The 56,900-nt window shown below is 70.9% G+C and carries 52 protein-coding genes and 1 rRNA gene (1 of these 53 running past the window's edge); 17 read left to right on the top strand and 36 right to left on the bottom strand.

Translation table 11 applies throughout. From position 1 onward, the window contains the following. A protein-coding gene (locus tag ACX28W_RS24955; protein ID WP_459001572.1) for a glycosyltransferase family 39 protein crosses the window boundary here: on the top strand, positions 1-291 show its 3' end. Its footprint begins 879 nt before the window's first position; 291 of the gene's 1,170 nt are visible here — the last part of the coding sequence; its start codon lies off the left edge, out of view; the stop codon is at positions 289-291. 251 nt (positions 292-542) lie between these two features. Next, the gene (locus ACX28W_RS24950; RefSeq protein ID WP_459001571.1) at positions 543-1,583 is read left to right on the top strand and encodes a phosphatase PAP2 family protein; all 1,041 of its coding nucleotides are present in this window, start codon (positions 543-545) and stop codon (positions 1,581-1,583) included. Between the two features lie 102 nt (positions 1,584-1,685). Here ACX28W_RS24950 and ACX28W_RS24945 read toward each other — a convergent pair whose 3' ends face one another. Then, positions 1,686-1,901, bottom strand: coding sequence for an I78 family peptidase inhibitor (locus ACX28W_RS24945; protein ID WP_459001570.1), 216 nt, complete (start codon positions 1,899-1,901; stop codon positions 1,686-1,688). A gap of 412 nt (positions 1,902-2,313) precedes the next feature. Between ACX28W_RS24945 and ctaD the strand changes: the two genes are divergently transcribed. Beyond that, positions 2,314-4,005 (top strand): aa3-type cytochrome oxidase subunit I, encoded by a 1,692-nt coding sequence (gene ctaD, locus ACX28W_RS24940; RefSeq protein WP_459001569.1) that lies wholly within the window; start codon positions 2,314-2,316, stop codon positions 4,003-4,005. Here ctaD and ACX28W_RS24935 read toward each other — a convergent pair. From ACX28W_RS24935 to ACX28W_RS24925, 3 genes are all read right to left on the bottom strand, one after another. Further along, positions 3,887-4,924 carry a helix-turn-helix transcriptional regulator gene (locus tag ACX28W_RS24935; RefSeq protein WP_459001568.1) on the bottom strand — a complete coding sequence of 346 codons (1,038 nt, stop codon included), beginning with the start codon at positions 4,922-4,924 and terminating at the stop codon, positions 3,887-3,889. The two genes, ctaD and ACX28W_RS24935, sit on opposite strands and share 119 nt — an antisense overlap. Positions 4,925-4,990: 66 nt before the next feature. Next, positions 4,991-6,274: an ABC transporter substrate-binding protein gene (locus ACX28W_RS24930; protein ID WP_459001567.1), complete on the bottom strand. Its 1,284-nt coding sequence runs from the start codon at positions 6,272-6,274 to the stop codon at positions 4,991-4,993. Beyond that, positions 6,249-6,806: a hypothetical protein gene (locus ACX28W_RS24925; RefSeq protein WP_459001626.1), complete on the bottom strand. Its 558-nt coding sequence runs from the start codon at positions 6,804-6,806 to the stop codon at positions 6,249-6,251. The genes ACX28W_RS24930 and ACX28W_RS24925 overlap by 26 nt, the downstream gene beginning before the upstream one ends. 110 nt (positions 6,807-6,916) lie before the next feature. On the opposite strand from ACX28W_RS24925, the gene ACX28W_RS24920 reads away from it, so the two are divergent. The 3 genes from ACX28W_RS24920 to ACX28W_RS24910 are packed head-to-tail and all read left to right on the top strand — an operon-like array spanning position 6,917 to position 11,138. Continuing rightward, positions 6,917-7,387 carry a hypothetical protein gene (locus ACX28W_RS24920; RefSeq protein ID WP_362068663.1) on the top strand — a complete coding sequence of 157 codons (471 nt, stop codon included), beginning with the start codon at positions 6,917-6,919 and terminating at the stop codon, positions 7,385-7,387. Beyond that, positions 7,387-10,431: an ABC transporter permease subunit gene (locus ACX28W_RS24915; RefSeq protein ID WP_459001566.1), complete on the top strand. Its 3,045-nt coding sequence runs from the start codon at positions 7,387-7,389 to the stop codon at positions 10,429-10,431. The genes ACX28W_RS24920 and ACX28W_RS24915 overlap by 1 nt, the downstream gene beginning before the upstream one ends. Continuing rightward, on the top strand, positions 10,428-11,138 hold the full coding sequence (locus ACX28W_RS24910; protein WP_459001565.1) for an ATP-binding cassette domain-containing protein: 711 nt from the start codon (positions 10,428-10,430) through the stop codon (positions 11,136-11,138). Before ACX28W_RS24915 ends, ACX28W_RS24910 begins: the two co-directional genes overlap by 4 nt. Here ACX28W_RS24910 and ACX28W_RS24905 read toward each other — a convergent pair. Beyond that, on the bottom strand, positions 11,044-11,682 hold the full coding sequence (locus ACX28W_RS24905; RefSeq protein WP_459001564.1) for a transglycosylase family protein: 639 nt from the start codon (positions 11,680-11,682) through the stop codon (positions 11,044-11,046). The genes ACX28W_RS24910 and ACX28W_RS24905 overlap by 95 nt on opposite strands. 121 nt (positions 11,683-11,803) lie before the next feature. Beyond that, positions 11,804-12,490, bottom strand: a complete 687-nt coding sequence (locus ACX28W_RS24900; protein ID WP_459001563.1) for a transglycosylase family protein — start codon at positions 12,488-12,490, stop codon at positions 11,804-11,806. A 538-nt stretch (positions 12,491-13,028) separates the two neighbouring features. On the opposite strand from ACX28W_RS24900, the gene ACX28W_RS24895 reads away from it, so the two are divergent. Together ACX28W_RS24895 and ACX28W_RS24890 are read left to right on the top strand one after the other, a co-directional pair. Next, the gene (locus ACX28W_RS24895; RefSeq protein ID WP_362068648.1) at positions 13,029-13,802 is read left to right on the top strand and encodes a hypothetical protein; all 774 of its coding nucleotides are present in this window, start codon (positions 13,029-13,031) and stop codon (positions 13,800-13,802) included. 115 nt (positions 13,803-13,917) lie between these two features. After that, positions 13,918-14,292, top strand: coding sequence for a hypothetical protein (locus ACX28W_RS24890; RefSeq protein ID WP_459001562.1), 375 nt, complete (start codon positions 13,918-13,920; stop codon positions 14,290-14,292). Between the two features lie 70 nt (positions 14,293-14,362). Here ACX28W_RS24890 and der read toward each other — a convergent pair whose 3' ends face one another. From der to ACX28W_RS24860, 6 genes are all read right to left on the bottom strand, one after another. Continuing rightward, complete coding sequence (gene der, locus ACX28W_RS24885) at positions 14,363-15,847, bottom strand: ribosome biogenesis GTPase Der (protein WP_459001561.1); 1,485 nt, start codon at positions 15,845-15,847, stop codon at positions 14,363-14,365. Positions 15,848-15,925: 78 nt separating this feature from the next. Continuing rightward, complete coding sequence (locus ACX28W_RS24880) at positions 15,926-16,657, bottom strand: lysophospholipid acyltransferase family protein (RefSeq protein WP_459001560.1); 732 nt, start codon at positions 16,655-16,657, stop codon at positions 15,926-15,928. Further along, positions 16,615-17,310 (bottom strand): (d)CMP kinase, encoded by a 696-nt coding sequence (gene cmk, locus ACX28W_RS24875; protein WP_459001559.1) that lies wholly within the window; start codon positions 17,308-17,310, stop codon positions 16,615-16,617. Before cmk ends, ACX28W_RS24880 begins: the two co-directional genes overlap by 43 nt. Before the next feature lie 143 nt (positions 17,311-17,453). Further along, positions 17,454-18,539 carry a prephenate dehydrogenase gene (locus ACX28W_RS24870; protein WP_459001558.1) on the bottom strand — a complete coding sequence of 362 codons (1,086 nt, stop codon included), beginning with the start codon at positions 18,537-18,539 and terminating at the stop codon, positions 17,454-17,456. Beyond that, positions 18,536-18,898, bottom strand: a complete 363-nt coding sequence (gene aroH, locus ACX28W_RS24865; RefSeq protein ID WP_362068630.1) for a chorismate mutase — start codon at positions 18,896-18,898, stop codon at positions 18,536-18,538. The genes ACX28W_RS24870 and aroH overlap by 4 nt, the downstream gene beginning before the upstream one ends. Before the next feature lie 120 nt (positions 18,899-19,018). After that, positions 19,019-19,468, bottom strand: coding sequence for a YidB family protein (locus ACX28W_RS24860; protein ID WP_459001557.1), 450 nt, complete (start codon positions 19,466-19,468; stop codon positions 19,019-19,021). A gap of 176 nt (positions 19,469-19,644) precedes the next feature. Here ACX28W_RS24860 and ACX28W_RS24855 point away from each other — a divergent pair, with 176 nt between their 5' ends. From ACX28W_RS24855 to ACX28W_RS24840, 4 genes are read left to right on the top strand one after another with little or no spacing between them, the layout of a single operon-like run. Further along, positions 19,645-20,310 (top strand): hypothetical protein, encoded by a 666-nt coding sequence (locus tag ACX28W_RS24855; RefSeq protein ID WP_459001556.1) that lies wholly within the window; start codon positions 19,645-19,647, stop codon positions 20,308-20,310. A 38-nt stretch (positions 20,311-20,348) separates the two neighbouring features. Next, positions 20,349-20,933, top strand: coding sequence for a DUF6529 family protein (locus ACX28W_RS24850; protein WP_459001555.1), 585 nt, complete (start codon positions 20,349-20,351; stop codon positions 20,931-20,933). After that, complete coding sequence (locus ACX28W_RS24845) at positions 20,930-21,412, top strand: Rieske (2Fe-2S) protein (protein ID WP_459001554.1); 483 nt, start codon at positions 20,930-20,932, stop codon at positions 21,410-21,412. Before ACX28W_RS24850 ends, ACX28W_RS24845 begins: the two co-directional genes overlap by 4 nt. Positions 21,413-21,434: 22 nt before the next feature. Beyond that, positions 21,435-22,199 carry a nucleotidyltransferase domain-containing protein gene (locus ACX28W_RS24840; RefSeq protein WP_459001553.1) on the top strand — a complete coding sequence of 255 codons (765 nt, stop codon included), beginning with the start codon at positions 21,435-21,437 and terminating at the stop codon, positions 22,197-22,199. Here the strand turns inward: ACX28W_RS24840 and ACX28W_RS24835 are convergent. The 12 genes from ACX28W_RS24835 to ACX28W_RS24780 all read right to left on the bottom strand — a co-directional run bounded on the left by ACX28W_RS24835 (position 22,104) and on the right by ACX28W_RS24780 (position 35,945). Further along, the gene (locus tag ACX28W_RS24835; protein ID WP_459001552.1) at positions 22,104-22,874 is read right to left on the bottom strand and encodes a nucleotidyltransferase domain-containing protein; all 771 of its coding nucleotides are present in this window, start codon (positions 22,872-22,874) and stop codon (positions 22,104-22,106) included. The two genes, ACX28W_RS24840 and ACX28W_RS24835, sit on opposite strands and share 96 nt — an antisense overlap. 3 nt (positions 22,875-22,877) lie before the next feature. Next, positions 22,878-23,903: an ADP-ribosylglycohydrolase family protein gene (locus tag ACX28W_RS24830; protein WP_459001551.1), complete on the bottom strand. Its 1,026-nt coding sequence runs from the start codon at positions 23,901-23,903 to the stop codon at positions 22,878-22,880. Next, a complete protein-coding gene (locus ACX28W_RS24825; RefSeq protein ID WP_459001550.1) occupies positions 23,900-24,658 on the bottom strand; it encodes an NUDIX hydrolase in 759 nt (252 codons plus the stop codon). The genes ACX28W_RS24830 and ACX28W_RS24825 overlap by 4 nt, the downstream gene beginning before the upstream one ends. 282 nt (positions 24,659-24,940) lie before the next feature. Then, complete coding sequence (locus ACX28W_RS24820; protein WP_459001549.1) at positions 24,941-26,068, bottom strand: pseudouridine synthase; 1,128 nt, start codon at positions 26,066-26,068, stop codon at positions 24,941-24,943. Between the two features lie 11 nt (positions 26,069-26,079). Then, on the bottom strand, positions 26,080-26,730 hold the full coding sequence (gene scpB / locus ACX28W_RS24815; protein WP_459001547.1) for an SMC-Scp complex subunit ScpB: 651 nt from the start codon (positions 26,728-26,730) through the stop codon (positions 26,080-26,082). After that, positions 26,727-27,794 (bottom strand): segregation and condensation protein A, encoded by a 1,068-nt coding sequence (locus ACX28W_RS24810; protein ID WP_459001546.1) that lies wholly within the window; start codon positions 27,792-27,794, stop codon positions 26,727-26,729. The genes scpB and ACX28W_RS24810 overlap by 4 nt, the downstream gene beginning before the upstream one ends. Before the next feature lie 18 nt (positions 27,795-27,812). After that, positions 27,813-28,382 (bottom strand): hypothetical protein, encoded by a 570-nt coding sequence (locus tag ACX28W_RS24805; RefSeq protein WP_459001545.1) that lies wholly within the window; start codon positions 28,380-28,382, stop codon positions 27,813-27,815. Further along, positions 28,367-29,494: a ParA family protein gene (locus ACX28W_RS24800; RefSeq protein ID WP_362068589.1), complete on the bottom strand. Its 1,128-nt coding sequence runs from the start codon at positions 29,492-29,494 to the stop codon at positions 28,367-28,369. The genes ACX28W_RS24805 and ACX28W_RS24800 overlap by 16 nt, the downstream gene beginning before the upstream one ends. Before the next feature lie 433 nt (positions 29,495-29,927). Further along, positions 29,928-31,052 carry an alanine dehydrogenase gene (gene ald / locus ACX28W_RS24795; RefSeq protein ID WP_459001544.1) on the bottom strand — a complete coding sequence of 375 codons (1,125 nt, stop codon included), beginning with the start codon at positions 31,050-31,052 and terminating at the stop codon, positions 29,928-29,930. 163 nt (positions 31,053-31,215) lie between these two features. Then, positions 31,216-33,306 (bottom strand): tetratricopeptide repeat protein, encoded by a 2,091-nt coding sequence (locus ACX28W_RS24790; RefSeq protein ID WP_459001543.1) that lies wholly within the window; start codon positions 33,304-33,306, stop codon positions 31,216-31,218. A 206-nt stretch (positions 33,307-33,512) separates the two neighbouring features. Further along, positions 33,513-34,139 carry an NUDIX domain-containing protein gene (locus tag ACX28W_RS24785; protein WP_459001542.1) on the bottom strand — a complete coding sequence of 209 codons (627 nt, stop codon included), beginning with the start codon at positions 34,137-34,139 and terminating at the stop codon, positions 33,513-33,515. 138 nt (positions 34,140-34,277) lie between these two features. Continuing rightward, on the bottom strand, positions 34,278-35,945 hold the full coding sequence (locus tag ACX28W_RS24780) for a CTP synthase (protein WP_459001541.1): 1,668 nt from the start codon (positions 35,943-35,945) through the stop codon (positions 34,278-34,280). A gap of 518 nt (positions 35,946-36,463) precedes the next feature. Between ACX28W_RS24780 and ACX28W_RS24775 the strand changes: the two genes are divergently transcribed. The 3 genes from ACX28W_RS24775 (at position 36,464) to ACX28W_RS24765 (ending at position 41,713) form a co-directional block, all read left to right on the top strand. Next, positions 36,464-38,272 carry a glycoside hydrolase family 15 protein gene (locus ACX28W_RS24775; protein WP_459001625.1) on the top strand — a complete coding sequence of 603 codons (1,809 nt, stop codon included), beginning with the start codon at positions 36,464-36,466 and terminating at the stop codon, positions 38,270-38,272. A gap of 338 nt (positions 38,273-38,610) precedes the next feature. After that, the gene (locus ACX28W_RS24770; protein ID WP_459001540.1) at positions 38,611-39,993 is read left to right on the top strand and encodes an FAD-binding oxidoreductase; all 1,383 of its coding nucleotides are present in this window, start codon (positions 38,611-38,613) and stop codon (positions 39,991-39,993) included. 58 nt (positions 39,994-40,051) lie between these two features. Next, positions 40,052-41,713, top strand: coding sequence for a PucR family transcriptional regulator (locus ACX28W_RS24765; RefSeq protein ID WP_459001539.1), 1,662 nt, complete (start codon positions 40,052-40,054; stop codon positions 41,711-41,713). 14 nt (positions 41,714-41,727) lie between these two features. Here the strand turns inward: ACX28W_RS24765 and ACX28W_RS24760 are convergent, their stop codons facing one another. From ACX28W_RS24760 to ACX28W_RS24735, 6 genes are all read right to left on the bottom strand, one after another. Continuing rightward, positions 41,728-42,864, bottom strand: coding sequence for a glycosyltransferase family 4 protein (locus tag ACX28W_RS24760; RefSeq protein ID WP_459001538.1), 1,137 nt, complete (start codon positions 42,862-42,864; stop codon positions 41,728-41,730). 505 nt (positions 42,865-43,369) lie between these two features. Beyond that, on the bottom strand, positions 43,370-44,128 hold the full coding sequence (locus tag ACX28W_RS24755; protein WP_459001537.1) for a hypothetical protein: 759 nt from the start codon (positions 44,126-44,128) through the stop codon (positions 43,370-43,372). Positions 44,129-44,313: 185 nt separating this feature from the next. After that, positions 44,314-46,056, bottom strand: a complete 1,743-nt coding sequence (gene recN, locus ACX28W_RS24750) for a DNA repair protein RecN (protein WP_459001536.1) — start codon at positions 46,054-46,056, stop codon at positions 44,314-44,316. A 208-nt stretch (positions 46,057-46,264) separates the two neighbouring features. Next, on the bottom strand, positions 46,265-47,170 hold the full coding sequence (locus ACX28W_RS24745) for an NAD kinase (protein WP_459001535.1): 906 nt from the start codon (positions 47,168-47,170) through the stop codon (positions 46,265-46,267). After that, positions 47,167-47,982, bottom strand: coding sequence for a TlyA family RNA methyltransferase (locus ACX28W_RS24740; protein ID WP_459001534.1), 816 nt, complete (start codon positions 47,980-47,982; stop codon positions 47,167-47,169). Before ACX28W_RS24740 ends, ACX28W_RS24745 begins: the two co-directional genes overlap by 4 nt. A 7-nt stretch (positions 47,983-47,989) precedes the next feature. After that, positions 47,990-48,295: a hypothetical protein gene (locus tag ACX28W_RS24735; protein WP_459001533.1), complete on the bottom strand. Its 306-nt coding sequence runs from the start codon at positions 48,293-48,295 to the stop codon at positions 47,990-47,992. Between the two features lie 42 nt (positions 48,296-48,337). Here ACX28W_RS24735 and ACX28W_RS24730 point away from each other — a divergent pair, with 42 nt between their 5' ends. After that, positions 48,338-48,685 carry an SCP2 sterol-binding domain-containing protein gene (locus ACX28W_RS24730; protein ID WP_459001532.1) on the top strand — a complete coding sequence of 116 codons (348 nt, stop codon included), beginning with the start codon at positions 48,338-48,340 and terminating at the stop codon, positions 48,683-48,685. Here the strand turns inward: ACX28W_RS24730 and ACX28W_RS24725 are convergent. The 4 genes from ACX28W_RS24725 to ACX28W_RS24710 all read right to left on the bottom strand — a co-directional run bounded on the left by ACX28W_RS24725 (position 48,669) and on the right by ACX28W_RS24710 (position 52,819). Then, the gene (locus ACX28W_RS24725; RefSeq protein ID WP_459001531.1) at positions 48,669-49,559 is read right to left on the bottom strand and encodes an ABC transporter ATP-binding protein; all 891 of its coding nucleotides are present in this window, start codon (positions 49,557-49,559) and stop codon (positions 48,669-48,671) included. The genes ACX28W_RS24730 and ACX28W_RS24725 overlap by 17 nt on opposite strands. Then, entirely contained in the window at positions 49,556-50,614 is a 1,059-nt protein-coding gene (locus ACX28W_RS24720) for a FecCD family ABC transporter permease (RefSeq protein WP_459001529.1), read from the bottom strand. Before ACX28W_RS24720 ends, ACX28W_RS24725 begins: the two co-directional genes overlap by 4 nt. Beyond that, complete coding sequence (locus tag ACX28W_RS24715) at positions 50,611-51,654, bottom strand: FecCD family ABC transporter permease (RefSeq protein WP_459001528.1); 1,044 nt, start codon at positions 51,652-51,654, stop codon at positions 50,611-50,613. Before ACX28W_RS24715 ends, ACX28W_RS24720 begins: the two co-directional genes overlap by 4 nt. 136 nt (positions 51,655-51,790) lie before the next feature. Then, positions 51,791-52,819: an HAD hydrolase-like protein gene (locus ACX28W_RS24710; RefSeq protein ID WP_459001526.1), complete on the bottom strand. Its 1,029-nt coding sequence runs from the start codon at positions 52,817-52,819 to the stop codon at positions 51,791-51,793. 70 nt (positions 52,820-52,889) lie between these two features. On the opposite strand from ACX28W_RS24710, the gene ACX28W_RS24705 reads away from it, so the two are divergent. Beyond that, complete coding sequence (locus ACX28W_RS24705; protein WP_459001525.1) at positions 52,890-54,182, top strand: DUF1015 family protein; 1,293 nt, start codon at positions 52,890-52,892, stop codon at positions 54,180-54,182. A gap of 63 nt (positions 54,183-54,245) precedes the next feature. Here the strand turns inward: ACX28W_RS24705 and ACX28W_RS24700 are convergent, their stop codons facing one another. Together ACX28W_RS24700 and rrf are read right to left on the bottom strand one after the other, a co-directional pair. Further along, positions 54,246-55,094 carry a hypothetical protein gene (locus ACX28W_RS24700; RefSeq protein ID WP_459001624.1) on the bottom strand — a complete coding sequence of 283 codons (849 nt, stop codon included), beginning with the start codon at positions 55,092-55,094 and terminating at the stop codon, positions 54,246-54,248. 1,497 nt (positions 55,095-56,591) lie between these two features. Then, a 5S ribosomal RNA gene (gene rrf, locus ACX28W_RS24695) occupies positions 56,592-56,708 on the bottom strand. Between the last annotated feature and the right edge of the window lie 192 nt (positions 56,709-56,900).

Here is a 56,900-nt window from a genome sequence, read left to right as displayed (position 1 = left end):
CTGATCGTCGGGGTCGCCCTGGTGATCTGGCTGTACGTGACCTGCGTACGGCAGGCGCAGCCGCTGCCCCTCCTGGTGTACGCGGGGATCGTCACCGCGCTCGCCCTGTGCGCGTCGGGCTACTTCGGCTCGAAACCGCGCCTCCTGCTGCCCGCGTTCCCTCTGCTGCTGCCCCTCGCACTGGCCCTGGCCCGGCTGCGTACGTCCAGGTCAGCGCTGATTCTCGGCGGCGTGGCGGCGGCTTCGGCGGTCTACGGGGCCTTTTGGCTGAACGGCTCGGGACCGCCGTGATCAACTCCCCGGTGACCCGGGAGCGGACGGTGAGCGGACGGAAAACTCCACGCCAGGACTCGGTGAACGAATTCAAAAGGGCGATAAAACCGAAGCCTCAGACCGATCAATGGAATTGAAGGGATCGCGCACCGAAGATTAGAGAATCATTGGAAATAAACATCGTCCTGAGAGGAATCCCACATCACATCGTCATCACAAAGCGAGTGATTGGGCCTGGAACACAGCTCACTCGCTGTAACGTCGATTGAGTGCGTACCGAAGGAAACCTCACCCGTCTGGACCGGGTCTTCGCCCGGCTGGACCGTGAGCCGGAACGACCGGCCCACATCGATGTGCCGAAGATGAGCCGGCACAGGGTTGTGCTCTTCGCAGCCACCCTGGCTTTTTACGTGGCCATCGTGTGGGCCGTGGCGATCACGTCGTGGCTGGTCCGGTTGGACTGGCAGGTCATGTTCTTCCGGCCTTACCAGCAGTGGCCGTCGATCCACGCGTTCCTCGACTACTACGTGGTGCTCGGCCAGCGTGGCCCCACCGCGGTGATGGTCGCCGCCTGGCTGGGCTGGCGCTCCTGGCGGCAGCACACCCTGCGCCCGCTGCTCACGCTGGGCGCCTCCATCCTGCTGCTGAACATCACGGTCGGCGCCGCCAAGCTCGGCATGGGCCGTCTCGGCCCGCACTACGCGATCACCATCGGCTCGAACGAGATGGGTCTGGGCGGCGATATATTTCCCTCGGGCCACACCGCGAACGCCGTCGTGACCTGGGGCATCCTGGCCTATCTGGCCTCGACCCCGCGGGCCAGGCGCTGGCTTTCCGCCCTGTCCGCCGTGACCTCGCTCGGCGTCGGCCTCACCACCGTCTACCTCGGTACCCACTGGTTGAGTGACGTGGTGCTGGGCTGGGCCGCGGGTCTGCTGATCCTGCTGGCGCTGCCCTGGTGCGAGCCGCTGATCGCCCGTGCCGAGGCCGGGATCTTCACGCTGCGCGACACCTGGCGCGCCCGTCGCGGCCTCGGGGCGCCCGCCCCGGCCGCCGCTCCGGCCCACGGTCCGGTGAGCACACCCGTCCTGGTCAAGCAGCCCGCCGTCGCGGAGGAGGAGGTTCCCGCGCACGAGACGGCGGCCGCCGCCCGCTCGCCCCGAGCGCCCATCCACCTGGCCCCCGGGCCGCACACGGCCCGCTCGGAGCGCACCCCGGTCACCCCGGCCGGCAGCCGCCGCCCACCACACTCGGACCGCACGCCGCGCGCCACCACCACGACTTCGGCGCGGCCGCTGGCGGGCGGCTGAGACGCAGGTCAGCGGGCCGGTACGCACCCACCTGCCCGCACGACGAAGGCCCCCGGCTCCGACAGGAGCAGGGGGCCTTCGCGCAGGCCGCAGGCCGCGCCGTCAGCCCTTCCAGCAGCGGGTCACCCGGCCGTCGTCGACCTCGAAATTCAGCCGCCCCACGCGGTACTCCATGGTGATGATCGCGCCGGGCGGCAGCGAGCGCACCGAGGACCAGCCGTGCTCCCTGGCACGGTTCTCGGCGCTCCTCGCCTCCAGTCCGACATAACTCTCGGGACTGTCCTTGGGCTCTGCGGGAGGGGTGGGAATGGGTGCCATGACCGCCACGTTAGGCGGCCCGCCCCGGTCGGGGAAGCCCTGCCCCGTCCCCTTCGTCACCGGTCCCTCCCCGGTCACACTTCTGTCACAGGATCACGACACGCGTTTCGGCCGAACTCCGTCACACGTACGAGGGGTTCTGTACGTGTCGGGCACTCCTTCGAACGTAATTCGGGACTATCTTGACGCCGTCCTGAATAAACCAATGGAAAGTGCGGAGACCGCCGTACGGCGATGCGTTTCCCAAGCGATCCATTCCGATTCCGGGACATGTCGCGGAAGCCGACACCGCATAGGAAATGCACGGTTCCCACACAGAACCCCCGTACACCCTCTGTCGGAGCACAGACAAAGCGCACATCGTGGCGTGAGCTTCGGGCAGGCCCACGGCGCGACGGCGAAGGGGCGAGCAATGGGGACGGACACCGCGCAGGCTACGGCGCGACCCGTACGCACGAGGCGGCCGGGACGCCTGGTCGTGGACTGGCTCACCACCACCGACCACAAGAAGATCGGCCACCTCTACCTGATCACGTCGTTCGCCTTCTTCCTGATCGGTGGAGTGATGGCGCTGCTGATACGCGCCGAACTCGCCCGGCCCGGCCTGCAGATCATGGACAACAACCAGTTCAACCAGCTGTTCACGATGCACGGCACGATCATGCTGCTGCTTTTCGCGACCCCGACCTTCGCCGGGTTCGCCAACGAGATCATGCCGCTGCAGATCGGCTCCCCGGACGTGGCCTTCCCGCGGCTGAACATGCTCTCGTACTGGCTGTTCCTCTTCGGCGGCCTGATCGTCCTCGGCTCGCTGCTGGTGCCCGGCGGCCCCGCCGCCTTCGGCTGGTTCGCCTACGCGCCGCTCAACAGCCTGGAGCGCTCACCGGGCATCGGCGCCGACATGTGGATCATGGGCCTGGCGCTGGCCGGCTTCGGCACGATCCTCGGCGCGGTGAACTTCATCACGACCATCATCGGGATGCGCGCCCCCGGCATGACGATGTTCCGGCTGCCGATCTTCACCTGGAACACCCTCTTCACCTCGATGCTCATCCTCTTCGCGTTCCCGGTGCTCGCGGCGGCGCTGCTGGTCCTCGAGTCGGACCGGCGGTTCGGATCGGTGGTGTTCGACGCGACCAACGGCGGTGCGCTGCTGTGGCAGCACCTGTTCTGGTTCTTCGGGCATCCCGAGGTCTACATCATCGCGCTGCCGTTCTTCGGGATCATCACGGAGATCCTCCCGGTCTTCAGCCGGAAGCCGGTCTTCGGTTATCTGACGCTGGTCGCCGCGACGATGGCCATCACCGGTCTGTCGATCGTCGTGTGGGCGCACCACATGTTCGCGACGGGCGCGGTGCTGCTGCCCTACTTCTCGTTCTTGTCGTTCCTGATCGCGGTGCCGACGGGCGTGAAGTTCTTCAACTGGTCCGGCACCATGTACAAGGGCTCGCTCTCCTTCGAGACGCCCATGCTGTGGGCCGTCGGCTTTCTGGTGTCGTTCCTGCTCGGCGGCCTGACCGGGGTGATCCTGGCCTCGCCGCCGATGGACTTCCACGTCACCGACTCGTACTTCGTGGTCGCCCACTTCCACTACGTCGTCTTCGGCACGGTCACCTTCGCGACCTTCGCCGGCTTCTCCTTCTGGTGGCCCAAGTTCACCGGCAAGCTGCTCGACGAACGGCTCGGCAAGATCCACTTCTGGACGCTCTTCGTCGGCTTCCACACCACGTTCCTGGTGCAGCACTGGCTGGGCGCCGAGGGCATGCCACGCCGGTACTCCGACTATCTGGCCGCCGACGGCTTCACGGCGCTCAACACCGTCTCCACGATCGGCGCCTTCCTGCTGGGCATCTCGACGCTGCCGTTCCTCTACAACGTCTGGAAGACGTCCAGGTACGGCACGAAGGTCGAGGTCGACGACCCCTGGGGCTTCGGACGCTCCCTGGAGTGGGCGACCTCGTGCCCTCCGCCCCGGCACAACTTCGTCACGCTGCCCCGGGTCCGCTCCGAGTCCCCGGCGTTCGACCTGCATCACCCCGGGTTCGCGGCGGTCCCTGCGAAGTCCGCTCCAGCGCCCGGGACAGCAGGTCCCGCGCCGTCCTGATCGCCTCGGTGGCCTCCTCCGGTTCGAGCACCTCGAACTCGAAGCCCATCATCATCACGTGAATCACCAGCACGTCGACGCTCGCGGCGCCCGTGCGCAGCACACAGCTCTCGGAGGTCTCCGCTTCGAGGACCCCCGCCGAGGGCGAGATCCGCTCGGCCGCCTCCGCCATGGGCACGAACAGCCGGACGACCCCCGGCAAGGCGTACGCGCGCGTGGAGACGCCTTTGGAGACATACGCCGCGAGATCCTCGGCCGGTGGCGTACGGGGCGTGAAGCGGGGCCCGTGCGGCGGCCTGGGCGTGATGCGGTCCACCCGGAAGGTGCGCCAGTCGTCGCGGTCGACGTCCCAGGCGACCAGGTACCAGCGGCGCTCGGTGCACACGAGGCGGTGCGGTTCGACGGTGCGCCGGGACGGGGAGCCGTCGTGGTCGCGGTACTCGAAGCGCAGCCGCTCCGTGTCACGGCAGACGCCCGCCAGTTCGGTGAGCACACCCGGGTCGACGGCGGAGAGCTGCGCGCCGCGCAGCATCGGCACGGTGAAGGCGTTGAGGGCCCCCACGCGGCGGCGCAGCCTGCCGGGCAGCACCTGTTCGAGCTTGGCGAGGGCGCGTACGGAGCTCTCGCCGATGCCTTCGATGCCCTGCCCGGCGGCCGTGCGCAGCCCGACCGCCACGGCGACCGCCTCGTCGTCGTCCAGGAGCAGCGGCGGCAGCTCGGCCCCCGCACCGAGCTGATAGCCACCTCCCGTGCCAGGGCTGGCGTTGACCGGATAGCCCAGCTCGCGCAGCCGGTCCACATCGCGGCGCACGGTGCGGGGCGTGACACCGAGGCGGTCCGCCAGGTCGGCGCCGGACCATTCGCGGTGGGCCTGCAGCAGCGACAGCAGGCGCAGCAGTCGTGCCGATGTCTCCAACATGGCTCCGAGTCTGCCAGCCCTTGCGGACAGCGACTGTCCGCAAGGGCCCCGGTCGGCTTGCGCACATCAGGGCTCGTAGGACAGTTGCCGCACGTCGAAGCAGTCACTGTTCATGTCGCCCTGGGAGACCCAGCCCCGGCCGTCCTCCCATCGGGCCACCGAGACGCACGTCCTGCGGGACCTCGGAGGCTCGGGCAGGCGCTCGTAGGAGACGGGGATCAGCAGGCCGCCCGCGGTGTACGGCTCGCCGCGGTTCATGAAGGAGTCGACGCACGCGCGCGTGACGCCCGTCCCCGCACAGGACTTCGCCGCGTCCGTGAACCACATGGCGGCCGCCCAGCCCTCCAGCTGCCACTGGGAATGCGTCTTCAGGCCCTTGGTCGCGTCGCGGAACTCCCGAACGGCGGCGTTGCCCGTGTCCTCGTAGTTGCGGCTGGCCCCGGTCGCCCACAGGGCGTTGCGGCAGCGCGGCGCGTCTTTGTAGTCCTCCGGGACGGTGGATGTCCAATTCTGCACATTGGTGACCTTGGCGATGACATCGGCGCCGACGTCGTCCATCGCCTCGCACAACTGGGCGTTGCCGTGGGTGTCGATGGCGTCGAAGACGACGTCGGCGCCCTGTTCCTTCAGATCGGCCGCGGCGGCACGGAAGTTGGGCAGCGCGAAGTCGACCTGTTCGGTGACCACCTTGTAGCCCTCGGCCTTCAGGCCCTGGGTGACGAGCCGGGCGTACGCGGCCGACGCGGACTGGTTGTAGGAGACCACGGCGGCCGTACGGGCACCCTGTGCGCGCTTGAAGTAGCGGTAGACCTCGGTACCGCCGTACAGCTTCCCGCCCCAGCCCGGCGTCCCGCTGCGGGGCGCGAGGCTGCCGTAGATCCCGTAGAGGTGCTGATAGGTGTCGTACGCCGCGCCGATGGGCTGGCCGCCGATGTCGGGCACGCGCGCGTGGGACACCCGGGAGGCGCCCGCGTAGTCGAGGGCGGTGGTGGCGACGAGCGCGACGACCTTGTCCTCGTCGATCAGCTGGTGCACGCACGCGTTGTTGCCGACGCCGCTGCCGCCGTCGTCGCAGACGCGCACCTCGACCCGGCGGCCGCCGATGCCGCCGCGCGTGTTCAGGCGGTCGAAGTAGGCCTTCGCCCCGTCACGCGGGCCGGTGAAGGCGGAGCCGCCGACGGGGCTGGTGGCGCTGGTGATGATGCCGACGCGGAGCGGGGCGGTGCCCTGCGGAGCGGGAGTGGACCGGTGCGCGAAGTCGCTCTCCGGGAGGCGGCTGCCGCAGGCCGTGCCGAGCAGGAGCAGCAGGCCCACGGCGGCCGACTCAACAGCCGGGGCCCGGCGACTCATTGCCGCTCAACTGCACCAGCGCGCACAGTGTGTTGACGGAGACCTTCCAGGTGCCGTCCTGCTCGACGGCCGTACCGGCGGCACCCGGCAGGGCGGTGGCGCCCTTCAGGAGCAGCGCGTAGGTCACCTCCGCGTCGGTCGGCGAGGTGAACTGGACCTTCTGGACCTGGGACTGCACCTGCCGGCCCCGCTCGTCACCGCTGAAGCCCTGCAGCACCTCGCTCATCCTGGCGCCGTTCTCCAGGACGGCCTGTTTGTCCTTCAGGGAGACGGCCGGGTCGAAGAACTTCTCCCAGTTCTGCCTGACTTCCCTCTCGGCCGCCGCCGGATCCGCCGGGGCCGTCAAAGTCGCCGACGGGCTGGGCGCCGCGCTGCTGGACTGCTCCACGGAGGGCGTGGGCGGCGTCGTACTGCCACCGCCGCTGTCGTCGGTGCACGCCGTGAGGGCTGCGGCCAGGACGACGACCAACGCCGCCGCCCCCCGGCTGTTCGCCCGCCTGAGATCGCTCCCGAGAACCATCTGGCTCACCACCGGGTGTCGGTCCGGGCCGGGTGCGCCCGGTGCTTTCAGGGTCAGCTTCCAGAAGGCATAGTGCAGTCCATTGGCCGGCATGGACAGACACACGACGTCCGGGAGCCCCGATGCGGACAGCGCGACTGCGGACTGTGCACCCCGTTCTGTGGGCCGGCTGGGCGGCCCTCGCCGCCGGGGCGGTGTTGTGCGTCATCGGCTGGTACGGCGTCTCGGGCGAGCGGTACGCGGAGCGGCAGTTGCCGTATCTCGCGTCCTGCACGGTCCCCGGGGCGGCGCTGATCATCGCGGGCGCGGTGCTGCTCACGCACGGCAGGAACGCACGCGCGGCGGCACGCGTCGAGGAGTTGTACGGGCTGCTCGTGGCCGCCGAGCCCGTCGACGCTCAGGAGTCGGAGCGGACCGAGCCGGTCGCCGTCAGCGGCGAGTTGCTGATGGTGCCGGGCGGCACGCTGTGGCACCGCGCGGACTGTCCGCTGGTCGCCGGGAAGCCGGAGGCCCTGCCGGTGGACTCACGGGTCCTGGCGGGCGGGGAACTGGGCCCGTGCCCGATCTGTGAGCCGCCCGCAGCGGAGCGGTGATGAGCTCGCTGACGTACGACCTCACCCTGGCCGGGCTCTCGGTCGGCGGCGCCGCGGCACTCACCGGGATCGGACTGATCGTCACCCACCGGGCGACCGGGGTGCTCAACCTCGCGCATGGCGCGATCGCGATGGTGTGCGCGTATCTGCTGCGCCAGTTCACGGTGGAGTGGGGCTGGCCGCTCGCGCTCGGCGCGGCGGTGACGCTGCTCCTGGTGGCCCCGGCGATCGGCGTGGTCCTGGAACGCCTCGTCTTCCGGCCCCTGTCCGTCCGGGGCGGCGACCCGGCGCAGACCCTCGTGGCGTCCATCGGGGTCTTCGTGCTGCTGGTCGGCGGGGCCGCGCTGGTGTGGGGCTCGGGGGCGCGCGCGGACGCGCCGACGCTGGTGTCGGCGGATCCGTGGGGGCAGTTGGCGGTGGCCGTGGTGCTGGCGGTGGGAGTCGGGGCCGTGACGCGGTGGACACGTTTCGGCCGGGAGCTGCGGGCCGTCGTCGACGACCGCTCACTGGCCGTGCTCGGCGGCGTCGACGCGGACCGGGTGGCCGCGGCGGGTTGGGCGTTCGGCTCGTTCACGGCGGGCCTGACGGGCGTGCTCCTCGCCCCGTACGTACGGCTCGACCCGTACGGCATGCCGTTGCTCGTCATGGAAGTGATGGCGGTCGCGGTGGCCGCCCGGATGCGCAGCCTTCCGGTGGCCGTTGTGGTGGCGCTGGGCCTCGGGGTCGCGCAGAGCCAGTTGACGCGACTGCATCCGTCGGGCCGGGCCGAACCACTGCTCCAGGCCGTCGGCGCCAACCTGTTCGTGGTCGCTCTGCTGATCGCGGCCCTCGCCCTGCCGGGCATCGGCGACCGCGACGCGCTGCCGCGCACCGCGACGGCCCGCGTGGCGACGCCACCGGGCGCGTGGGCCGTGGCGGTCGTCCTGTTCCTGCTGCCGCTCGGCTTCGCGGGCTCGGACCTGCATACGTCGGTGCAGGTGCCGGCGCTGGGCGTGGTGCTGCTGTCCCTGGTCGTCGTCACGGGCCGCGGCGGCCAGATCTCGCTCGGGCAGGCGGCGTACGCGGGTCTGGGCGCCCTCTTCACCGCGCTGCTGGCGGCCGGCCGCTTCCCCGGCCTGCCGCGGCTCCCGGAACTGGCCGCGCTGGCGGTCGCCGTGGTCCTGGTCGCGCCGCTCGGCGTCCTGACCGGCTGGCCGGCCATCAGCCGCCACGGACTGGCACTCGCGCTCGCCACCTTCGCGGTGGGCGTGGGGGTGAGCCGTTTCGTCTTCGCCCAGCCGTACGCGACGTCGGGCCTGTCCCTCGACCGCCCGACCGGCTTCGACGGCGACCGCGCCTACTACGTCCTCGAACTGGCCCTGCTGGCAGCGGCGTTGTCGGCGGCTCACATCCTGCGCCGCGGCCGCACCGGCCGGGCCCTGGCAGCGATGCGCGACCACGAAGCGGGCGCGTCGGCGGCGGGCGTCCGCGTTCCGACCCTGAAACTCACGGCGTTCGTCGCGGGCGCCGCGCTGGCCGCGCTCGGCGGCGGCATGCTCGGCATGGGCCTGCGCGCCTTCGACGCGACGGCGTACGACCCGGTCCGCGGGCTGCTGTGGTTCGCGGCGGTCGTGGTCCTGGGCGCCGACAACGTACTCGGCGCCCTGGCCGCCGCGGCGTTGCTGGTGGGGCTCGACGCGGGGGCGCGCGGCGGGGTCGCGGCAGCTCTGATCGGAATCCTGGCCGTCCTCGTCGGCCGCTTCCCCGGCGGCCCGTACGAGGCGCTGCGCACAGCGGGTTCCCGGCTGCGGTCGGGCCGCCGGGCGACCCTGACTCCGCTGGGGGCGCGCGTGCGGCGCGGGCTGCGGCCGGTGGCGGCGAGAAGCCCCGGGAAGTTCACCCCGGCGGCGGCCACAGCACTGCCGGGCAGGAACGACGGCACGCCGAGCGGAAGCGACGGCACGCCGAGCGGGAACGACGGCACGCCGGACGGGAACGGCGGCACGCCGAGCGGAAGCAGCGGCACGCCGAGCGGAAGCAGCGGCACGCCGGACGGGAACGGCGGCACGCCGGGCAGGAGCAGCGGCACGCCGGGCAGGAGCAGCGGCACGCCGAGCGGGAACGGCGGCACGCCGGGCGTTCCGGGGCAATGGCGCCCGGGGACACCCGGGCCACGAACTGGCCGCCCCCCATCGCACCAGCCCGACCGCCCGAGCAACATGGTCCTGCGACCCGACGCGGCGCCACGGAGCGCCACCACACCACCGCCCGGCACCGGACGACCAAGCACCACCACGTCACCGGACACCACCGCACGGCCGGGCGTCAGCGGGCGCCGCCCCTCGCGTGCCCCGTCGGCACCCACCGCCCCCCACACCCTGTGCGCCCGCCGACTGCGCGTCACCTACGGCGGCTTCACCGCCCTCGACGGGGTCGATCTCGAGGTCCGGCCCGGCCGCGTCACCGCCGTCGTGGGCCCCAACGGCGCCGGCAAGAGCACCCTCTTCCACTGTCTCGCCGGGACCGTGCGGCCGGACCAGGGGCGAGTGACCCTCGGCGGGCGGGACATCACCCGGCTGGCCGCACACGCCCGCACACGGCTCGGCATCGCGCGGACCTTCCAACAACTTGCTGTTTTCCCCTCGTTGACCGTGGCCGAGAATGTTCAGGTGGGCGCCGAGCAGGGCCGCGTCGCCGATCCGGCAGCCGTGGAGCGGGCGTTGCGGCTGTTCGGGCTCGACGGACCGGTGCGGTCACTGCCCGCGGCGGGCCTGCCGACAGGGACGCTGCGCCGGGTCGAGCTGGCGCGAGCACTCGCGGGGAGTCCGCGCGTGCTGCTGCTCGACGAGCCCGCCGCGGGTCTGGACACCGCCGAAATAACTGCACTCGCCCGCGTGTTGCGGGCCCTCGCCGCAGACGGCACGGCCCTGCTCGTCGTCGAGCACGACCTCGACCTGATCGCCGACCTGGCCGGTGTCGTCCATGTCATGGCCGCCGGACGCATCGTCACCTCCGGCCCCGCCGACCGCGTACTCGACGCCCTTGAGACGAGGCCCGACGGATGACCATCGCCCTGCGCCACGCGCGCGTGCGCTACGGCCCCCTGGAAGCCCTGCACGGCGTGTCCCTCGTCGCGCCGGGCCCCGGCCTCACCGTGCTGCTCGGCCGCAACGGCTCGGGCCGTACGACCGCGCTGCGCGCCCTCGCGGGCGCCGTGGCGCTGTCCGGCGGCGCCGTCGTCTGGGACGGCACGGACGTGACCCGGCTGCCCGCGTACGAACGGGCTCGGCGCGGGTTGTGCCTCGTCCCGGAGCGCCGGGCCGTCTTCGGTTCGCTCACCGTCCGCGAGAACCTGGAGCTGGCCGCGGCCGACCTCGCTCCCGCCCTCGACGCCTACCCGTGGCTGGAGCCCCTCCTCCCGCGCCGGGCCGGCACCCTCTCCGGCGGCGAGCAGCGCATGCTCGCCCTCTCCCGTGTCTTGCCGGCCCGCGCGCGCGTGGTGCTCGTCGACGAGCCCGCGCAGGGCATGTCGCCGGCGGTCGCGGCCCGCACGTACACCCTTCTGAGTGGCCTCGACGCCTGCGTGGTGCTCGCCGAACAGCGGTTGCCGCCCGGTCTGCGCGAGCGGGCGGGCCGGACGACGTACGTCCATGAACTGCGCCGTGGCGCGGTCGTGTTCAGCGGAGAGGCGGCCGAACTGACGCGCGAGGCAGCGGCGGCCCGAACAACACGCGGCCCAAGAACCGAGAACCGCCCGAACCCTTCGGGATGACGAGCAGCGTGCCCGTGTTCAGCCGGTCCGGACTTGGTCCGATGATCTTCTTGTTGGCCTCGTAGAGCGCCTTCCAGCCGCCCTTGACCTGATACTTGCGGGCGATCGACGTCAGCGTCTCACCGGCCTTCACCGCATACATGCGGCCCTTCAAGTTGTACCTCTTGGCACAGACGGGCCAGGCCTCCCACCCCTGGACGGCCACCACCTCCTGAGCGACCTTGATCTGCTCCGCGCGCGAGGCGAGATCCGCGCGCGGGGCGTACGCCAGGCCGCCGAACTTCTCCCAGGTGGGCTGCCAGAACTGCAGCCCACCGTAGAAGCCGTTCCCGGTGTTGATGTGCCAGTTTCCGCCGCTCTCGCACTCGGCGAGACAGCCCCAGGGCCACTCGTCCTTCGCGCAGTCGTACGACACCCGCACGGCCTGCGGGTCGGGCAGCGGCGGCGGGGGCGCGGCGGCCGCCCCCGACGGAACGAGGACGGCCAGGACGGTGGCGGCGACCACGGCCGCGCACCAACTGCGCTTGTTCGACACGGGGTACATCGGTCCACGCTAAGCAGCGCGCCCCGTCCGCTCGTTGAGCCGCGCCCGGCCCGCCCGGGGCCCCACCCGGTCGGACGACCGGGCAGGGCCCGTACCCAGGGGCTGGGGGGGGGAGCCGGACTCAGAGGTCGAGCCGCTGCCCGGGCACGATCAGGTCGGGATCACCGCCGATGACCGCCCGGTTGGCGGTGTAGATCTCCCGCCAGGTGGTCCCGTGCCGCGCCGCGATGCCGCTCAGGGTGTCGCCGCCACGGACGGTGTAGTCGCCACGGGACACGTCACGGTTCGTGTGACCGGACGCGCGTGCCGGCGCCTTCGACGGGGCCGACTCAGGTGTCGACTTCGAAGGAGCCGACTTGGGTGATGTCGACTTCGGTGTCGACTTCGTGGCGGCCGACCCTCCGGTCGACTCAGCGCCCGAGGACGCCGGAGCGCTTCCGTACGCTCCGGCCCGCGCCGAACAGGTGGGCCAGGCGCCCCATCCCTGTGCGCGCTGGACCTTGGTGGCGACGGCTATCTGCGCACCCTTGGAGGCTTTGTCGGCGGTCGACGCATAAGCCGTGCCGCCGTAGGCGCTCCAGGTGCCGGCGGAGAACTGCAGTCCTCCGTAGTAGCCGTTGCCGGTGTTGATGTGCCAGTTTCCGCCGCTCTCGCACTGGGCGATGCGGTCCCACACTCCGCTGTCGGCCGCGGCGGCGTTGCCGGTCGCGGCGAGCAGTCCGAGCGGGGCGAGCAGGGCCGCCCCGGCGAGAACCGCCGTCGTACGCGTCGTACGAACCTTACGAGTGTTGTCGGCACATGCGGACATGTAGTTCCCTCTCGAAACACCCGGGGTCCCCCAAGGCGGGGCACGGCTTCCTGCGCGTAGGACGCGGTCGTCGTGCTCCGCCCCGCCCGCCGGAGGTGGTGCTGCGAACCTGCTGTGCGGTTCGGCCGGCGGACGTTCCCGAGCGGTGCTCGTTGCACACGGCTGAGAAATCTAGAGAGCCTGTCGCCCCGATATCAACCAACTCCTTGTCATTCGAGGCCAGTTCGCGGTTACCGCGGGTATCGTCGATTTTCGGCCAGCCCCTTCATCAGCCGATTTCCGGATTTGTCGACCACTCACTTCGGCGATCTGTGACCCACCTCACCGGTTCAACTTCCCGTGAGGTCACAGAAGTTGGCTTGGAGTAACGGATTCCGCACGCGGCCTCACCCTGCGCGCCGGATGGTTCGATTCCGTTCGCCCTCGGGCGTGACTCCGGCCACAGATCGCCCGTTGTCATCTTCATGAGCCGGGGCCCCCGGCTTCATGGGCCGGGAGCCACCCGGCATCGCCACGCACCGCATCCCGAGGAGCCACCGTGCCGCGCATGCTCGACGTCAGCGACGACGTACGCGCCGAGATCGGCGACGAAGAAGCCGACCGGCTGCTCGCCGGAGAGAACGCCCCGGGCAGTTACGACTGCACGTCCTGCCGCACCCCGGGCGACTCGCAACAGGAGCGCACCAGCACCGTCCTGTTCATCGGCGACGAGACCGCCGTCCTCGCCTTCGCCCATGCCACCTGTCTGCCCTCACAGGTGGTCGAGGTCACCGAGGAGCAACTCCAGGGCGCCGTCCGCTCCATCAACGCCGACGGCGCACCCGCCGCGGCCGTCCCCGAGCAGGCCGTGCTCGGCGTCACCAGCGGACTCGTCCTGATCAGCGGCGAATTGCACCCGGCGCTCGTCGTCGAGCCGACCGGCCCCATCGTGCGCCCCGGCTCGACGGACATCGGCGACGACTTCCTGCCCCTCCTGATCGAGCAGGGCTTCATGCCGCTGACCGAGCTGAACTCGGTGCCACCCGTGCTGCACGGCTGGTCCGTGCTGCTCGCCATGGGCCAGCTGCACGCGGTGCTGCAGCCGGGCACCGGCGGCGGCTCGCCCGTCGCCTGGTGGCAGGCGCACCAGGCGCTCCAGGTCGCCGACAGCTGGCGGGCGGCCGCCAACAAGCACCAGCAGGTACTGCTGTTCGCGGCCCCGGTCGGCTCGATCGGCCGCCAGCCCCGCGAGGACCTGCTGCGCGACGCGCTGGACAAGGCGGCGGCCAACGGCAAGCTGGTGGCGGCGGCCATGCCGCTCGCCGGCACGTGAGCGCTCTGCCGGGTTGGGCCGGGTGACACGGGATCGGGGCCCGACGTGCTCCGGGTGGCCTGCGAAAGCAGGGGGATGGCCGCATCCGTTGGGCGGTGGGGTCGTTGGCACGTACGTGCACACCTACGACGCCCCCCGCCGCCAGCCCTTCCAGCCGATCCGGTCCGCGCGACCGGCTCAGGATCTTCCGGGCGGCCCATCGGCCACGCCGATCTACGACGCGCTCTACACCGAGTGGGTCAGATCGTTCAGGGCCCTGCCCGGCGACCGCCACGGCGAAGAGGATCTGGTCTTCACGGCTTTCGGGAGCCTGCCGCACGGATCGAGCGTGTACAGCACGTCCTCGTACAGCTCGTACAGCGCCGGGGCCCACTCCGCGCGTCACGTCGCCACGGCGACGGCCGTCTGGCAGCCGAGCGCACTGCAGCACAGCACGGGAATGCACCACATCCCGGCCGCACTGCCGCCCGCGCCCCGCAGGGGACTCTGAAGGACAACGAGAAACGGTAAGGGGCGGCTCCCGGGGGAGCCGCCCCTTACCGTTACCTCTGTCTCTGCCGCTACTTCTTCTTGCTGCCGCGCTTCTCGCGCACCCGCACCGAGATATGGATCGGCGTGCCCTCGAAGCCGAACTCCTCGCGCAGTCGGCGTTCGATGAAGCGCCGGTAGCCGTGCTCGATGAAGCCGGAGGCGAAGAGCACGAACCGCGGGGGCTTGGTGCCCGCCTGCGTGCCGAAGAGGATGCGAGGCTGCTTACCGCCGCGGACCGGGTGCGGGTGGGCGGCGACCAGCTCGCCGAGGAAGGCGTTCAGGCGGCCGGTCGGGACGCGGGTCTCCCAGCCGTCCAGGGCAGTCTCGATCGCGGGGACGAGCTTCTCCATGTGCCGCCCCGTGCGCGCCGACACATTGACGCGCGGCGCCCACGCCACCTGGAGGAGCTCGGTCTCGATCTCCCGCTCCAGGTAGTAGCGGCGCTCCTCGTCGAGGGTGTCCCACTTGTTGAAGGCGAGGACGATCGCGCGCCCGGCCTCGACGGCCATCGTGACGATGCGCTGGTCCTGGACGGAGATGGTCTCGGACGCGTCGATCAGGATGACGGCGACCTCGGCCTTCTCGACGGCGGCGGCCGTGCGCAGCGAGGCGTAGTAGTCGGCGCCCTGCTGCAGGTGGACGCGCTTGCGGATGCCCGCCGTGTCAACGAACTTCCAGGTGACACCGCCGAGTTCGATGAGCTCGTCGACCGGGTCACGGGTGGTGCCCGCGACCTCGTTGACGACCACGCGGTCCTCGTTGGCCACCTTGTTCAGCAGGGACGACTTGCCGACGTTCGGGCGGCCGATGAGGGCGATACGGCGGGGACCGCCGACCGCTGCGCCGAAGGTCTGCGCCGGGGCCTCGGGCAACGCCTCCAGGACGGCGTCCAGCATGTCGCCGGTGCCGCGTCCGTGCAGGGCGGAGACGGGGTGCGGCTCGCCGAGACCGAGGGACCAGAGATACGAGGCGTCGGCCTCGCCGCTCGGGCCGTCGACCTTGTTGGCACACAGGACGACGGGCTTGCCGGCCTTGCGCAGGAGCCGTACGACCGCTTCGTCGGTGTCGGTGGCGCCCACCTTGGCGTCGACGACGAAGACGACCGCGTCGGCGGCCTCGATCGCGTACTCGGCCTGCGCGGCCACGGACGCGTCGATGCCGAGGACGTCCTGCTCCCAGCCGCCGGTGTCGACGAGCTTGAAGCGGCGGCCCGCCCACTCCGCCTCGTAGGTGACGCGGTCACGGGTGACGCCGGGCTTGTCCTCGACGACGGCCTCGCGGCGCCCGATGATGCGGTTCACCAGGGTCGACTTGCCGACATTGGGACGGCCTACGACGGCGAGGACGGGCAGCGGACCGTGGCCCGCCGCCTCGATCGCGCCCTCGACGTCCTCGATGTCGAAGCCCTCTTCCGCGGCGAGCTCCATGAACTCCGCGTACTCGGCATCGCCAAGCGCCCCGTGCTCGTGCTCGGCCGGGCCGGCCGAGCCGTCGGGCTGGATGTGGTCGTTCATGAAGTCCGTACCTCGTCGTTCATTCGTGGTGATCGGTGGACCACCCGCATATCGGGTGATCCACTACTCAAGTGTCGCCTAGTGCCCGGTGGGGCGCCCAGCGTTTTCCGCGTACCCGACGCTTTCCCGGCGTCCGGTCAGACGCCTGGCGTTGTCCAGGTGGACACTCAGCTGCTTCTGGATGCGCGCGGTCGCTTCGTCCAGTGCCTTACGCGTACGTCGTCCGCTGCCGTCGCCCGCCTCGAAGGGATCGCCGAAGACGACGTCCACCCGGCTGCGCAGCGGGGGCAGCCCCTTTATCAACCGGCTGCTCTTCTCGGAACTTCCCAGCACCGCCACCGGGACGATCGGGGCGCCGCTGCGTACGGCGAAGTACGCGAGCCCGGCGCGCAGCGAGGCGAAGTCTCCCTCGCCACGGGTGCCCTCCGGGAAGATCCCGAGGACGCCGCCGTCCGTGAGGACGCCCAGCGCCTGGGTGATGGCCGTCCGGTCGGTGGTCTCCCGGTCCACCTTCAGCTGGCCGATGCCGAGCAGGAAGGGGTCGAGCGGGCCGATGAACGCTTCCTTCTTGATCAGGAAGTGGGTGGGCCGGGGCGCCACGCCCATGACCATCGGGCCGTCGATGTTGTGGGAGTGGTTCACGGCCAGGATCGCCGGGCCGCTCGCAGGAACCCTCCAGGCACCGAGCACGCGCGGCTTCCACAGCCCGTACATCAGGCCGACCCCGATGCGCCGCCCGATCTCTGCGCCCCTCTCGGACGGAGCCGTCACTTCGCGGCCCGCTTCTCCTCGACGAGGGTGACGACGCACTCGATGACCTGCTGGAGCGTGAGGTCGGAGGTGTCCACCTCCACCGCGTCGTCCGCCTTGGCGAGCGGGGAGGTCTTACGGCTGGAGTCGGCCGCGTCGCGCTTGATGAGCGCCTCGCGGGTGGCGTTGATGTCCGCACCCTTCAGCTCACCGCTGCGGCGGGCGGCGCGGGCCTCTGCGGAGGCGGTGAGGAAGATCTTCAGGTCGGCGTCGGGCAGCACGGTGGTGCCGATGTCACGACCCTCGACGACTATCCCGCTCTCCGCGCCGGCCGCGATCGAACGCTGCAGTTCGGTGATCCGGGCGCGCACCTCGGGCACCGCGCTGACCGCGCTCACCTTGGAGGTGACGTCCTGCGTGCGGATCGGACCCGCGACATCGGTGCCGTCCACCGCGATGGTCGGCGCGGACGGGTCCGTCCCGGACAGGATCTCCGGCTTCTCGGCCGCCGCGGCGATCGCGCCCGGGTCCGTGACATCGATCCCGTTGCTCACCATCCACCAGGTGATCGCCCGGTACTGGGCACCCGTGTCCAGGTAGCTCAGCCCCAGCTGCGCGGCCACGGCCTTCGAGGTGCTCGACTTGCCCGTGCCGGAGGGGCCGTCGATGGCGACAATCACTGCCGGGGCGGTCCGGGCGGCGCCGTTTTCCACGGTGGGGACACCTTCCTGGTGCGAGGTGGAGGTCTACACGGGACACGATCGCGCCCCGCACAAGGTTACTGGTTGTGTCGAGCCACCCTGTACGGCACTTCCGCCCCGCCAAGAACGCCTCCCCACCAAAACCCGTACCGCCCCTACTGCCGCAACGCCCAGCCCCGCTCCCGCAGCGCAGCGCTCAGCACCGGCGCGGTCTTCGGCTCCACCATCAGCTGAACCAGCCCGGCCTGCTGCCCGGTGGCGTGCTCGATGCGTACGTCCTCGATGTTGACCCCGGCCATCCCCGCATCGGCGAAGATGCGGGCCAGCTGGCCGGGCTGGTCGTCGATGAGGACGGCCACGATCTCGTACGTCCGCGGAGCCGAGCCGTGCTTGCCGGGAACCCGGACCTGACCCGCGTTGCCGCGGCGCAGGACATCCTCGATGCCACCGGCCCCCTCCTGACGCTTGGCCTCGTCGGCGGACTGGAGCGCACGCAGGGCCCGCACCGTCTCGTCGAGGTCGGCGGAGACGTCCGCGAGGAGGTCGGCGACCGGCCCCGGGTTCGCGGAGAGGATGTCGATCCACATCCGGGGGTCCGAGGCCGCGATGCGGGTCACATCGCGGATGCCCTGTCCACAGAGCCGTACCGCCGCCTCCTCCGCGTGCTCCAGACGCGCGGCGACCATGCTCGACACCAGGTGCGGCATGTGCGAGACGAGGGCGACCGCCCGGTCGTGGGCGTCGGCGTCCATGACCACGGGGACCGCTCGACAGTGCGACACCAGCTCGAGCGCGAGATTCAGCACCTCGGTGTCCGTGTCCCGGGTGGGCGTAAGGACCCAGGGACGACCCTCGAAGAGATCACCCGTCGCGGCCAGCGGACCCGACTTCTCGCGACCCGACATGGGATGCGAGCCGATGTACGCGGAGAGGTCCAGGCCGAGCGCCTCCAGCTCACGGCGCGGCCCGCCCTTGACACTCGCCACATCGAGGTAGCCGCGCGCGACGCCACGCCGCATGGCGTCCGCGAGCGTCGCGGCCACGTGCGCGGGCGGGGCCGCGACGATGGCCAGGTCGACCGGCCCTCCGGGTGCCTCGTCCGTGCCGGCGCCGAGCGCGGCCGCCGTACGGGCCTGCTGCGGGTCGTGGTCGTCGAGGTGGACGACGACGCCGCGCGCGGTCAGCGCCAGGGCCGCCGACGTGCCGATCAGCCCGGTTCCGATGACGAGAGCGGTTCTCACTGGGCGATGTCCTTGCGCAGCGCACCCGCGGCGCCCAGGTAGACGTGCGCGATGTCGGCCCGGGGCTGGTCGGACTCGATGTGCGCGAGGACTCGTACGACCCGCGGCATCGCGCCCTCGATGTCCAGCTCCTGCGCGCAGATCAACGGCACGTCGACGATGCCGAGCTTGCGTGCCGCGGCCGCCGGGAAGTCGCTGTGCAGATCGGGCGTCGCGGTGAACCAGATGCTGATCAGGTCGTCCGTAGTGAGCCCGTTCCGCTCCAGGATGGCGGTGAGCAGCTCGCTGACCTGCTCGTCCATGTGCCCGGCCTCGTCCCGCTCCAGTTGGACGGCGCCCCGGACCGCTCGTACCGCCACGGTGATACTCCTCGCTGCGCTGATCTACGTACTCGTCTTGTCACACCAGCGTAGTCAGCCCGCAACGCGTGAGTGCGCGGCGCCCGTCTGACGAGACGGGCGCCGCGCACCGGGCACGGTTCAGACGTTCTGCGCCTTGATGAGGTCCTCCAGAGAGCCGCCGGAGGGCATCTCTCCGCTCGGGGTGAGCTTGTCGACCACCTGGGGCAGGGACTGCGCGATCTGGGACGAGGCCTCCTGCGGGCTGACGCCGCTCTGCTCCGCGACCTTCTGGAGCGTCTCGTCGGGCAGCGCCTGCGCGATCTGCTCGCCGCTGACCGGCTTGTTCTCGCCGGTGCCGACCCACGACTGCGCCTGGTCCATCAGACCGGACTTGGTGAGCATGTCCAGGAGTCCACCGAGTGGATTGCTACCGCCCTGCCCGCCGGCCAGGGACTGGAGCAGCGAGCCCAGGATGTTGCCCGCGCCGGAACCGCCGCCGGAACCGCCGCCGGAACCGCCGGCGGCTCCGGCCTGGCCGCCTCCACCGAGGAGACCGCCGAGCAGGCTGCCGAGATCGTTACCCGCCATGGTCACGCCTTTCGAAAGTGCGGCCGGGGGCAGGTCACCGCCTGGCCTCAGACCATGCCAATGTCACTTGAATCGCCCCATTCCGCCACTTGTAGTGAGAACGCACCAGTGTGCCTCTGGACGCCGGGGCGCAGGTCCGCTCTCATGGCAGGAGACTCGCCCCGGGGGAGGCTCGTATGAAGCGTCCAGGACCCCTGCTCACCCTTCTCGCGGGGCTGCTGCTCGGGGTGTTCATGCTGTCGCTCAACGCGACGACGGGGACGAAGAGCGCGTCTTCGTACCAGGAGCCGTCGCCCAGCGCCACGGCACCGACGAACGCGCCGGCCACGAGTACGCCGCCGTCACCGACCCCACCACCCCCATCGAAGAGCGCCACCCCCAACGCCGACTACGCGGGCCGCACGGACGACGACTCCTCCGCGGTAGCCGTCTCCGTCCGCGACGGCAGGGCGATCGCGTACTTCTGCGACGGCCGGGACAAGGAGTCGTGGCTGAAGGGCAACGTCAAGGACGACGGCACCATGAAGCTCTCCGGCAAGGACGGCGCCAAGCTGAACGGCACGCTCGAGGCGGGCAAGCGGATCCGCGGCACCGTCGACCTGGACGGGCAGCGCTACGCCTTCACCGCCGACAAGGCGATCAGGCCGTCCGGGCTCTACCGGGCGACGGCCACGGTGCGCGGCGCCAAGCTCGACGGCGGCTGGATCGTGCTGCCCGGCGGCAACCAGGTCGGCATCCTCAACCGCGACGGCAAGCCCTCGGCGGCACCCCGGATCGACCCGGAGACCGGCGCCGTGACGGTCGACGGACAGACGCTCACCGCGCGACCCGTCACCCCCTGACCCCCTCTCATGTCCCCCTCTCACGCAGGGAGCCGACCATGACCGTGGACCCGAATGCCGCCACTCAGGGCTTCCCTTCCCCCCAGCCCGCCCACCGCCGCCCGCACCCGGCCCGCTATCTGGTTCCGGCCCTGGTCGCCGCGGCGGTCGCGGTCGGCCTCGGCGTGTACGGCAAGGAGCACGACCCGACGGGGACCGCCTTCAATCTCGCGGGGTTCAGCAGCACGGGCGCGGTGAAGTCCTGGCTGGCGACAACGGCGTTCGCCTTCGCGCTCGTCCAAGTCGTCTCGGCGTTCATGGTGTACGGGAAGCTGCCGGGGCCGAGTTGGGCGCCGGTGCTGCACCGCTGGTCGGGGCGGGTCGCGTTCCTGGTGGCGGTGCCGGTGGCCGTGCACTGTCTCTACGCGTTGGGCTATCAGACGTACGAACCGCGCGTGCTGTGGCACTCGCTTCTAGGTTGCTTCTTCTTTGGGACATTTAGTGCCAAAATGCTCCTGCTCCGTTCGGAGCGACTGCCCGGCTGGCTGCTGCCGATCGTGGGAGGACTCGTCTTCGTGGTCCTCACGGTCGTCTGGCTGACGTCGGCTCTTTGGTTCTTTCGCACGTTCGGAGTAACGACATGACAAAGTCCCCCGCGCGGCGCACGGTTCTCGGATCCGGCGCGGCAGTTCTCGGCACAGGCGCGGCAACACTGCTCGTGGGCTGCAGCAATTACGACGACAGTGACAGCGGCAGCGACAAATCCCCGGCACCCGCCTCGCCGGAAGCGGCTGTCACCTCGGCGGCACCCACCACTTCGGCTGCGGCGGCCGCCGGCACGGAACTCGCCAAGACGTCCGACATCCCCGTCGGCGGCGGCAAGATCTTCAAGGACAAGAAGGTCGTGGTCACCCAGCCCACGGCGAACGAGTTCAAGTGCTTCTCGGCGGTCTGCACCCATCAGGGCTGCACGGTGGGCAGCGTCGCGAACGGCTCCATCGTCTGCCCCTGCCACAACAGCAAGTTCAGCATCGAGGACGCCTCGGTGCAGGGCGGCCCGGCCACCAAGCCACTGCCCGCGGAGCAGATCACCGTGGAGGGAAATTCGATCCTCCTCACCTGATCCGGCGCATACGCTCCGGGACATGGATGCCGAGGCCCTGGTGCGCGACCACACGATCTACTCCTGCGTGATGGGTTCGCGCGCCTTCGGCCTGGCCACGGACGCCAGCGACACGGACCGTCGGGGCGTGTTCCTCGCCCCGACCCCGCTCTTCTGGCGCTTCGAGAAGCCGCCGACGCACGTCGAGGGCCCGGCCGAGGAGCAGTTCGGCTGGGAGCTGGAGCGCTTCTGCACCCTCGCGCTGCGCGCCAACCCGAACATCCTGGAGTGCCTCCACTCCCCCGTCGTCGAGTACGTCGACGACACGGGCCGCGAACTCCTCGCCCTCCGCGAGGCCTTCCTCTCCCGCCAGGCGCACGACACGTTCGCCCGTTACGCCCTGGGCCAGCGCAAGAAGCTCGACGCGGACGTCCGGCAGCACGGCGCCCCGCGCTGGAAGCACGCCATGCACCTCCTCCGCCTCCTGATGAGCTCCCACGACCTGCTGCGCACCGGCGTCCTGACGATCGACGTCGGCGACCAGCGTGAGCCCCTGCTCGCGGTGAAGCGCGGCGAGGTCCCGTGGCCGCGGGTGGAGACCTGGATGGCCCGCCTGGCGACCGAGGCGGACGAGGCAGCCGTCCGCAGCCCCCTGCCACCCGAGCCGGACCGGGCCCGCGTCGAGGCCTTCCTGATCCGGGTACGCCGCGCCTCAGCCCTCCGAACCGCCCCGGAAGCCCTCCAGACGAACCCGGACGACGAAGTCGTGCAGAGCGTCGTAGGCGGCCGGAGCGTCCGGCAGCGCTGAGGTGTCCTGCGCCGCGTCCAGCAGGCCGTGCAGCCGCTCCACGTCGTCCCCCACGCGCGCGTGGTCGATGTCCGCGGCCCCGTGCTCCCGCTCCGCCTTCGCGGCGATCAGGTCGGGCAGATACGCGGGAGCCCCGGCCTCCCCGAGGAGCGCGGACAGATCGGCCTGCACCTCGCCGCTGCGCATCAGGTGGATGCCGGTGAGCAGCACCCGGAACGTGTAGAGCAGCGGCTTGAGTTCACCGGTCTTCTCGAAGAGCCGCCACTGCGTCGCCGCGAACCCTCGGTAGTGGTGGGCGTGATGACTGGTGAGGACCCCGGGGGCGAGCGAGACCAGTTCGCGGTGCGCGTCACCGGTGTGCACGACGAGCGGCGAGAGCAGCTGCTCCAGCACATAGCCGTTGCGCCGCAGCATCAGTCGTACGAACTTGCGCAGATCGTGGGTGACGAGGTCCATCTCGACCCCGTCCCGGTCCCACATCCTGGACCGGGTCTCCGCCGGCTCGCGCAGCCCGACCAGTTCAGCCGCAGAGAGCAGGTGCACCCCGCGCAGGTCGACGTCCGAGTCGCGCGAGGGGAAGCCGTACAGGTGCGCCCCGGAGACGGTGGCGAACAGCACCGGATCGGGCTGCTCCGCCACGACTGCCCTGAGGTCGATGTCGAGAACGTCGGTCATCTCTCAAGCGTCCCAGAGCGCCCCCAGCGACATGAGGTCGCTCTGGTACTCGATGCGGTCGGCCCACTCCGTGGGCCAGACGTCCGAGCCGTGGTGCGCGCCGGCGAACGCGCCGGTGAGGCAGGCGATGGAGTCGGAGTCGCCGGAGGTGCAGGCGGCCCGGCGCAGGGCGGTGACGGGCTCGTCGACGAACAGCAGGAAGCAGAGCAGGCCGGTGGTGAGCGCCTCCTCGGCGATCCAGCCCGCGCCGGTGGCCAGGCAGGGGTCGGTCTCCGGCGAGACGGTGCGCACCGCGTCCCGCAGCCGGTCCAGGGCGTCCAGGCACTCGTCCCAGCCGCGCTCGATGAAGTGCTCCGGGGTCGGGTCCTGGCTGTGCGTCCACAGGTCGCCGAGCCAGCGGGAGCGGTAGACGCTGCGGCTCTCGCGCGCGTACGACCGCAGGAGTCCGACCAGTTCCGTCGGCTCGGCGCCCTGGGCCAGGAGCCGGATCGCGTGTGCGGTGAGGTCCGAGGCGGCGAGCGCGGTGGGATGGCCGTGGGTGAGCGCCGCCTGCAACTGAGCGGCGCCCGCCCGTTGTTCGTCGCTCAGCCCCCGGACCAGCCCGACGGGCGCCACCCGCATGTTCGCGCCGCACCCCTTGGAGCCGATCTGGCTGGCCTCCTGCCAGGGTCGCCCCTCGGTCTTCAGGAGATTGCAGGCGACGAGGCAGGTGCGGCCGGGCGCACGGTTGTTGTCGGGCGACTGATACCAGTCCACGAACTCCTCGCGCACCGGCCGTTCCATCCGCGCCGGCCCGAGCAGACCGCGGTCCATGGCCGTACGCAGCCCCCGCCCCAACGCCAGGGTCATCTGCGTGTCGTCCGTGACGATCGCGGGCCTGGGCAGCGCCATCTCCCGCCAGGGGCCGCACTTGGCGAGGATCGACGGCACGTCGTTGAACTCGGTCGGAAACCCCAGCGCGTCACCGAGGGCGAGACCGAGCAGGGACCCGGTGGCGGCGTGCTTCGCGAGCGTCGGGGTGGTGGTCATGAGGGCCGTCCTTCCGAACGGGGACGCAGCAGGGGCGGGTGCAGGGCGGTGGCGCCGCCCGCGCGGTAGAGCGCGGCGGGTTTGCCGCGGCCTCCGGTGAGGCGGGCGGCCCCCGGGACCTGTTCGACGAAGCCCGGCGTGGCGAGGACCTTGCGCCGGAAATTCGGCCGGTCGAGCGGGGTGCCCCACACGGTCTCGTAGACCTGCCGCAGCTCGCCGAGGGTGAACTCGGGCGGGCAGAAGGACGTGGCGAGACAGGTGTACTCGAGCTTGGCGCCGACGCGGTCGTGGGCGTCGGTGAGGATGCGGGCGTGGTCGAAGGCGAGCGGACCGGGCGCCGGGTACGGCAGCCACCGGGCCTGCGCCGCGTCACCGCCGCCGCGCGGCTCGGGAGGGTCCGGGAGGAGCGCGGCGAACGCGACGGAGACGACCCGCATTCTCGGGTCGCGGTCGGGTTCGCTGTAGGTCCGCAGCTGTTCCAGATGGAGGCCGGAGACGTCCGACAGGCCGGTCTCCTCGGCGAGCTCGCGCCGGGCCGCCGTCTCCGCGGACTCGTCCGGCAGCACAAAGCCACCGGGAAGCGCCCAGCGGCCCGCGTACGGCTCCTGCCCCCGCTCTATCAGCAGCACCTGGAGCTCGCCCGCGCGGATCGTCAGGACAGCCAGGTCGACGGTGACGGCGAAGGGTTCGAAGGCGTATTTGTCGTACCCCTGGGGCGCGTGGCCTTCCCGTGCGAGCACCCTCTCCAGCCCCATCCCACCGCCCACCACTAATAGTCACTACGACTATAAAGAGGTCGGTGGGCGCCCACAACCCCCTGAGCGCAGGAACGGCGGCAGCGGCGACGGCACGCGCGTCGCCAGGGGCCCTCAGGGGCCCTCAGGGGCGCCGACGGCCACCGGAGCCTGCCAGGGGGCCATGGGGATGCCCGGGTGGGCGTAAGGGCCCTCCAGGGCCCCCAGGCCCCAGGGCGGCGGCGAAAACGAAGCGGCCGGTCCCGCACCAACTCCGGGACCGGCCGTCATACGCACGCAGGCCTAGAGGTCGACCTCCTGCATGAGCATCCCGACCTCGGTGTTCGACAGGCGGCGCAGCCAGCCCGACTTCTGGTCGCCGAGGGTGATCGGGCCGAAGGCCACGCGCACGAGCTTGTCGACCGGGAAGCCGGCCTCGGCGAGCATGCGGCGCACGATGTGCTTGCGGCCCTCGTGGAGGGTCACCTCTACGAGGTAGTTCTTGCCGGTCTGCTCGACGACCCGGAAGTGGTCCGCCTTCGCGTACCCGTCCTCCAGCTGGATGCCGTCCTTGAGCCGCTTGCCCAGGTCCCGCGGGATCGGGCCCACGATGTGCGCGAGGTAGACCTTCTTCACGCCGTACTTCGGGTGGGTCAGCCGGTGCGCCAACTCGCCGTGGTTGGTGAGCAGAATGACGCCCTCGGTCTCGGTGTCGAGCCGCCCGACGTGAAAGAGCCGCGTTTCGCGGTTCGTCACGTAGTCGCCGAGGCACTGACGGCCCTCGGTGTCCTCCATGGTCGACACGACACCGGCGGGCTTGTTCAGCGAGAAGAACTGGTACGACTGCGTGGCCACGGTCAGCCCGTCGACCTTGATCTCGTCCTTCTCGGGGTCGACGCGCAGCCCCTGCTCCAGGACGATCTCGCCGTTGACCTCGACCCGGGCCTGCTCGACCAGCTCCTCACAGGAGCGCCGGGAACCGTAGCCCGCGCGCGCGAGCACCTTCTGCAGGCGCTCACCCTCCTGCTCGGCACCCGGGAAGGTCTTGGGCAGCTTGACGTCCGGCTTGCCCGCGTACCGGTCCCGGTTGCGCTCCTCGGCCCGCGTCTCGTACTCGCGGGAGCGCGCGGGCTCCGTACGGCCGCCGCGCTGCTGCCCCTGCTTGGGACCGCCCTTGGCGCCGCCGCGCGCCGCCGTGCCGCGCCCGGACTTCGGGCCTTCGTGGGACGCGGCGGGGCCCACGTCGTAGCGGCGCTCCTCGGGGCGGGGCTTGCCGGCACGCTTCGGCTTGTCGTCGCGCTTCGGCTTGTCGTCGCGCTTCGGCTTGTCGTCGCGCTTTGGCCTGTCGTCGCGCCCGTTCCCGGCCCCCCGGTAGTTACCGCGTCCGCTGCTGTTCCTACCGCTACCGCTACCGCTGCCGCTGCTTCGCATCAAAGTTCCGTCTAGTCGTCTGCGTCGTCTGTCCCCGGAGCATCGGGAGCATCCGGATCGAACGACGGAACACCTTCCTGCGTCTCGGCCTCGATCGCGTCCGCCTCAGGGAGGAAGGGCGCGAGCTCCGGGAGCTCGTCCAGGCCGCGCAGGCCCATTCGCTCCAGGAAGTAGTTCGTCGTCCTGTACAGGATCGCACCTGTTTCGGGTTCCGTGCCCGCCTCCTCGACCAGACCCCGCTGCAAGAGGGTGCGCATCACGCCGTCGCAGTTCACTCCGCGGACCGCGGAGACCCTGGAACGGCTGACCGGCTGGCGGTACGCGACGACCGCCAGAGTCTCCAGAGCCGCCTGGGTGAGCCGGGCCTGCTGCCCGTCCAGGACGAAGCGCTCCACGGCCGCCGCGTACTCGGGCCGGCTGTAGAACCGCCATCCCCCGGCGATCAGCCGCAGCTCGAAGCCACGCCCCTGCACCGTGTACTCGTCCGCCAGCTCGCGCAGCGCGCTCGCGATCTGCCGTCTGGGCCGCTCCAGGATCTTTGCGAGGTGCTCCTCGGTGGCCGGCTCGTCCACGACCATGAGGACGGCTTCCAGGGCGGGCTTGAGCTCGAGGTCGGCGACGGTGCGCAGGCCTGCCGGGATCTCGGTGGTGTCCTCGCTCACGCCTTCTCCTCCTTGGCCGGCTCGGGCGGCCTGTCGAACTCGTCCGTCACCGTCGGCTGCGCGTCCCCGGCGCCGCCCGTCCAGCGCACCACCAGGTCCCCCAGCGCCTCTTCCTGGTCGAGGGCGACGGCCTTCTCGCGGTAGAGCTCCAGAAGGGCCAGGAAGCGCGCTACGACGGTGAGGGTGTCGTCGACGTCCGCCACGAGGTCGCGGAAACTGGCCTCCCCCGCCTCTCGCAGCCGCGCCACCACGATCTGGGCCTGCTCCTGCACGCTGACCAGCGGGGCGTGGATGTGGTCGACATACACCTGCGGCTTGGGCCTGGGCTGCATCGCCTTCACGGCGAGCCTGGCGAATCCTTCCGCCCCGATGCTGATGACCACCTCGGGCAGCAGCTCGGCGTGATGGGCTTCGAGGCCGACGGTACGGGGGTAGCGGCGGGCCTCCTCGTCGAGGCGGGCGTTGAAGATGTCCGCGATCCGCTTGTACGCCCGGTACTGGAGCAGCCGCGCGAAGAGCAGGTCCCGCGCCTCCAGCAGCGCCAGATCGGCCTCGTCCTCGACCTCGGCGGCGGGCAGCAGCCGCGCGGCCTTCAGGTCGAGCAGCGTGGCGGCGACGACCAGGAACTCGGTCGTCTGGTCGAGGTCCCAGTCCGGCCCCATCGCCCTGATGTGCGCCATGAACTCGTCGGTCACGCGTGACAGCGCCACTTCCGTGACATCCATCTTGTGCTTCGAGATCAGCTGGAGCAGCAGATCGAAGGGCCCCTCGAAGTTCGCGAGCCGCACCTTGAAGACCCCGTCACCGGGTTCGGCGGGGACTTCAGCTGAATCTTCGGGCTCAGCGGCAGCTCGGGGTTCAGCAGGAACCACCAGGTCCGCGGGAATCAAGGGGTCCGCAGTAGGCGCGGCCTCCGCAAGAACAACCGGGTCCGCAGGACGCGCGGCCTCCACAAGCGGCACGACCGGTTCCTCGACGGGAGCCGGAGCAGCCCCCGGCCCTCTCCCCAGCGCACGCCGACGACCGCCGGAGCCGGCGGGGACGGACGTGTCGTTCGAGGTCATAGCCGTCGCAGGCTACCGCTACCGCCCGCGCAGTCTTCGTACGAGGATGCTCGCGTCCCCGCGGGATTCAAGATCGGCGAGTACGACGGCGACCGCCTCACGCACGATCCGCCCGCGGTCGACCGCGAGCCCGTGCTCCCCGCGGAGCACCAGCCGGGCGTGCTCGAGGTCCATGAGTTCCTCGGCGGACACGTACACCGTGATCTTCTCGTCGTGCCGCTCCCGCCCGCTGGGCCGCCGGTTGGCGGCGCGGCTGCGCTTGTTGCGGGACTGCTGCCCGGCGGCAGAACCTTCCTGCGCCGTCTGAGGTCGCCCGGAGCGCTCCTGAGCCGCACCCCGGCTGCGGGATTCTCCCCCATCGGAGTCGGCGTCGGCCGCGACGTGTTCGTCGCCCTCGCCGTCACCGCCCCGCACGGGCACCGACTGCGGCGCGTCCTCCGCGGCGGCGGCCGCGTCGCTCTCACCGGCCGGAGCCGGCACCCGGGGCTCGCCGTTGGTCCGGCGATTGGGGGTGGATGCCTGGAGCGCCGTTCCCCCGGTGGTACGGAACAGTTCGTCGGCCCCCGGCAGACTCACTCGGCGTGACACCGGGCGAGCACCTCCCTGGCGAGCTGGCGATAGGCGGCGGCACCGACGGAGTTGGAGGCGTACGTGGTGATCGGCTCACCGGCGACGGTGGTCTCCGGGAAGCGGACGGTCCGGCCGATCACCGTGTGGTAGACGTGATCGTCGAACGCCTCGACCACGCGCGCGAGGACCTCACGGCTGTGCACGGTCCGCGAGTCGTACATCGTGGCGAGGATGCCGTCGAGCTCCAGCTCGGGGTTGAGCCGCTCCTGGACCTTCTCGATGGTCTCGGTGAGCAGCGCGACACCGCGCAGCGCGAAGAACTCGCACTCGAGCGGCACGATCACCTTGTGGGCCGCCGTCAGGGCGTTGACGGTGAGCAGGCCCAGCGAGGGCTGACAGTCGATCACGATGTAGTCGTAGTCGGCCATCAGCGGCTTCAGGGCGCGCTGCAGCGTGGACTCACGCGCGACCTCGGACACCAGCTGCACTTCGGCGGCGGACAGGTCGATGTTGCTGGGCAGCAGGTCCATGTTCGGGACCGCCGTCTTCAGGAGCACCTCGTCGGCCGCCATGCCCCGCTCCATGAGCAGGTTGTAGACCGTGAGGTCGAGCTCCATCGGGTTGACGCCGAGGCCCACCGAGAGGGCGCCCTGCGGGTCGAAGTCGACGAGCAGGACCCGGCGTCCGTACTCCGCGAGCGCGGCGCCCAGATTGATGGTCGACGTCGTCTTGCCGACGCCGCCCTTCTGGTTGCACATCGCGATGATCGTCGCGGGGCCGTGGTCGGTCAGCGGGCCGGGGATCGGGAAGTACGGCAGCGGGCGTCCGGTCGGGCCCACGCGCTCGCGGCGCTGACGGGCAGCGTCGGGCGCGAGCGTGGCCGCGTACTCCGGATCGGGCTCGTACTCGGCGTCGGGGTCGTAGAAGTGCCCCTCGGGCAGTTCGTCGTAGTCGGCGAAGTGGGTGCGGTTCTCGCCACTTCCGTTGCCGGCCATGGCGTTCACGTGATGGCCATCCATGCTCTGGTGTGCTGTCTGAGTCATCCTGGGACTCTTCTGGGCTGCGAAGGTTCGGACAGCGACGGAGCCGACAGCCTCGAGCCCCGTGGGGCCCTGGCCCCGCGTCGGCATTCCTGGTTGACCACCCCCGGGAGTAAATGTCGACTCATTCACAAGTCGTCTTACCTCCTTGGTGACCAGGAAACTTCTAGATAGGTCAGCGTGGCACCATGCCGACGGTTGGCGACTCTATGGCGTGTCACCGGTCCGCAGCAACACAATCCGCCGGACCCGACCCGATGTGTCGGCAACCGAACACCCCTCTGTCAAGGGCGTAAGGCCGTCGCACAGCAGGTTTCACGGGTGTGCGAATCGGTTGAAGAGTTACGTTCGTGGCGAGTTGAACGAGTGTCGCAAAGTGACCCGACACACACCCGACCGGACCTCACTGAACAAGGTCCGGTCGGGTGCGGGTGGTTGACGACCTGTGTTGACGTATCGCCTTTTGTCAGTCTGGAGTCAGCCGGAAAGTCGACTCTCGGGGCCGGTCCCGGGCCGCCGGAGCTCAGCCGAGCAGGGACTCGAGTGCCACGCTCTCCAGCCCGTGCGCTTCCGCGACCTCACGGTAAACGACCTTGCCGTCATGCGTGTTGAGGCCCCTGGCCAGCGCGGGATCACGGCGCAGCGCCTCGACCCAGCCTCGGTTGGCGAGCTCCACGATGTACGGCAGCGTGGCGTTGGTCAGGGCATACGTGGAGGTGTTGGGGACCGCACCGGGCATGTTGGCGACGCAGTAGAAGACCGAGCCGTGCACCGGGAAGGTCGGCTCGGCGTGGGTGGTCGGACGCGAGTCCTCGAAGCAACCGCCCTGATCGATCGCGATGTCGACAAGAACACTTCCCTGCTTCATCCGCGAAACCAGCTCGTTGGTGACCAGCTTCGGGGCCTTGGCGCCCGGGATGAGGACGGCACCGATGACGAGGTCGGCCTCGAGGCAGGCCTTCTCCAGCTCGAAGGCGTTGGAGACGACGGTCTGGATCTTCGTACCGAAAATCCTGTCCGCCTCCTTCAACTTGTTGATGTCGCGGTCGAGCAAGGTCACCTGGAAGCCCATGCCGATGGCGATCTGCGCGGCGTTCCAGCCGGAGACGCCACCGCCGATGACGACAGCCTTGGCCGGCAGGACGCCGGGGACACCGCCGGGCAGGACGCCGCGGCCGCCGTTGGCGCGCATCAGGTGGTAGGCGCCGACCTGCGGGGCGAGGCGGCCCGCGACCTCGGACATCGGGGCAAGCAGCGGCAGCGCACGGTTGGACAGCTCGACCGTTTCGTACGCAATCGCCGTGGTGCCGGACTCCAGGAGCGCGTCCGTGCACTCCTTCGAAGCGGCCAGGTGCAGGTAGGTGAAGAGCGTCTGGTCCTTGCGGAGGCGGTGGTACTCCTCCGCGATGGGCTCCTTGACCTTCAGCAGCAGGTCGGCGGTGGCCCAGACCTCGTCGGCGGTGGCAACGATCTGCCCGCCGGCCGAGACGTACTCGTCGTCCGTGATCGAGGAGCCGACGCCGGCGTTCTGCTCGATGAAGACCTGGTGGCCGTGGCGCACCAGCTCGTGCACGCCGGCGGGGGTGATGGCCACCCGGAACTCGTTGTTCTTGACCTCGCGGGGGATGCCGACCTTCACGTCGATCACGGTCCTTGACTCAGAGGGTTCTGGGCGATGCATGCCGAGGCGACGCAAGCCGGGGCAATGCAGGTCATACCCGGAAGCATGCGAGCACACCGGGAGACACCACGAAAGAACGCGGCGGAGCCAGTCTAATGAAGGGATTCTCTCTGTCTAGCCTTTCAATGCATCAATCTTCAGCTGATGTACTACGGATTTCGCAGGCGTTAGCGTCTTGTTCCGTGCCATCCAAGGTCGTCGCGCTCTCCGAGAGCTCCTCTCCCAGCATGCGCTCGGCCGCCGCACGGTGCAGTCGGGCGGCGGCAGGGTCGCCGAGCCGGTCCAGCGTGTCGGCCAGCCTGAGCTGCAACGCGGCCTGCAGCCGGACGTCCTCGGCGCGGCGCGCCCACTCGACCGCCTCCTGGCAGGTGCGCAGCGACTCCTCGGGGCGCCCCGCGTACTCCTGCACCCGTGCCAGCTCGCTCAACGCCCGGGCCTGGGCGGCCACATCGCCGTTCTTGCGGTGCCCGCCGACGGCGGCACGCCAGTTGCGCAGCGCCTCGCCGTAGCGGCCCGCGTAGGTGTGCGCGGTGGCGATACGGCCGTACAGCCGCGCCGCGTCCACCCGCTCGCCCCGCGCCAGGCGCTGGGCGAGTGCCCTGCCGTACCAGTCGGCGGCTCGGTCGTAGTCCCCCAGCTCCTGGTGGGCACCGCCTACGGATTCCATCGCGCGGCCGGTCGCATACGGGTCGTTCGCCTCGCGTCCGGCGTCCAGTGCGGCCCGGTAGCGCGCCAGGGCTTCCGCCGTGCGGCCGGTCTGCGCGTCCAGGTCGGCGAGGTTCAGCAGCGCCGCGGCCTTCTCGCGGGGCAGGTCTCGGCGCTCGGCGACATCGAGGACGAGCCGGTGGATGCTGTACAGCTCGGGCGCCGCGGCCCGGGTGCCGAAGTGGGTGACCAGCGCCCGCACCAGCGCGGCCATCAGCCGCCGGGCCAGGGTGTCCAGCTCCCCGTCCGCGACCGCGAGCCGGGCTGCCGCCAGCAGTGCGGGCTGGCGGATGCGCAGCCAGTCCTCGGCCGCCCTGGGATGGGGGAAGCGCAGCGCGCGGGGCATTCCGGCGAGCTTTTCGCGGGCGGGCGTGCTGTCGGTCTCGGTGATCGCGCGGCACGACACCAGCAGCCGTACGGTCCGCTCCAGCATCCGGGCGCGGGCCAGCTGCAGCTCGGCCGGCCGGTCCTCGGTCTCGGTGAGGTCGCGCAGCAGCGGCAGCAGGCAGCCGGGCACCTCGTACTGCGGCAACGGCGACTCGACGGCCCGGACGAGCCCGAGCGCGACGAAGTCGTCCAGCGTGCCGCGGGCGGCGTCCACCGAGCAGCCGACCAGCGCGGACGCGGTGTGCGGGTCGACGAGGCCGGCCGGAGCGAGCGAGAGCAGCCGCAGTGACCGCGCGGCGGTGCTCGACAGCGAGCCGTACGCGAGCCGGAAGACCCGGGCGAGCGGCGAGCCCTCGGCGCCGTCGCTGCGCAGGTGCCTGACGAGGTCGGCGACAGCCGAACCGGGCCGTGCCGCCAGCCAGCCCCCGGCGAGCACCAGAGCGGCGGGCTGGCCCGCGCACAGCTCGACCAGGCTCTCGGCGGCGAGCGGGTCGACGGTGATACGCACCGAGCCGGTGAAGCGGTCGAGGAGTTCGAGCGCGGACTTGGTGTCCAGGCCGCCCAGGGTGCAGGGGCGGACGTCCGCGATGCCGGTCAGCGGCCCTCCGGAGACCGCGACGACCAGGCACTCAGGTGTGTCGGGCAGCAGAGCGTCGACCTGCTCGGCGTCGGCCGCGTCGTCGAGCAGAAGCAGGGTTCGGCGGGTCGCGAGGGCTTCGCGCACGGCCTCGCTCAGGTCCTCGGGGGCGGCCCCGGGCGGCGTGGACAGCCCCAGCGCGGTGAGCAGCTCCCGTGCGGTGCGCGTGGTGGGCACCGGGGTCCCGTCGGGTTCGGTGAGCCGGGCACGCAGCACCCCGTCGGGGTAACTCTCGGCGACCTGTCGTACGAGCTTCTCGGCGAGCGCGGTGCGGCCGGAGCCGGGTTTGCCGGCGATGAGCAGCACGCGCGCGCGGGGTGCCTTACGGCCCGCGAGGGTGTCCAGGCCGGCACGTTCGATGTCGGCCCGGAGTTCCTTCAACTCTCTTGTACGGCCGAGGAACTGACCCTGTGTGGGAGCGGACCCGGCAGCCGGACGCTGCCCCTTGGCCGACACTTTCGTGCCGCCTGTGTCCACCGCCTGATCCGTCACGGGCCACGCTCCCGTCCCACCGCACGCGCAAGCCCGCCGGGACTCCGGTTCGGGCGTTTCCAGAGCCTAGTTCACGCTCTGCGACGATCCGGGAGGAGCGCGGCGGAGACGTCCCCCGATCGGATCAGCCGATCGTAGGACCGATGGCGCCGGAGCGGCGTCGGAGAAGTGCCGGGGGGTGTGCCGGGGGTTGTGCCGGGGGTGTGTCAGGCCTCGAAGGGCCGGGCCGGCCAGGGAGCCTCGGCCGGGCGCAGTGCGTCGAGCCCGTCGCCGCCGCGCGCGGCGAGCAGCGAAAGGACGCCCACGACGAGGCAGTTGTTGTGCAGGTCGCCGGCGAGCACGCCGCGTACGAGCTCGTCGACGGGGACCCGGGCCAGCTCCATGTCGGCTTCCTCGTCCTCGACCTCGAAGCGCTGCCCCTCGGCCTCGGACAGATTGCGGGCGAGGAAGACGCGCACGGCCTCGTCGCAGCCGCCCGGCGTGGTGTAGACGTCGGTCAGGACGCGCCAGCTCTCGGCCTTGACGTGCGCCTCCTCGTAGAGCTCACGCTGGGCCGCGTGCAGCGGGTTCTCGCCGGGGATGTCGAGAAGTCCGGCCGGGATCTCCCAGAGCTTGTGGCGCACCGGGTGCCGGTACTGGCGCAGCACCAGCACGCGGTCCTGGTCGTCCAGGGCGAGGACGGCCACGGAGCCGGGGTGGACCTGGTAGTCGCGGCGGGCGACCGATCCGTCGGGCATGACCACGTCGTCGGCACGGACGGAGGTCTTGTTGCCGACGAAGGGGGTCGCGGTGGCCCTGACGTCCCACTCCTCGGCGGTGTCCTTGATCGTCATGTCGCCCTGCTCCTCCTACACAAAACGCTGCACACAAAACGCCGCATACGAACGCCGCATACGAACGCCGCACACAAAACGGAAACCGGGGCACGCGCCGCAAAAGACGCGCACCCCGGCAACCGTACAACCCTTGTGTTACTTGCCCGTCTTCCGCTCGACCGCAGCCTTCACCAGGCCCGCGAAGAGCGGGTGCGGGCGGGTCGGGCGGGAGCGCAGCTCGGGGTGCGCCTGGGTCGCGACCAGGTAAGGGTGCACCTCGCGCGGGTACTCGACGTACTCCACGAGCTTGCCGTCCGGGGAGGTGCCGGAGAACTGCAGACCGGCCTTCTTCTCCAGCTCGGTGCGGTAGGCGTTGTTCACCTCGTAGCGGTGGCGGTGGCGCTCCTCGACGTACTCCTTGCCGTCGTACACCTCGCGCGCGATGGAGCCCTCGGCGAGCTTGGCGGGGTACATGCCCAGGCGCATCGTTCCGCCCATGTCACCCTCGCCCGCCACGATGTCGAGCTGCTCGGCCATGGTGGAGATGACCGGGTGGGCGGTGGCGGAGTCGAACTCGGTCGAGTTGGCGTCCGGGATGCCGGCCAGGTTGCGGGCGGCCTCGATCACGATGCACTGCAGGCCCAGGCAGAGGCCGAGCAGCGGGATCTTGTTCTCGCGGGCGTACTGGATCGCGCCGACCTTGCCCGACACGCCGCGGTCGCCGAAGCCACCGGGGATGCAGATCGCGTCGACGTCACCGAGCTGCGCCGCCGCGCCCGCCGGGGTCTTGCAGTCGTCCGAGGTGACCCACTTGATCTTCACGCGAGCCTTGTTGGCGAAGCCGCCGGCGCGCAGGGCCTCGGTGACGGAAAGGTAGGCGTCGGGCAGGTCGATGTACTTGCCGACCAGCGCCATGTTGATCTCGTGCTTCGGGTTGTGGACGCGGTCGAGCAGGTCGTCCCAGGTCGTCCAGTCCACATCACGGAAGGGCAGGTCCAGCTTGCGCACGACATACGCGTCCAGGCCCTCGGTGTGCAGGACCTTCGGGATGTCGTAGATCGAACGGGCGTCGGGGCAGGCGACCACGGCGGTCTCGTCGACGTCGCACATCAGCGAGATCTTGCGCTTGATGGCGGTGGGCACCTCGCGGTCGGCGCGCAGCACGATCGCGTCCGGCTGGATACCGATGTTCCTCAGGGCCGCGACCGAGTGCTGCGTCGGCTTCGTCTTCAGCTCCCCGGAGGGGCCGATGTACGGGAGGAGCGAAATGTGGACGACGAACACGTTGTCGCGGCCGACCTCGTGCCGGACCTGACGCACGGTCTCCAGGAACGGCAGCGACTCGATGTCACCGACGGTGCCCCCCACCTCGGTGATGACTACATCGACGTCGTCGGTCGCCATACGCCGGATGCGGTGCTTGATCTCGTTGGTGATATGCGGGATGACCTGCACCGTGTCGCCCAGGTACTCGCCGCGCCGCTCCTTGGCGATGACCGTCGAGTACACCTGCCCTGTAGTGACATTGGCGGAGCCGTCCAAGTCGACGTCGAGGAAGCGCTCGTAGTGTCCGATGTCCAGGTCGGTCTCGGCGCCGTCGTTGGTGACGAACACCTCGCCGTGCTGGAACGGGTTCATGGTGCCCGGGTCGACGTTCAGGTACGGGTCGAGCTTTTGCATGGTGACCCGCAGACCCCGCGCCTTGAGCAGCGCGCCCAGGCTGGAGGCCGTCAGGCCCTTGCCGAGGGAGGAGGCGACACCCCCCGTGACGAAGAGGTGCTTGGTCGTCGTGGCTGTGCTGTTTCGGAAAGCAGCGGGCGGCATGGCCAAGAGGGGGCTCCCGTGGTCGCGGTCTGGTTTGCGTATCGGCGTGGTGTCCGAAGATTTCCGGAGGTGCCGTCGCTGCGGTTCGGGGGACCCCTTTTGCCTGTTGTTTCCTTCGGGGGTGCCCACCGGTCCACGGGCTACCAGGGTATCAGCGACCCGGCGAGCCCGCGTCCGGCCACGCTCCGCACACGGGTCGACACGGGCTTCGCATGTCCCTCACTCGATCAGCCGACTCCGGTTACCGGGAGCGGCACGCGGATCTTCCACGTGCGTCGTATCCTGCTCGGACACTCACTGCCGAGCCCGGCCGGCACACGGCACCATCCCCGCCCGTATCCCGGAACAACGAGAGCTCGTCAGTTCGTTTCGCAACGACAATCGCACCGATAATTGACGTTCCGCGACGACGCTTTACCAACGTTCTAACGTTCAAGGTTCTAACGTTTCAACGTTCCCCTGTTCCCCTGACCGCAGAGCGACCGCCCTCCTGGGGCGACGTGGCCGTTCGACTGGAGATGCACGTGGCCGGGCGCATCGAGGACTACGCACTCATCGGAGACATGCAGACAGCGGCGCTGGTCTGCCGGGACGGCACAGTCGACTGGCTGTGCCTGCCCCGCTTCGACTCCCATGCCGTCTTCGCAGGACTGCTCGGCACGGAGGAACACGGATTCTGGCGGCTCGGCCCGGCCCACGCGGCCGACGCCAAACCCCCGACGGCGGCGCGCCGCTCGTACCGCGGCGACTCGCTGATCCTCGAATCCGAGTGGGACACCCCACGCGGCACGGTCCGTGTGACCGACTTCATGCCGCCGCGTGACGGCGCGCCACAGCTGATCCGGATCGTGGAGGGCGTCACGGGCCGGGTGCCGATGCGCTCCGCGCTGCGGATGCGTTTCAGTTACGGACGTGTGGTGCCCTGGGTGCACAAGCACGAGGGGCGGACGGTCGCCGTCGCCGGGCCCGACTCTGTGTGGTTCGACACGGCCTGTGAGACCTACGGCAAGGCGCTGACCACGTACGCCGACTTCACGGTGGCGCCCGGTGACCGGATCGCGTTCACCATCTCCTGGGAGCCCTCGCACAAGGAGCCGCCCGCGCTGCCCGAGCCGGAGCAGTCGCTGGAGGCCACCGAGGACTTCTGGCGCGAGTGGGTCGAGCAGTGCACGTACCACGGCCCTTACCGCGAGGCTGTCGTCCGCTCCCTGATCACGCTGAAGGCCCTGACGTACGCGCCCACCGGCGGCATCGTCGCCGCGCCCACCACCTCCCTCCCGGAGGAGATCGGTGGCGTACGCAACTGGGACTACCGCTACACCTGGCTGCGCGACGCCGCGATCACCCTCTCCTCCCTCCTGCGCACAGGCTACCGCGAGGAGGCCCGTGCCTGGCGCGAATGGCTGCTGCGCGCCGTCGCGGGCGACCCGGAGAACCTGCAGATCATGTACGGCATCGCGGGCGAGCGAGAGTTGGGCGAGGCGGAGCTCGACTGGCTCCCCGGGTACGAGAATTCGGGTCCCGTACGCGTCGGGAACGGCGCCGCGCACCAGCTCCAGCTGGATGTCTACGGCGAGGTCACCGAGGCCCTGCACCTGGCCCATATGACGGGCCTGTCCCGCAACGACTACGCCTCGCTCCTCCAGCTGAAACTGATCCGCTACCTCGAGAACCACTGGGACCAGCCGGACGAGGGCATCTGGGAGGTCCGCGGTCCGCGCCGTCACTTCGTGCACTCCAAGGTGATGGCCTGGGTCGCGGTCGACCGCACGATCAAGCTCATCGAGTCCGGTGACGCGGACGGCCCGCTGGAGAAGTGGCGCGAACTGCGCGACGACATCCACCGGGACGTGTGCGAGAAGGGCTACGACAAGGAGCGCAACACGTTCACACAGTCGTACGGCTCCAGGGAGCTGGACGCCTCGTTGCTGCTCATCCCGCAGATGGGCTTCCTGCCTCCGGACGACAAGCGCGTGATCGGCACCATCGAGGCGATCCAGCGCGAGCTGTCGACCCCCGACGGTTTCATCCTGCGCTACCCGACCACCGGCGAGGACGCGGGCGTGGACGGCCTCGAGGGCGACGAAGGCGCCTTCCTCGCCTGCTCGTTCTGGATGGCCGACGACCTCGCGATGATCGGCCGCGTGGACGAGGCCCGCAAACTCTTCGAAAAGCTCCTGGCCCTCAGGAACGACCTGGGCCTGCTCGCCGAGGAGTGGGACCCCCGCCTCCAACGCCAGGTAGGCAACTTCCCGCAAGCCTTCAGCCACGTGCCACTGATCGACACGGCACTGAGGCTGACAGCTTCGGGCGCCTACGGCGGCTGACAACGCGCAGAGGCACAAACCCGCGCCCCCTTCTGGGGACGCGGGAAACTGCGCGTGCTCAGGGCGCTGGGGGCTGGACGTCGTTCTTAGGGGGCGCGGGGAACTGCGCGTGCTCAGGGACGCGGGAAGCTGCGCGTTCTTAGGGCGCTGGGGGCTGGGCGTGCTTAGGGGCGCGGGGAACTGCGCGTCTTTCAGGGGCGCGGGGCTGTGACATTCTGCGGCTCCGCCGCGTGGGCGCGACCAGCCACGACCTACCCGCAGCTTCACAACGGCACCCACCCAGCGGAGCGCCTACGCTAAAAGCAGTCCTGTCCCCTCCCTGGAAGGGGCCGGCTGCCGTGTCCCCCTTCTCAAAAGCCCACACCGCCCTCGCCGCCCTCCGCACAGACCTGACCGGCGACGTATTCGCCCCGGACGACCCGGGATACGACGACGCCCGAAAAATCTTCAACGCGATGATCGACCGCCACCCCGCAGTGATCGCCCAATGCGCGGACGAGGCCGACGTGTCCCGCGCGGTCCACTTCGCACGGGACCTGGACCTGCACATAGCGGTCCACGGCGGCGGCCACAGCGTCGCGGGCATGTCACTCAACGACGGCGGTCTGGTCATCGACCTGCGCCGGATGCACACGGTGACCGTCCATCCCGGTTCCGAGACGGTACGGGTCGAGGGCGGCGCCGTCATGAGCCATCTCGACCGCGCCACCCAGCCGTACCGCCTGGCGACCACCGGTGGCCGGGTCTCGACCACCGGCGTCGGCGGCTTCGTCCTCGGCGGCGGAAGCGGCTGGCTCGACCGGACCTTCGGCCTGGCCGTCGACAATCTGCGCGGCGTCGAACTGGTCACGGCCGAGGGATCGACACTCCGCGCCACCGACGCGGAGAACCCGGAACTCTTCTGGGCCCTGCACGGCGCCGGCGGGAACTTCGGCGTCGCCACCGCGCTGACCCTGAAACTGCACCCGCTGCCGGAATTCTCGATCGCCATGATGATGTACCAGCGGGACATCGGCCCGGACGTGGTCCGCGTCTACCGCGAGATCATCGCGGCCGCACCACCGGAGGCCGGCGGTGGCGTCATCTATCTGACCGGACCGCCCGAGGAGTTCATCCCCGAGCACCTGGTGGGCAAGCTGCTGTGCTGCGGGCTCCTGGTGTACGCGGGCGGCGAGGAGGAGCTGCGCAAACTCGCCCAACCGCTGCTCGCGCTGCCGCACGAGGTCGAGATCCTCAAGGACCTTCCCTACGCAGACTTCCAGTGCATGATGGACGTTCCAGCAGGGCTGCGGAACTACTGGTCCGCGGAGCATCTCACCGGCCTGCCCGACGAAGCCGTGGACATCTTCTGCGCCCTCGGGAACGCGACGCCCGTACCCACCAATACCCAGCACGTACTGCTCCCCCAGGGCGGCGCGATCGCCTCGGGCCCTGACCACTTCCCGGTGCCGTACCGGGGCGCGTCGTGGACCGTGCACCCCTTCGGGGTCTGGGAGGACCCCGCGGACGACGAGCGCTGCGTCCAGTGGGTCAAGGACGTCCGAGCCAATGTCCAGCCGTGGAGCACCGGCGCCGTCTACCTCAACTTCATCGGCGACGAGGGCGCGGACCGGGTGGTGGCCGGCCTCGGCGCCGAGAACACTCGGCGGCTCGCCATGGTGAAAGCCCAGTACGACCGGGACAACGTCTTCCGCTTCAACCACAACATCGCGCCGGCGTAGCGAGCGCCGCAGACCTCGGACATGCCTCCGCAAGCCCTCCACCGGTAGCGTCCGCTGCATGGACAGCCGTTTGGACAGCCGTGACGACACCCAGGGCGCCGGAATCACCGTGCTGCGGGCTCTGGAGCTGCCCGGACTGCGCAGCGGGCTGCCGGAGATCCTCGCGGGCGCCGACCGGCTGCAGCGCACCGTGCGCTGGGTGCACGCGGGCGAGGTCCCGAACATCGCCTCGCTCCTGAAGGGCGGCGAACTGCTCCTGACCACGGGATACGGCCTCGGCACCCGCCCGGCCGACCAGCGTGCCTTCGTCCGTACGCTGGCCGAGCGCGGCATCGCGGCCCTCGTCGTGGAGCTCGGCCCGCGCTTCACCCGGCTGCCCGCGGCACTCGTGGAGACGGCTCGCTCCGCCGGTCTCCCCCTGGTCCAGCTGCACCGCGAGGTGCCCTTCGTCGCGGTCACGGAGGAGATCCACACCGAGATCGTCAACGGCCACTACGCGCTGCTCCAGCGGGCCGAGGAAGTGCACCGGCGCTGTACGGAGGCCCTGCTCGGCGGCGGCGGTGTACCCCAGGTGCTCGGCATCCTCGCGGACTTCAGCGGCAACCCCGTCTTCCTGGAGACTGCGGACGGACAGCTCCTGTACGCCGCCGGGGCGGCCGGCTCGGCGGGCGCCGATCCGCTCCAGGTGTGGGAGGGGCTGCGCGGCCAGCACAAGGAGGCTCCGCCCGCCGGGACGACCCTCGTGGACGTGCCGGGCGGCGGCCCCGGCCCGGGCTCGGTACGGGCCCGCCTGGTCCTGCTGCCCGTCAGCGCCCCGATCGCCCCCGTGCACCGGATCGCGGCGGAGCGGGCCGCGGGCATCCTCGCCGTCGTCCTGATGCAGGCCCGCCAGGAGGAGGAGCTCGCGGCGCGCGGACGCGGTGACTTCCTGACCGACCTCGCGGAGGGCCGGATCGAGGCCGAGGACGCCCCGGCACAGGCCCGCGTACTCGGCTTCAAGCCCGGCGGCAGCCCGCTCCTGCCGGTCGTCATGCGGCTCGCCGAGAGGCTGTCCCCAGGAGGCGGTACCGCCTCCGGGGGAGGCTGGGCCGTCCTGGCACGCGCCGTCGCGGAGGAACTGGCCTCGGTGGGGGTGCCGGTCCTGCTGGGCGTACGTCCGGTCGAAGGCCGCGTCCCGCTGCTCCTCGGGCTGCGTTCGGAGTCCGAGCGCTCGGCGGTCGCGGACCGGGTCGCGGCCGCCTTGCGGGCCGGTGTGGAGCGCGCGGGGATGCAGCGGCCCGGTGCACAGCCGCCGGTGGTCGTCGTCGGGGTCGCGGGCGGCTGGGCGGCGGCTTCGGCGGGCCTGCGGCACGCGGCGGAGACGGCGACGGCGGCGCAGGGCCTGTCGGACCGCCCCTGGTACGACGCGCGCCGCCTGGACATCGACCTGCTGCTGTGGCGGCTGCGCGACCACCCGGACCTGGCTGCCTTCGTGGACCGCGCGATCGGCCCCCTCCGCGACCACGACAACCGCTCCAAGCCGCCGCTCCTGCCGACCCTGGAGACGTACTTGGCGCACGCGGGCCGCAAGGCGGAGACGGCCCGCGAGCTGCACCTCAACCGGCAGACCCTCTACAACCGCCTGGCCCGGATCGGGGAGTTGCTGGGCACCGACCTCGACGACCCGCAGACGGTACTGGCGTTGAGCCTGGCCCTTCGCGCGCGCAGGCATGTGCCGTAGCCCAGGGGCCGCGGTCAGCCCAGGGGCCGGTACTGCGTCAACTCGTCGTAGACACTCAACACTTGGGCGACGTTCTCGTCCTCGGTGGGCCAGGTGGCCGCCTGCTGAACGCCCTTCTCCTTGAGCAGCTCGCGACTCGCCGGGTCCTCAAGGAGGCGTGCGACGGCTTCGGCGAGCGCCTCCGCGTCGCCGTACGGGACGAGTTCGGCCGCGTCGCCGACCAGTTCGGGGATGCCTCCGACAGCGGTCGCCACAAGCGGTACGCGCGCGTGGAGGGCCTCTTGGGCGAGGACGGAGCGGGATTCCCAACTGCTCGGCAGCAGCGCGAGATCGGCGGCCAGGAGCAGTTCGGAGACGTCGTCGCGCCGCCCGAGGAGCCGGACCGGGAGTTCCTCGTCCTCGATCCGCCGCTGGAGGACCGTACGCTGCGGCCCCTCACCGGCGATCACCAGGAGCGGCACGGGATCGAGGGCGCGCCACGCGCGCGTGGCATCCAGCAGGGTGTCGTACCCGCGGTGCCGGTCGAGGGAGCCGACCGCCATGAGCAACGGGCGCTCGGTGGCACCGAGTTCGGCCCGCGCCTTGTGGCGGAGCCGGTCCGGGTCCCCGTACTCGACGGCCTTGCGCGGCGTCGGGAGGGCGACGGCGGCGAGCCGGGCGTCCCGCGCCCCCCTGCGGCGGGCGCGATCCACCAGGTCGGACGAGGTCCCCAGTACCACGGCGGCGGCTTTGGCCACCCTCCGCTCCAGCAGGCGCAGCAGATGGGCGCGCGCCCCCTCGGCGTGCGAGCGGGTGTGCCAGGTGACGACGAGCGGGATGCGCCGTCCGCTGAGCGCGAGCGCGGCCCGCAACGCGGCGTGCAGTCCGTGCGCGTGCACGAGGTCGGCGTCCGCACAGGCCGTCCGCAGCGCGGCCACGGAGGTGGGGTCACTGCTGCGCGGTACCGGGATGTGGCGGGCGCCCACGCCCGTGAATCCGTACACACGATCGGCAGCGGAGGGGGCGCACACGGTGACCCGCACCCCCCGGGCGACGAGGCCCGAGGCCAGCGACCGCACATGCGCGCTGCTGCCCGCGCTGCCGCCGCCGAGCACCTGCACGGTGCGCAGCGGCGACTGGCCGTGCGGTGAGTGGCTGCTCACGTGGCTCACGTGGCCGGGGCTCCTGGTTCGGCGTCGGACGGTCACGAAGGAACGTACAGAAGGATGCAACAGAGACGTGCGGAAAGACGTGCGGAACGATGTGCAGAGGGACGTGCAGAAGAAGGATGTGCAGCGGGCGTGTACCGCACGTCGCGCTGCACGTACTACGTCAAGGATGCCAGGCCGCACGGGTGTTCCGGGACAGCCATCGGAGCACGGTTCCCGTGCCATCGGCCAACTCGACGACGTCTGTCACTCACACGAGTGAGAAAACCCGTGTTTTCGGGCACGGTTGTCGAGCGCGGGTGCGAGTGAGACGTTGCGGTGATGTCACCGGCGATGTGGGGCCGACCTGGGGTGCCGCGGGGTTGACCGCCGGGCGTGCGAAGCCTCGCGGAGCACACGGTCACACGCACCCTTCCCCACACACCGGCGCACACCCTCTCAGCACCTCTCAGCGCGCCTCAACACCCCTCGACGCCCTCTGCACGACAGGCCGCCCCTCCGCTCACCCTCACCCCAGCGACCGCGCCAGGTCGCTGACCTTCTCCCCGTACACCGTCGCGGCCACCACCGCCGCGGCGTGGGCGACCAGCCCGGCCCGGCCGTTGCCCGCGACGATGGCGGTGCCCAGCGCGGCGCCGAGCGCGTGGGCCCCGGTGTCGCCGATCATCGCGCGCTCGCCGAGGTCGTCGGGGAGGACGGCCACCGCCGCACCCAGTGCCGCGGCCGACAGCTGCCCTGCGGGCCCGCCGCGCAGCAGCCCGGGCGCGCTCAACGCGAGCGCGGCACCGGCAGCCCTGCCCGGGCGGACATCCACCAGGTTGACGAAGTGTGCGCTCCCGGCGATCACGACCCCCGCGAGCAGCTTGTCCAGGAGACGCTCCTTGAGCAGCGCCCCCGCCACCAGCCCCGCGGCCGAGATCCCGAACAACTTGACCGCCCCGCTGGTCACTTCGCCGTCCCGCAGCGCCCCCAGGTGCGCCCGGAACCCACGCCGCGGGTCATCCGCCCCGGCGACATCGTCGTACGCCCCGCACGCACCGGCGGCCAGGACGGCGAAACCGGCGCCGCGATGGGCCCGAGCCGCACCGAGCGCCGCTCCCACGGCAGCGGCGGGCCCCGCGTACAACTCGACGGTCCGCCCTGCGTAGTTCTTGCGCTCCCAACGGGCGGGGCCGCCGGGTGCTGTGGAGCGGAGGGCGGTGATGCTCGCACGGGTCAGCGCGGCGACCGCGGTGAACGTGGCGCTCCGGCCGGCAAGTGCGATCATGCGACCACCTTAGGGGCGCCCGCAAAGCGGGCCCGATGCGGGGACTGCGGAGCAGTCCCGAAGGGGGGCGGGCGGGAATCCGGCGCGGAGCGGCGAAGAGGTACTGCGGAGCGGTCGAGGCCAAGCCGCGGAGCGGCGCAGAACCCCCCGCCGCGGAGCGGCGAAGAAGCCCCGCCCGCCGACGGCTACCCGTCGGCCCGAGCCGTGGCCAGCAACTCCTCCGCATGTGCCCGAGCCGTCTCCGAGTCCTCCTGCCCCGCCAGCATCCGGGACAACTCCCGAACTCGGTCCTCCCCTTCCAGCACCTTCACCCCGGACCGGGTGACCGACCCGTCGTTCGTCTTCTCGACCAGCAACTGCCGATCGGCGAACGCGGCCACCTGCGGCAGATGCGTGACGACCACCACCTGCGCGGTCTTGGCGAGCTTGGCCAGCCGCCGCCCGATCTCGACCGCGGCCTTGCCGCCGACACCCGCGTCGACCTCATCGAAGAGGTACGTCGGCACAGGGTCGGTCCCCGCGAACACGACCTCCACCGCCAGCATCACGCGCGAGAGCTCACCACCGGACGCCCCCTTGGCAATGGGCCGTGGCGGCGCCCCAGGATGCGGCGCGAGCAGCAACTCGACCTCGTCGACACCCGCGGGCCCATACGCGACCGTACGTCCGCCGACTTCCACGCCCGCAGGATCGTCGCTCTGCCGGATATCGAACGACACGCGCGCGTGCGGCATGGCGAGCGAGGCCAGCTCGGCGGTCACGGCGCCGGCGAACCGCTCGGCGGCCTCCGTACGGGCGTCCGTCAATGCCTGCGCCAACCCGCCCAGTTCCCTCCGCAGCGCGTCCCGCTCGCCGGTCAGCTCGTCGATCCGCTCGTCGTCGCCGTCGAGTTCGAGGAGCCGCGCGGCACCCTGCTCGGCCCACGCCAGCACGGCGTCGATGTCCGCGCCGTACTTCCGGGTCAGCTGGGTGAGTGCGGCCCTGCGCTCCTCGACCGCCGCGAGCCGCAACGGATCGGCGTCGAGGTCGTCGGCGTACCCGGCCAGCTCCCCCGCCACATCGCGCAGCAGAATGTTGATCTCGCCGATCCGCCCGGACAGCTCGGCGAGCGACGAGTCGTGCGACCGTACGGCCTCCAGCGCCCGGTGGGCCCCCGCGACGAGCGTCGCCGCGTCGATGCCCTCCGGATCCTCGGGATTGCCCGCGAGCGCGGCGTGCGCGGCCGTGGCGGCCGAGGCCAGCGCCTCCGCGTGGCCCAGCCGCTCCGCCTCCGCCGCCAGCTCCACGTCCTCGCCCGCGCGCGGCTCGACCGCCGCGATCTCGTCGAGCCCGAAGCGCAGCATGTCGGCTTCCTGGGCCCGCTCACGCGCGCGCGTGGTGATCTCGTCCAGCTCGGCGGAAATGGCCCGCAGCCGCCGGTAGGCGCCCCCGTACTTGGCGAGCGGCACGGCGACCGCGTCCCCGGCATACCGGTCGAGCGCCTGCCGCTGCCGGGACAGCTTGAGCAGTCCCTGCTGGTCGGTCTGTCCGTGCACCGCGACGAGCTCGTCGGCGATCTCGGCGAGCACCCCCACCGGCACGGAACGCCCGCCCAGGTGCGCCCGCGAGCGCCCCTCGGCCGAAACGGTACGGCTGATCAGCAGCGCCCCGTCGTCGAGCTCGGCGCCCGCCTCCTCGGCCCGTACGACTGCCGTTCCGCGCGCGGGTACGGCGATCCGCCCCTCCACGACCGCGTTCTTGGCGCCGATCCGCACCAGCGCAGGGTCCGCGCGCCCACCGAGCAGCAGCCCGAGGCTGGTGACCACCATCGTCTTGCCCGCACCGGTCTCACCTGTCACGGCGGTGAAGCCGGGCGACAGCTCGACGACCGCGTCGTCGATGACTCCGAGCGACCGTATCCGCATCTCCTCCAACACGCCCCCGACCATACGAGGTTTTCCTGGCCCCGTGCGACGCCGCCCCCGCAACGAGAGCCGGGCGTTACCTTCTCCGGGCAGGCCTCGTTCCCCAGAAGCCTCCCCGCCCACGCGGGAGTGATCCGGTCGTGTCCGTCGTGGACGAGTTGCGGATTCGTTGCTCCCCGCCTACGCGGGGGTGGCCCGGCGCCCGGGCAGTACCCGTGGCGCCGGGCACGTTCTAGTGCGGCGCCCCCCGCCACCCCGCCACCGGCAACGCAAACTTGGCCACAAGCCGATCGGTGAACGACGCATGGTGCAGCCGAGCCAGCCGCACCGGCACAGCCCCCCGCCGCACCTCCACTCGTGCCCCCGGCGGCAACTCCACCGTCCGCCGCCCGTCGCACCACAGCACCCCCGGCGGAATGTGCGGCAGCACCTCCACCGCGAGCACCGAGTCCGGCGAGGTCACCAGCGGCTTGGCGAACAGCGCGTGCGCACTGATCGGCACCATGAGCAGCGCCTCGACCTCCGGCCAGACCACGGGCCCGCCCGCGGAGAAGGCGTACGCCGTGGAGCCGGTCGGCGTGGACAGGCAGATGCCGTCACAGCCGAAACCGGTCACCGGCCGCCCGTCGATCTCCAGGATGACCTCCAGGAGCTTCTCGGCGGAGACCTTCTGCACGGCGGCCTCATTGAGCGCCCAGTCGGTGTGCACGATGTTGCCGTTCTGGTGCACGACGACGTCGACGGTCATGCGTTCCTCGACCTCGTAGGCCTTGGTGACGACCCGGTCGACGACCTTGTCGAGGTCGTCCCGCTCGGCCTCCGCGAGGAACCCGACGCTGCCGAGGTTGACGCCGAGCATCGGCACCCCGGAGGCGCGGGCGAACTCGGCGCCGCGCAGCAGCGTGCCGTCACCGCCGAGGACGATCAGCAGCTCGCATCCGTCGAGGCACTGCGGAGTGGCCTCCTTGACCAGCTCCACTTCGGGAGGCAGCGGCAGATCGGCCGCCTCGGCCTCCAGGACGCGCACCCCGAGCCCGGAGCGCAACAGCCCCTGGACGACGAGTTCGGCGCTGCGGATCGCAGCGGGCCGCCCGGTGTGGGCGAGCAGAAAAACAGTACGAGCTCGGGTCTCTGTCAACGCGGCCCCTCCGCCACTGCACGGTCAACGTCGGCCGGGTCGAGTTCGGGCGCCCCGGCACGCAGCCACAGAAAGTACTCGACATTGCCCGAGGGCCCGGGCAGCGGGCTGGCGGTCACGCCCTTCACCCCGAGACCCAGTTCCGCGGCCCGCCGGGCCACCCCGCGCACCGCCTCGGCGCGCAGTTCCAGGCTGCGTACGACACCACCACTCCCCAGCCGTTCCTTCCCCACCTCGAACTGCGGCTTGACCATCATCACCAGATCGGCGTCGGGCGCCGCGCACCGCACGAGGGCGGGCAGCACCAGGCCGAGTGGGATGAAGGACAGATCCCCGACAACAAGATCCACGGGCTCCCCATCGATCGCCTCCAACGTCAACTCGCGTACGTTCGTACGGTCCTTGACGGTGACGCGTTCATCGCTCTGCAGAGACCAGGCGAGTTGCCCGTAGCCGACATCGACGGCGACCACGTGGGCGGTGCCCGCGCGCAGCAGCACGTCGGTGAAGCCTCCGGTGGACGCTCCGGCGTCCAGCGCACGCCGTCCCTCGACAGTCAGCCCCTGTGGCACGAAGGCGGCCAGGGCGCCCGCAAGCTTGTGCCCGCCGCGCGAGACGTAGTCGGGGTCGCTGTCGTCCTGGGTGACGACGATCGCGGCCGCGGTCTCCACCTGGGTGGCGGACTTGGTCGCGAGGGTCTTTCCGACGGTGACCCGGCCCGCAGCGATCAGCTGCCCGGCGTGCTCGCGCGAGCGGGCGAGCTTCCGGCGGACCAGCTCGGCGTCGAGGCGGCGGCGTGCCACTCCTGCCACGTTCGGTTCAGCTCCTGCGGTCGTACGAAGATGGGGGCGCCGGAGGTCCCGGGCGGGCGTCGAGCGCGGTCAGCGCGTCGCGCAGCCCCCTGTGTACATCCTCGTACACCTCGACGTGTCCGTCCGTGGCGAGGTGGTCGGCGTCGGCCAGCCGGTCGAGCTGGTCGTCGACCTCGGCGTTGCCGGTGGGGACGCGCGGGACGTTCAGCGGGGCCGGGGCGGCAGGGTCGTACTCGGGTTCGACATCGGCCGGAACCTCCGGCTCCGGCACCTCGTCCCGCGGAGACCCGGTCTCCGACACTGAGTCGCTCATGCCACGACGCTACCCCGAAGCGCTGCGGTACCGTCGATCACGATGGCCACGATTGAGGAGTGCCGCAGCGCACTCGACAAGCTCTCGGACAATATGGCGGGCGCCGACAGGGACGTGCGCGAGGCGGCGGCCTTGGACCGCTCGCTGAGCTGCCGCATCACCGACCTGGACATCACCTTCGTCGGCCGCCTCGAGGATGGCCGGATCAAGGTGCTGGACACGCTCCAGGGGCCTCCGCGCGAGAAGGCCCAGATCAGACTCACCATGGCCGGCGACGATCTGGTCGCCATGGTCAGCGGGGAGCTGAACTTCGCAAGAGCCTGGGGGTCGGGCCGAGTGAAGCTGGAAGCGAGCCTCCTCGATCTGCTCCGCCTCAGGAAGCTTCTGTAGCGGGTACACGCGCGCGTGCCTTGCGCGCCGCCGGCACCACCAGCGGCGTCCCCGTCTCCGGGTCGTCGATGACCTGGCAGCGCAGCCCGAAGACCTCCTCGACCAGTTCGGCCGTGACGATGTCGCTCGGCGCGCCCTCGGCGATGACCTCGCCGTCGCGCAGGGCGATGAGGTGGGTGGCGTACCGGGCGGCGTGGTTGAGGTCGTGCAGCACGGCGACCAGGGTGCGGCCCTGTTCCTCGTGGAGTTCGGCGCACAGGTCGAGCACGTCGATCTGGTGCTGGATGTCGAGGTAGGTGGTCGGCTCGTCGAGCAGCAGCAGCGGGGTCTGCTGTGCGAGCGCCATGGCGATCCACACACGCTGCCGCTGGCCACCGGACAATTCATCGACATAGCGATCGGCCAGCTCGGCCACACCGGTCGAGGCCATCGACTCCTGCACGACCCGCTCGTCCTCCGTCGACCACTGGCGCAGCAGCCCCTGGTGCGGATAGCGGCCCCGGCCGACCAGGTCGCCGACCGTGATCCCGTCCGGTGCGATCGACGACTGCGGCAGCAGGCCGAGCGTCCTTGCGACCTTCTTCGCCGGCATCGACTGGATGACCTGCCCGTCGAGCAGCACCCGCCCCTCGGAGGGCTTGAGCATCCGGGAGAGGGCGCGCAGCAGGGTGGACTTGCCGCAGGCGTTCGGGCCGACGATCACGGTGAAGGAGTTGTCGGGAATCTCCACCGACAGCTGCTTGGCGATGACGCGCTGGTCGTAGCCGAGGGTGACGTTGTCGGCGGACAGGCGGTTCACAGTACTCCTTGGGGTGTTCTCGTGCGCCGAGGCGTTCTGGTGCCCCGAGGTGTTCTGGTGCGCCGGGGCGCTCATATCCGGCCCGCCCTGCGCTCGGTGACGAGGAGCCACAGCAGATAGACCCCGCCGAGTACTCCGGTCACGACACCGACCGGCAGCTGATCGGCGCCGAAGGCCCGCTGCGAGGCCCAGTCGGCGACGATCAGCAGGGTGGCGCCCATGCACATCGACGACACCAGATTCGGTCCGGGCGACCGGGTCAGGCGCCGGGCGAGCTGTGGCGCGGTGAGCGCCACGAAGCCGACCGGTCCCGCGGCGGCGGTGGCGCCCGCGGTGAGCAGTACGGCGCACAGCATCAGCAGCAGTCGTACGCGCTCGACGCGCACCCCCAGGGCGTACGAGACGTCGTCGCCCATCTCCATCATGCGCAGCCCCCGCGCGTTGCCGAGGGCGAGCGGGACGAGGACCGCGCACATCACCAGCAGCGGCCAGACCTGCGTCCAGTCACGGCCGTTGAGGGATCCGGTCATCCAGACGACCGCGCGGGCCGCATCGACGATGTCGGCCTTGGTGAGCAGATAGCCGTTGACCGCCGTGACGATCGCGGAGACTCCGATACCGACCAGAACCAGTCGGTATCCGTGCACGCCCCGCTTCCAGGCCAGCAGATAGATGGCGACTCCGGTCACCAGGCCGCCGATGAGCGCCCCGAAGGCGACCTGGGTCGCGCTCCCGGAGAACAGCACGATCATGATGAGCGCGCCGGCCGTCGCCCCCTGTCCGAGGCCGAGGACGTCCGGGCTGCCCAGCGGATTGCGGGATATGGACTGGAAGAGCGCCCCGCCGAGCCCGAGCGAAGCGCCCACCAGAAGGCCGACGAGGACCCGCGGCAGCCGCAGGTCGTTGACGATGAACTCCTGGCCCGCGTCGCCGTTGCCGACCAGGGTCTTGAGGACGTCGACGGCCGGGATCGGGAAGTCGCCGGTGCCGATGAGCACCACGCTCGCGGCCAGCGCGGCCACCATCAGCAGCACCACGACGGTGAAACCCCGGACGTCGAGCCGCACGGAGAGCCCGCCGCGCGTGCGGACCGACCGGATGGCGGGAGTCGGCTTACGTGTGGTCGTCACAGCTGCGCCGTCCTCCGCCGTCGTACGAGATAGATGAAGACCGGGCCGCCGAGGACCGCGGTGACGATGCCGACCTGAAGCTCCGCGGGCCGCGCGACCAGCCGCCCGACGACATCGGCACCGAGCAGCAGCACGGGCGACAGGACAGTGGCGTACGGCAGGATCCACCGCAGGTCCGGCCCGGTGAAGGACCGCACGACGTGCGGGACCATCAGCCCGACGAACACGATCGGCCCGCAGGCGGCTGTCGCGGCGCCGCACAGCACGGTGGCGGCTGCCATGGACAGCGCGCGGGTGCGGTTCAGGTTGGCGCCGAGCGCGCGGGCGGTGTCGTCACCCATGGCCATGGCGTTCAGCGGCCGGGCCAGGGCCAGCGCGACGATCGTGCCGACCACCAGGAAGGGCAGCACCTGCTTGATGGTCGTGTCGGTCGCCGAAGCCAGCGAACCGACCGTCCAGAAGCGCATCTTGCCCAGTGCGGCATCGTCCATGATCATCACGGCCTGGAGATAGCCGTAGAGGGCGGCGCTGATCGCCGTGCCCGCGAGGGCGAGCCGTACCGGGGTCGCGCCCCGGCTGCCGCCGAGGAACCAGACCAGGGCCCCGACCGCGGCCGCGCCGAAGAAAGCGAACCACACATAGCCGCTCAGCGAGGTGACGCCGAAGTAGGTGATGGCGGTGACGACCGCGGCGGACGCGCCCGCGTTGATGCCCAGCAGTCCGGGGTCGGCCAGGGGATTGCGGGTGAGCGCCTGCAGGACGGCACCCGACAGCCCGAGCGCGGCGCCGACGAGCAGTCCGAGGACGGTGCGCGAGACCCGGTCGCCGACCACGACGTCGGCGTACGTCCCCGAGTCGTGGAACAGACCGTGCCAGACCTGATCCAACGGCAACGCCTTCGCGCCGATCGCGACGCTCGCCAGCGCGACGAACACCAGCAGGACCACGGAAGCGAGGAGCCCAACGGTACGTATCGCCCGGCGGCTTGGGGGCGCGGGGGCGGTCTCCGCGCGCTGTTCGGGGGGACTGTCGACCAACACCCGGTTAGGTTAGCCTACCCTCGCCGTCGCTTCGATGCCCGGTGACCAGTCACGACAGCGGCAGTGCCCGCCTCCATGTGCCCCGTGCAGCCGCTGGTCAACCCTCCGCCGGAGGACTGATCAACTCTCCGCGCCCTCAGAGGCCCAGCCGCGCCAGCGCCTTCCCCCCGTCCAACCCACACGCCCCGTCCCCGGCGGCCGTCCACGCCGCCGCGCACAGCGCCCGCAGCCCGTCGAGGGCCTCCCCGTCACCCGCCAGCTCCAGCCGCTCACTCCCGGCCGTCGCCGTCCAGCCGCCGCAGCGGAACCCGCTTCCCGCCTCGACGACCTCCGGCTGTCCGGTCAGCAGACCGCGCAGATCGGCGTCGACATACGTCGGCCGGTGCTGGGGCAGAGCGGCCAGGAGCTGCGCGCCGTCCGTCACGCCGGTGAGCACGAGCAGCGAGTCCACCTCGCCGTTGAACGCGCCCTCGATGTCCGTGTCCAGCCGGTCCCCGACCACCAACGGCCGCTGTGCCCCGGTGCGCAGGATCGTCTCGCGGTGCATCGGGGGCAGCGGCTTGCCCGCCACCTGCGGCTCGGCGCCGGTGGCGATGCGGACGACCTCCACCGCCGCCCCGTTCCCCGGGGCGATCCCACGGGCGCCCGGAATCGTCAGATCGGTGTTGGACGCGAACCACGGCACCCCGCGCGCGATGGCGTAGCACGCCTCCGCGAAGCGCCCCCAGGCCAGATCAGCACCCCCGAAGCCCTGGACGACCGCCGCCGGGTCGTCCTCGGCCGACTCGACCGGTTCCAGCCCGCGCTCCCGCAGCGCGACCCGCAGTCCCTCACCCCCGATGACCAGCACGCGGGCACCGGCCGGCACCTGCTCGCTGATCAGCCGGGCGGCAGCCTGCGCCGAGGTGATGACGTCGGACGCCCCCGTCGGTATACCCAGCTCGCTCAGATGCTCCGCCACGGCGTCGGGCGTCCGCAGCGCGTTGTTCGTGACATACGCGAGATGCATCCCGCCCGAGCGAGCGGTACCGAGCGACTCCACGGCGTACGCGATCGCGTTACCACCCGCGTACACCACCCCGTCGAGGTCGAGCAGAGCCGTGTCGTAGGCCTCGCTCAGAGCCTGCGCACTGCCCTCGGGCCGCGTCCTGACGGTCTGGCTCATTGCACATCTCCTCGTTCGATCTCTGTCCCACGATCATCGCTCATGCCACTGACACACTTACGATGCCTCAATGAACTATGCAGGTCCCGCGGAGCAAACACCCGCGCGCATCGGCCTCGAACTGACCCCGTTCCGGGGCCTGCGCTACGACCCCGACCGGGTCGGCAGCCTCGCCGCCGTGACATCTCCGCCGTACGACGTCGTCGTACGGCCGGACGGTCTGCTCCACCTCGAATCCTCAGACCCGCACAACATCGTCCGGCTGATCCTCCCTCAGGACGGAACCCCCACCGCCCGCAACCGCCAGGCGGCGGACACCCTGCACGACTGGCTGTCCAAGGGCGTCCTGACCACCGACCCCGAGCCGGGCCTGTACGTCTACGAGCAGCACGACGACGGCATACTGCAGCGCGGCATCATCGGCGCCCTGCGCCTGTCGGAGCCGTCCGACGGCGTCGTCCTCCCGCACGAGGACGTCATGCCCCACATCATCGCGGACCGCGCGGCCCTGATGCGCGCCACCGCCGCCAACCTCGAACCCCTGCTGCTGACCTACCGCGGCAACGGCTCCCGGGTAGGCACGGCCGCCGTCATCGAACGCACCGCCGAGCGCGAACCGCTGCTCTCCACCACCACGGAGGACGGTTTCAACCACCGCCTGTGGGCGGTCACCGACCCCGTCGATCTGGCCGAGGTCCAGACAGACCTCGGCAACCACCAGGCACTCATCGCGGACGGCCACCATCGCTGGGCGACGTATCTGCGGCTGCGTACCGAACATCCCTCGCCCAGCCCCTGGGACTACGGCCTGGTGCTCCTGGTGGACACCGTTCGCTATCCGCTCCGCGTCCGCGCGATCCACCGCCTGCTCCACGGCTTGCCGGTCGCGGACGCGCTGGCCGCCCTCACGGGCTCCTTCCGGGTACGTCACCTCGACGTCCCCCTTCCCGAGGCCCAGGCGGCCCTCGCCGAAGCGGCCGGTTCGGGCAACGCCTTCCTCCTCGCGGGCGACGGCGCGTTCCACCTGGTCGACCGCCCGTCCCCGGACCTCCTCGCCCGTACGGTCCCGGCCGACCGCCCCGAGGCCTGGCGCACCCTGGACGCGACCGTCCTGCACAGCACGCTCCTCGGCCACCTCTGGGGCATCCCGGAGGACTCGCCCGCCCACATCGCGTACATCCACGACACCGCGGCCACCGTCGCCAAGGCGGAACACGACGGCGGCACGGCCGTCCTGATGCACCCGGTCCGCGAAGAGGTCGTACGCGATCTCGCCCGCCAGGGCGTCACGATGCCCCGCAAGTCGACGTCGTTCGGCCCGAAGCCGGCATCGGGGCTGGTCCTGCGGGCACTCGTTCTCTGAAACGCCGACGGCGGGACCCCTTCCGGAGTCCCGCCGCCCGTGCCCCGCTACATCCGCCGGGCGTCAGCTCTGAGGCGCGTCCTGGTCGCCGCCCTCAACAACCGGCGCCTGCTCCCCCTTCGAAGCGGCAGCTTCGTCGTGAACATCGTCCTCGTCGTCGTACTCTTCGTCCTCGGCGTCGTCCTCGGCGTCGGTCTCAGACGTGGCTTCTTCGTCGCCCTCGCCCTCATCCTCGACGAGCACGTCGACGAACTCGACACCGTCCAACTCGGCGAGTCGGTCGGAGGCGTCCGTGCTGCCGTCCTTGTCGGACTCCACGGCCTTCGCGAACCACTCGCGCGCCTCGCCCTCACGACCGGCGGCAAGAAGCGCGTCGGCGTACGCGTAGCGCAGTCGCGCGGTCCAGGGCTGCACGGAGTTCGAGGCGAGCTCCGGGCTCTGGAGGGTCACGATGGCGGCCTCGAGCTGCCCCATGTCCCGCCGCGCGCCGGCGGCCACGAGCCGCATCTCGACCTGACCGGCCTTGTCCAGCTTGTGCACCTCAGGCGCACCGGCCATGTCCAGCGCCTTCTCGGGCCGACCCATGCCGCGCTCGCAGTCCGCCATGACGGGCCACAGATCCACGTTCCCGGTCATGCGGCGCGCGGCCCGGAACTCGGCGAGCGCCTCGCTGTACTTCTGGTTCGCGTACGCGGCGAACCCGGCCGCCTCGCGCACAGCGGCGACACGCGACGCCAGGCGCAGGGCAATCCTCGAGTACGCGTATGCGCCCTCGGGGTCCTCGTCGATGAGCCGGGCGACCATCACCAGGTTCCTGGAGACTTCCTCGGCGAGCCCCTTGGGCAGGCTCAGCAACTCCTGCCGTACGTCGTTGTCGATCTCCTCACCCGTGACGTCATCGGGGATCGGCAGCCGCTTGATCGGCTCACGGTCCCGATCGCGCTCGTCGCGGCCACGGAAGCCGCCACGGTCGTCGCCCCGCCGGTCATCACGGCCGCGGAAACCACCGGGACGGCCGCCCCGGTCGTCCCGACGCGGGCCGCGGCTCCGGTCGTCACGCCCCCGGTCGTCGCGGGGCCGGAAGCCGCCACGGTCGCCGTCTCGCCGATCGTCACGGCGGTCGTCACGCCGGTCGTCACGGCGGAAACCACCGCGGTCATCGCCCCGGCGGTCGTCACGGCGATCGTCACGGCGATCGTCACGGCGATCGTCACGGCGATCGTCACGGCGGAAGCCGCCGCGGTCGTCGTCTCGACGCTCGCCACGGTCATCACGACGGAACGGCGGACGGTCCCCGTCACGACGGAACCCACGATCACCGTCGTCACGACGGGGCCCGCTGGTGGAACGGTCGTCACGACGGAACGGCGGACGGGAACCACCACGATCGCCCTCGCGCCTGTCGTCCCGACGGAAACCCCCACCACCACGGCTGTCATCACGGCGGAAGCCACCGCGGTCGTCGTCCCGACGCTCACCGCGGTCATCACGACGGAACGGCGGACGGTCCCCGTCACGACGGGGTCCGCTGGTGGAACGGTCGTCACGCCGGAACGGCGGACGGGAACCACCACGATCGCCCTCGCGCCTGTCGTCCCGACGGAAACCCCCACCACCACGGCTGTCATCACGGCGGAAGCCACCGCGGTCGTCGTCCCGACGCTCGCCACGGTCATCACGACGGAACGGCGGACGGTCCCCGTCACGACGGAACCCACGATCACCGTCGTCACGACGGGGCCCGCTGGTGGAACGGTCGTCACGACGGAACGGCGGACGGGAACCACCACGGTCACCGTCTCGCCGATCGTCACGGCGGAAGCCGCCACGGTCGTCGTCCCGACGCTCACCACGGTCATCACGACGGAACGGCGGACGGTCCCCGTCACGACGGGGCCCGCTGGTGGAACGGTCGTCACGACGGAACGGCGGACGGGAACCACCACGATCGCCCTCGCGCTTGTCGTCGCGACGGAAACCCCCACCACCACTGCTGTCATCACGGCGGAAGCCACCGCGATCGCCGCGGTCATCGCCCCGACGATCGTCACGGCGGTCATCCCTGCGGTCATCGCGCCGGTCGCCAGGGCGGTCGTCACGGCGGAAACCACCACGGTCACCGCCGCGGTCACCATCACGGCGGTCATCACCGCGATCGTCCCGCCGGCCGTAGCCACCACGGTCGTTGTCGCGACGGGGGCCCCCGCGGTAGCCGCCGCGGTCACCACTGTCCCGGCGGCGCTGGTCGCGCTCCGGTCGCTCATCGGGAGAGTTGGGGGACATGGGTGACTCCTGTCTTCGGTACCGCAAGTCATTCTCGCGCAGCCGGGTACGCGGCGCGCTTCGGAAAAACAAAAAAAGGACCTCTGGTCCCAGCGAGTCGCTGGAACCAGAGGTCCTCCAAAGATTGTTCGGCGGCGTCCTACTCTCCCACAGGGTCCCCCCTGCAGTACCATCGGCGCTTTGAGGCTTAGCTTCCGGGTTCGGAATGTAACCGGGCGTTTCCCTCACGCTATGACCACCGAAACCCTTTCAGACACCCCACCGTAAAGCAGGGTCTTGAACGGGCAGCGAACAAGCACACTTTTCAATTGATGAGTGAAACTGTTCAGCCAGCACAACCGTTCGTTGTCTGGGAACTACACAGTGGACGCGAGCAACTGAGGACAAGCCCTCGGCCTATTAGTACCAGTCACCTCCAGCGGTTACCCGCCTTCC

This window comes from Streptomyces sp. SD15, from assembly GCF_054462255.1.
The sequence above is the reverse complement of the archived record's forward strand: the minus strand, read 5'-3'. Positions and strand labels throughout refer to the sequence as shown.

What these genes read in the sequence shown, in the direction of transcription:
- ACX28W_RS24765 (WP_459001539.1), top strand. Translation starts at nt 40,052, where the DNA reads ATGGACAGCCGTTTGGACAGCCGTGACGACACCCAGGGCGCCGGAATC.
- ACX28W_RS24945 (WP_459001570.1), bottom strand. Translation starts at nt 1,901, where the DNA reads ATGGCACCCATTCCCACCCCTCCCGCAGAGCCCAAGGACAGTCCCGAG.
- ACX28W_RS24825 (WP_459001550.1), bottom strand. Translation starts at nt 24,658, where the DNA reads ATGGGGCTGGAGAGGGTGCTCGCACGGGAAGGCCACGCGCCCCAGGGG.
- ACX28W_RS24755 (WP_459001537.1), bottom strand. Translation starts at nt 44,128, where the DNA reads ATGATCGCACTTGCCGGCCGGAGCGCCACGTTCACCGCGGTCGCCGCG.
- ACX28W_RS24785 (WP_459001542.1), bottom strand. Translation starts at nt 34,139, where the DNA reads ATGACGATCAAGGACACCGCCGAGGAGTGGGACGTCAGGGCCACCGCG.
- ACX28W_RS24725 (WP_459001531.1), bottom strand. Translation starts at nt 49,559, where the DNA reads ATGAGCGCCCCGGCGCACCAGAACACCTCGGGGCACCAGAACGCCTCG.
- ACX28W_RS24735 (WP_459001533.1), bottom strand. Translation starts at nt 48,295, where the DNA reads ATGAGCGACTCAGTGTCGGAGACCGGGTCTCCGCGGGACGAGGTGCCG.
- ACX28W_RS24905 (WP_459001564.1), bottom strand. Translation starts at nt 11,682, where the DNA reads ATGTACCCCGTGTCGAACAAGCGCAGTTGGTGCGCGGCCGTGGTCGCC.
- ACX28W_RS24810 (WP_459001546.1), bottom strand. Translation starts at nt 27,794, where the DNA reads ATGACCTCGAACGACACGTCCGTCCCCGCCGGCTCCGGCGGTCGTCGG.
- ACX28W_RS24840 (WP_459001553.1), top strand. Translation starts at nt 21,435, where the DNA reads ATGGATGCCGAGGCCCTGGTGCGCGACCACACGATCTACTCCTGCGTG.
- ACX28W_RS24850 (WP_459001555.1), top strand. Translation starts at nt 20,349, where the DNA reads ATGACCGTGGACCCGAATGCCGCCACTCAGGGCTTCCCTTCCCCCCAG.
- ACX28W_RS24835 (WP_459001552.1), bottom strand. Translation starts at nt 22,874, where the DNA reads ATGACCGACGTTCTCGACATCGACCTCAGGGCAGTCGTGGCGGAGCAG.
- ACX28W_RS24920 (WP_362068663.1), top strand. Translation starts at nt 6,917, where the DNA reads ATGCGGACAGCGCGACTGCGGACTGTGCACCCCGTTCTGTGGGCCGGC.
- ctaD (WP_459001569.1), top strand. Translation starts at nt 2,314, where the DNA reads ATGGGGACGGACACCGCGCAGGCTACGGCGCGACCCGTACGCACGAGG.
- ACX28W_RS24775 (WP_459001625.1), top strand. Translation starts at nt 36,464, where the DNA reads ATGCACGTGGCCGGGCGCATCGAGGACTACGCACTCATCGGAGACATG.
- ACX28W_RS24730 (WP_459001532.1), top strand. Translation starts at nt 48,338, where the DNA reads ATGGCCACGATTGAGGAGTGCCGCAGCGCACTCGACAAGCTCTCGGAC.
- ACX28W_RS24820 (WP_459001549.1), bottom strand. Translation starts at nt 26,068, where the DNA reads ATGCGAAGCAGCGGCAGCGGTAGCGGTAGCGGTAGGAACAGCAGCGGA.
- ACX28W_RS24855 (WP_459001556.1), top strand. Translation starts at nt 19,645, where the DNA reads ATGAAGCGTCCAGGACCCCTGCTCACCCTTCTCGCGGGGCTGCTGCTC.
- ACX28W_RS24930 (WP_459001567.1), bottom strand. Translation starts at nt 6,274, where the DNA reads ATGAGTCGCCGGGCCCCGGCTGTTGAGTCGGCCGCCGTGGGCCTGCTG.
- ACX28W_RS24830 (WP_459001551.1), bottom strand. Translation starts at nt 23,903, where the DNA reads ATGACCACCACCCCGACGCTCGCGAAGCACGCCGCCACCGGGTCCCTG.
- ACX28W_RS24845 (WP_459001554.1), top strand. Translation starts at nt 20,930, where the DNA reads ATGACAAAGTCCCCCGCGCGGCGCACGGTTCTCGGATCCGGCGCGGCA.
- ACX28W_RS24915 (WP_459001566.1), top strand. Translation starts at nt 7,387, where the DNA reads ATGAGCTCGCTGACGTACGACCTCACCCTGGCCGGGCTCTCGGTCGGC.
- ACX28W_RS24800 (WP_362068589.1), bottom strand. Translation starts at nt 29,494, where the DNA reads ATGCCGACGCGGGGCCAGGGCCCCACGGGGCTCGAGGCTGTCGGCTCC.
- ACX28W_RS24935 (WP_459001568.1), bottom strand. Translation starts at nt 4,924, where the DNA reads ATGTTGGAGACATCGGCACGACTGCTGCGCCTGCTGTCGCTGCTGCAG.
- ACX28W_RS24900 (WP_459001563.1), bottom strand. Translation starts at nt 12,490, where the DNA reads ATGTCCGCATGTGCCGACAACACTCGTAAGGTTCGTACGACGCGTACG.
- ACX28W_RS24705 (WP_459001525.1), top strand. Translation starts at nt 52,890, where the DNA reads ATGAACTATGCAGGTCCCGCGGAGCAAACACCCGCGCGCATCGGCCTC.
- recN (WP_459001536.1), bottom strand. Translation starts at nt 46,056, where the DNA reads ATGGTCGGGGGCGTGTTGGAGGAGATGCGGATACGGTCGCTCGGAGTC.
- ACX28W_RS24780 (WP_459001541.1), bottom strand. Translation starts at nt 35,945, where the DNA reads ATGCCGCCCGCTGCTTTCCGAAACAGCACAGCCACGACGACCAAGCAC.
- ACX28W_RS24710 (WP_459001526.1), bottom strand. Translation starts at nt 52,819, where the DNA reads ATGAGCCAGACCGTCAGGACGCGGCCCGAGGGCAGTGCGCAGGCTCTG.
- ACX28W_RS24860 (WP_459001557.1), bottom strand. Translation starts at nt 19,468, where the DNA reads ATGGCGGGTAACGATCTCGGCAGCCTGCTCGGCGGTCTCCTCGGTGGA.
- ACX28W_RS24910 (WP_459001565.1), top strand. Translation starts at nt 10,428, where the DNA reads ATGACCATCGCCCTGCGCCACGCGCGCGTGCGCTACGGCCCCCTGGAA.
- der (WP_459001561.1), bottom strand. Translation starts at nt 15,847, where the DNA reads ATGAACGACCACATCCAGCCCGACGGCTCGGCCGGCCCGGCCGAGCAC.